Below are 55573 nucleotides of genomic sequence, written 5' to 3'. Positions count from 1 at the left end.
CCGATCTGCTCGAACCTTTCCGGGCCGGGTTCCCCAACCTCGCGGCCTATGCCGATCGTCTGCTTGCGCGGCCGTCCTTCGCCCGCGCGGTGGAGGAGGCGGCACCCTATCGCAGTCTCTTCCCCCAGCCGCGCCCGTAGCGCAGGCGGCACTGGGGCGCTGTCGGCTTGCCGACAGCGCCCGCCTCTGATAGGCAGCGCGCGAGTTTTTCCCGCTATTGCCGAAGAGAGTTGCCATGATCCCTCGCTATGCGCGTCCTGAAATGACCAAGCTGTGGGAGCCGGAATCGCGGTTCCGCATCTGGTTCGAGATCGAAGCCCACGCCTGCGATGCGCTGGCCGAGCTGGGCGTCATCCCGAAGGAGGCCGCCAAGGCGGTGTGGGAGCGCGGCAACTTCGATATCGAGCGCATCGACGAGATCGAGCGCGAGGTGAAGCACGACGTCATCGCCTTCCTCACCTCGCTGGCCGAATATGTCGGCCCCGAGGCCCGCTTCGTCCACCAGGGCATGACCTCGTCCGACGTGCTGGACACCTGCCTCAACGTCCAGTTGGTCCGCGCCGCCGATATCCTGCTGGCCGATCTCGACGCGCTGCTGGCCGCCATCAAGCGCCGCGCCTTTGAATACAAGATGACGCCCTGCATCGGCCGCTCGCACGGCATCCATGCCGAGCCCGTCACCTTCGGCCTCAAGATGGCCGAGGCCTATGCCGAGTTCTCCCGCTGCAAGGAGCGCCTGCTGGCCGCCCGCAAGGAAGTGGCCACCTGCGCCATTTCCGGCGCCGTCGGCACCTTCGCCAACATCGACCCGCGGGTTGAGGAACACGTCGCCAAGGCGCTGGGCCTGGAGCCGGAGCCCGTCTCCACCCAGGTCATCCCGCGCGACCGCCACGCCATGTTCTTTGCAACGCTCGCCGTCATCGCCTCGTCCATCGAGCGCGTCGCGGTTGAAGTGCGCCACCTCCAGCGCACGGAAGTTCTGGAAGCGGAGGAGTATTTCTCCCCCGGCCAGAAGGGCTCGTCGGCCATGCCGCACAAGCGCAACCCGGTCTTGACCGAGAACCTCACCGGCCTTGCCCGCATGGTGCGCTCCTACGCCTTCCCGGCGATGGAGAACGTCGCCCTGTGGCACGAGCGGGACATCTCCCACTCGTCCGTCGAGCGCTACATTGGCCCGGATGCCACCATTACCCTCGACTTCGCGCTCGCCCGTCTCACCGGCGTCATCGACAAGCTGGTGGTCTACCCTGAGCGGATGCTCAAGAACCTCAACAAGATGGGCGGCCTCGTCCACTCCCAGCGCGTGCTGCTGGCGTTGACGCAAGCGGGCGTCAGCCGGGAGGACGCCTACCGCCTCGTCCAGCGCAACGCCATGAAGGTGTGGGAGTCCGACGGCCAGCTCCAGCTGCTCGACCTTCTGAAGGAAGACGCCACCGTCACCGAAAAGCTCTCCACCGCTCAGCTGGAAGAGCTGTTCGACCTCGGCTACCACCTGAAGCACGTGGACACCATCTTTGCCCGCGTGTTCGGCGAGGCGTAAGGTTGGGGTTTTAAAGGGATGTTTGCAGGGGTCTCGGACCCCTGCACCCCGATCATTTCAAAGGGCCGTGTCCTTCATGGAGGATGCGGCCCTTTCTATATGATCAGGATAGGGCCGCGCCCTTCGCCCCACGCACGTCCCGATGAAAAAATGGGAGGTGCAGGAGGGGCCTCGTGCGCGGAGACGCACAAAAACAAAGAGCCCCTCTGCAAAAAGTCCTGTAATTCGCGCCCCGCCCTGTGTTTCGCCCGCCATACTTGACGGTTGCGGCTCTGGCATGAATAGAGGGTCGATATATTTTACCGGCAAGGGAAGGGCGGAGAAGCGTGTCAGACCCCATCGTTTTGGTGCCGCAGGACATTGTTGATTTCGCCGTTTCGCTGGCGGATGCCGCCCGGCCGGTGCTGCGCCGGTATTTCCGCGCGCCCATTGATATCGACATCAAGGCCGATGCCTCGCCGGTCACCGTGGCGGATCGGGAGGCCGAGGCCGCCATGCGGGCGCTCATCAACCAGCACCGCCCCGAGGATGGCATCATCGGGGAGGAATACGGCAACGAGCGGGAAGGGGCGGACTGGGTGTGGGTGATCGACCCCATCGACGGCACCAAGTCCTTCATGACCGGCCGGCCCATCTTCGGCACGCTGATTGCGCTGCTGTATCAGGGGCTGCCGGTCGTCGGCATCATCGATCAGCCGATCACCGGGGACCGCTGGATCGGCGTGAAGGGCCAGATCACCTGGTTCAACAACGCGCCCACCACCACGCGGTCCTGCGATGGCCTGTCCTCGGCGGTGCTGGCAACGACCGCGCCCGAGCTTCTGAACCCCGATGAGCTGGCCGTGTTCGAGACCTTCCGCAAACAGGCCCGCGCCACCGTCTGGGGCGGGGACTGCTACAACTACGGCCTGCTTGCCTCCGGCTTCATCGACATGGTGATCGAATCCAACCTGAAGCTTTACGACTTTGCCGCGCTGGTGCCGGTGGTCGAGGGCGCGGGCGGCGTGATGCGGGATTGGCAGGGCCATCCGCTCACCGCCAGCAGCGACGGCAAGGTCATCGCCTGCGGCGATCCCCGGATGCTGGAGGCCATCCTCGGCTATGCGGTCAAGTAGCCGCCGGGCTTGATCCCTGCGGGCCGTGGGTTGGTGTGGCGGCCGGGCCGCCTTACATTAGGCCCATGGCCAAAAAGCTCACCCATGTGGCGCTGCATGTCCGCGACCTTGAGGCGAGCCTCGCCTTCTACCGGGACTATTGCGGCCTTCATGTCGCCCACGAGCGCCCGACCGGGAAGAACGGCGCGCGCGTAGTGTGGATGGCGGCCAAGGGACAGGACCACCGCTTCGTGATCGTGCTTCTGCCCGGCGGGCAGGGGCGGGAGCAGCCGCCGCAGGATTTCAGCCATATCGGCATCGCGGTCGACAGCCGCAGGGAGGTGGAGGCCATCGCCGCGCGGGCGGCGCGGGATGGGCGGCTCGCCTGGCCGGTCCGGCAGGAACCTTCTCCCGTCGGCACCTATTGCGGCGTTTATGATCCCGATGGCGCGGTCGTTGAATTCAGCTACGGCCAGCCGCTTGGCGAGGAAGACGGCTGAGCGCGCGGCCCTTCGTCTGGCATGGATCTGATATCAGGGATTTGCCGCTGCGGCCGGGCCGGCGGGCGCGCGGTATTGTCTTGCTAATGCCGCATTTGACAGGCATAGCCAGAGTGCTGGTTGCTTGGCCCAGATTGGTTTCTTCCGTCGCGCCCAGCTTGGTTGGGTGTGGGGTCGCTTTATCTCTTCCTTGATTCTGGCTGACCTTACTGCGTCGCGTTGTTGCGCTCTCAAGCCTCGTTTCTGTTTTCGAGCTTCTTTTGAAAGGACGACTTATGATTATCGGCACCGTTAAGTGGTATAATGGTACCAAAGGTTACGGTTTCATTCAGCCGGAAGAGGGCGGCAACGACGTGTTCGTTCACGCCACCGCTGTCGAGCGGGCCGGCATGAGGAGCCTGGTGGAAGGGCAGAAGCTGTCCTTCGAGGTGCAGACGGACCCGCGCTCGCGCAAGTCGTCCGCTGTGAATTTGCAGGCGGCCGACTAAGAGCGGCTCCCTGGAACATGGTCCCCGGCTGGCCGAGCCTGGCCGGGGGCGCGGAAGGCAGGTATCCGGCCTTCCGAGGTGCAGTTGGCCAGCCCTGTCTGGCCTTCGCGCAAGCGGGTGGTCCCAAGCGAATGGCCTTGGGTCGTCCGCCTTGGCGCATTTTCGGGCAGCCTCCCTGGCCGGCTTCAACGTCGGCTCCAGCGTCGGCTGCGGCCTGAAGAATGCGGCATTCAAGAGCCCGGGAGTTCCGGTCCGCTCAAGGCGGATCGGGGCTCCCGCCGTCGCCGTGCGTTTCCACGGCGGCGAATTTTCGGCTGTGAGGCGTTAGGAGTGAAAGGAGAGTCCGGCCATGGCCAAGGAAGAAATGATCCCCTTCGAGGGCGTTGTGCTGGAGGTTCTGCCGGATGCCCGGTTTCGGGTGCAGCTTGAATCCGGTCACATCATCATTGCCTATACGGCAGGCAAGATGAAGAAGAACCGGATCAAGACCCTCGCCGGAGACCGGGTGACCGTCGAGATGTCCCCCTATGATCTGGAGAAGGGCCGCCTGATCTACCGCCACAAGGATTCCGGCGCGCCCATGGGGCCGCGCCCGCCCATGCGTGGCGGCCAGCGCCGCCGTTAAGGATAAGGTCGGCGGCTTGCGAGAAAAGGCAGCGCCGGGGGCGGCTTGGCCTTGCCATTGCCCGGCCTCGCGTGTATAGCCGCAACCTTCGAGTGGGACCGCCCGGCTCATATGGGCTGCCGTGGCGATCCGTAATGCGAACCTAAGCGGTTTTCGTGGCCGCATAAGGAGGTAGGCAAAATGCCCAAGCTGAAGACAAAGAGCGGCGTCAAGAAGCGCTTCAAGATGACCGCTTCGGGAAAGATCAAGCACGGCCAGGTCGGCAAGCGCCACGGCATGATCAAGCGCACGCCCAAGCAGATCCGTCAGAGATCGCGGCACCGCGATCATTTCGGACGCGAACGCGCGCACGATCAAGAAGTGGGCGCCCTACGGGCTCGCATAAGGCCAGCGAAGGAGATCTGACATGGCACGTGTTAAGAGGGGCGTTACCGCCCGCGCTCGCCACAAGCGGGTTCTGGAACAGGCGAAGGGCTATTACGGCCGTCGCAAGAATACCATCAAGGTCGCTCGTCAGGCCGTCGAAAAGGCTGGCCAGTACGCCTACCGCGACCGCAAGGCCAAGAAGCGCAACTTCCGCGCTCTGTGGATCCAGCGCATCAACGCTGGCTGCCGCGAACTCGGCTTCACCTATGGTCAGTTCATCAACGGCCTGAACAAGGCCGGCATCGAACTGGATCGCAAGGTCCTGGCCGACATCGCCGTCCGCGAGCCGGAGAGCTTCAAGGCTCTGGTTCAGAAGGCCCAGGCCGCTCTGGCCTAAGCCTTTCGGTCATACCGGATACGCAGAAGGGGTCCCTCGCGGGGCCCCTTTTGTGTTTCTGAGGCTTCTTCATGCCCTTCGGGCCGCCTGCGGCGGGCTCTTCGTGGGGTCTCGGAGCAGCTTTCGAGCAGGGCGAATGCCCTGCGGTTAAGAAAGTGCGACCAACCAAAGACTCATCCCCACACCCCTTGGGTTCATAGGGCCGTGCGTGTGATGTGGGGCGCGGCCGTATTCAATCTGAAGGTTAAAGGGTCGCACACGGGTTTGACCGGGTACGCCCCAATACGAACAGGGGGTGCAGGGGGATTATAGATCCCCCTGCGAATGCTAAACATTTACCCCATAGCCTTGCCAGTATGTTTGCGCTCTGGCGGCTTTTTGCCTTATGGAGGGCGCTTCGACGGGCGGCATAGCGCGCTCGGGTTCGAACCCCATCGCTTCGGCAGGAATTCGATGACCGATATTGCAGCATTGGAAGCGGAGTTGACGGCGGCCATTGGCGCGGCCGCGACGCTTCAGGAGATTGAGGATGTGCGGGTCAGGGCGCTCGGCAAGTCGGGCAGCGTCACCGCGCTTTTGAAAACGCTGGGCAAACTCAGCCCGGAAGAGCGGCAGGTGCAGGGCCCGCTATTCAACGGCCTGCGCGAGCGGGTGACGAACCTGCTCAGCGATCGCAAGGCGGCGCTGGAGGAAGCGGCGCTGAACGCGAGGCTTGCCGCCGAGCGCAGCGATGTGACCCTCATGCCGCCAGCAAGCCCCAAGGGCTCCATCCACCCGATCTCGCAGGTGATGGACGAGCTGACCGAGATCTTCGCTGACCTCGGCTTCTCCGTGGCGGAAGGCCCGGAGATCGAGACCGACTGGCACAATTTCACCGCGCTCAACATTCCGCCGGAGCATCCGGCCCGCGCCATGCACGACACCTTCTACTTCCCGGAGGACGAGACGGGCGAGCGGCTGGTGCTCCGCACCCACACCTCGCCGGTGCAGGTCCGCACCATGGTCGATGTGGCCGAGGCGCTGAAATCCGGCAAGCTGAAGGCGGACGGCACGCAGGACATCATCCGCGTCATCGCGCCGGGCCGGGTCTACCGTTCGGATTCGGACGCCACCCACACCCCCCATGTTCCATCAGGTGGAAGGGCTGGTGATCGGCAAGGGCATCCACATGGGCCACCTCAAGTGGACGCTGGAGACCTTCGTGAAGGCCTTCTTCGAGGTCGATAACGTCACCATGCGGCTGCGCCCCAGCTACTTCCCGTTCACCGAGCCTTCGGCCGAGGTGGACGTGCAGTGCCAGTGGGGCAATGGCGAGCTGAAGGTGGGCGAGGGCAGCGACTGGCTGGAAATTTTAGGGTGCGGCATGGTCAACAACCGCGTGCTGGAATACTGCGGCCTCGATCCCGCCGAGTGGCAGGGCTTCGCCTTCGGCTGCGGCATCGACCGCCTGGCCATGCTCAAGTACGGCATGACCGACCTGCGCGCCTTCTTCGACGCAGACCTTCGCTGGCTCAAGCACTACGGCTTCAGTTTCCTTGACGTCCCGACGCTCTCGGGAGGAGTGGGCGCATGAAATTCACCCTTTCGTGGCTGAAAGACCACCTCGACACCACCGCAACGCTGGAAGAGATCACCACCGCCCTCGTGCGGCTGGGGCTGGAAGTGGAAGGCGTCGAGAACCCGGCGGACAAGCTGGCCCCGTTCACCATCGCCCACATTTTGGAAGCCGAAAAGCACCCGAACGCGGACAAGCTGCGTGTCTGCAAGGTGGACATCGGCGCGGGCGAACCCGTGCAGGTCGTCTGCGGTGCGCCCAACGCGCGCGCGGGCATGAAGGCCGTGTTCGGCCCGCCGGGCGCTTATGTGCCGGGGCTGGATGTTACGCTGAAAATCTCCGCCATTCGCGGCGTCGAGAGCCGGGGCATGATGTGCTCGGGGCGCGAGCTGGAACTGTCGGAAGAGAGCGACGGCATTCTCGACCTGCCCCAGGACGCGCCGGTCGGCACGTCTTACGTCGAGTGGCTGGGCCTCAACGACCCGGTTATCGAGATCGCCATCACCCCCAACCGGCAGGACTGCCTTGGCGTTGCCGGCGTCGCCCGCGACCTCGCTGCCGCTGGCCTCGGCACCCTCAAGACGCCCGCCGTCGAACCGGTGGCTGCTACGTTCGAGAACCCGGTGCCCATCCGCGTGGAAGATGCGGAAGGCTGCCCGGTGTTCCTCGGCCGCCTCGTGCGGGGTGTGAAAAACGGCCCGTCGCCCGAATGGCTGGCCCGCCGCCTGAACGCCATCGGCCTGCGCCCCATCTCGGCACTCGTCGACATCACCCAGTACATTATGATCGACCGGGGCCGCCCGCTCCACGTCTATGACCTGGCCAAGCTCACCGGGGGCCTTACCGCCCGCAAGGGCAAGCCGGGCGAGGAACTGCTGGCGCTCAACGGCAAGACCTACACGCTCGATGAGACCATGGTCGTCATCGCCGACGATGCGAAGGCGCACGGCCTTGGCGGTATCATGGGCGGGGAGGAGTCCGGCTGCACCGAGACCACCACGGACGTGGTGATCGAGTGCGCCGCCTTCGATCCGGTCCGCATCGGTGTGACGGGGCGCAAGCTCGGCCTCACCTCCGACGCCCGCGCCCGCTTCGAGCGCGGCATCGACCCCGCCTTCATCGAGCCCGGCATGGAACTGGCGACCGCCATGGTGCTGGACCTGTGCGGCGGCGAAGCCTCCACCGTCACCAAGGCGGGCGAAATCCCGGCCTTCGACAAGACGGTCAGCTATGCTCCTTCCCGCGCCGAGACGCTGGGCGGCGTTGCCGTGGAGGAAAGCCAGCAGGAAGCGGTGCTCACCCGCCTCGGCTTCACCGTCGAAGCCAAACAGGGCAACAACTGGACCATCCGCGTGCCCTCGTGGCGCAAGGATGTGGATGGCGCGGCCGACATTGTGGAGGAAGTCCTCCGCCTCGTCGGCTACGACCAGATCCCGTCCACCCCGCTGCCGCGCGCGGAAGGCGTTGCCCGCCCCACCGCCACCCCCATGCAGCTGCGCCAGCGCCGCGCCCGCCGCGCCGCTGCTGCCCGCGGCTATCAGGAGGCGGTCACGTGGAGCTTCATCGCCCCCGCAGAAAGCGAGCCCTTCGGCGGCGGTGCGTTCACGCTGGATAACCCGATCTCGGCGGACATGGCCGTCATGCGCCCCAGCTTGCTTCCCGGCCTCATCGCCGCGAGCGGCCGCAACAAGGCGCGCGGCGCTACTTCCATCCGCCTGTTCGAGGTGGGCAAGCGCTACCTGAAGGACGGCGAGAAGCCGACCCTCGCGCTCGTCGCCACCGGCGACAAGCAGTCCCGCCACTGGCAGGCGAAGGCTGCTGGCTTCGACGTGTTCGACGCCAAGGCCGAGGCGCTGGCCATTCTGGAAGCCGCAGGCGCACCGGTTGACCGCGTGCAGACGACGGCGGACGCTCCCGCCTGGTTCCACCCCGGCCGCTCCGGCTCGCTGCGGCTCGATCCGCGCCAGCCGCTCGCCCACTTCGGCGAGCTGCACCCCAAGGTCGCCAAGGCGCTCGACATCAAGGGCACGGTGGTCGCCGTCGAGGTCTACCTCGACGCCATTCCGCAGCCCAAATCGGTCAAGCGCGCCCGGCCCAAGTATGCGCCGTCCGACCTCATGCCCGTCTCCCGCGACTTTGCCTTCGTGGTGAAGGCCGACGTGGAAGCCGGCAAGCTGGTGCAGGCCGTGCGCGGCGCGGACAAGCAGGCCATCACCGCCGTCGAGGTGTTCGACGTGTTCGAAGGCCCCGGCGTCGAGGACGGCCACAAGTCCATCGCGCTGGCCGTCACCCTGCAACCGGGCGCAACCTCCTTCACCGACGCGGACCTACTCGCAATTTCCGAGAAAATTTTTGAAGCAGGGAAGAAGATCGGAGCAGTGCCACGCGTGGTCTTGGAAGCTAAGGGGGCTATCTCTATCCCTGTCGCAGGCTCGGCTGCTTTAACCATCGGCAAAGAGAAGTAAGACCCCTACCCGTCCTTTATTCGTTACAAAGGGCCGTGTCCTTCCCCGAGGGCGCGGCCCTTTCTTATCGGGATAATTGGAATGCCCCTTAGGGCCGCTCCACAAGGCCCATGGTGCCCAACCGGTTTTACATATTGGACACAAAATGCAGCACGATGGTTGGAACGGCGACCAGGAAGATTCGCCAGTCTGAACCAGTGCTCCAGACACGCGTGTCCAGAGCCGTATCGTATCGCGTGAACTGCCAGCCGCTCAACTCGCTGTATCGCTGCCAGAGGCAGTAGAGCATAATAATTGGCAGCCCGAGCCCCAGACCGAATATATAAATTTGGAGATTACGGCGGATGACTTGGCTGAGAGTCAACCTATCGCCGTGCGTCGTTAGCAGTTTAAGGCCCGCCAGCGCCTTGCCCGGCGTTGTGCCGAAACAGGCATATACGATCGCGTCGAGGAACAGAGCGATCGGGAGGAACAGGAGATCAGTAATGATCTGCCCGACGAGAGTCGTGAATATTTCATGCTCTAGCCAGGCTTGCGGAGTTTGGGCAACCAGGAAAACACCTGCAACAGTAAACAGATAAATATCGAACGATCGCGCCCAGAAACGCTGCCAGGCGTCAGCGGGCTCTAAGCCGCTTACGGTGCCTTGCTCCTCGGGTGCCCCGTCGGTAATCGCCAATGAATCCGTCGTGTTGTTCTGCATAACAGGCATCTCCCTTCCCCCGGCTCCACCCGTTCGAGAGGCTACGATGGCCGTTTCATATACTCAACGGTTTTGGGGAGGCACGCTCACCCTTAAAACCAAACTGCGGCAGTGGCTTAGAAACATTCGACCATAAGGCGCGCTTTGGGGGCTTCTCACGGCCCGATCATATCGCCTATGTTCGGCGTATGTTCTTGGAATCGACTCTTCTGGCACTCTTTGGGGGTGCCCTTGCGCTGGCGGCCGGTTGGCTGCTGTGGGGCCGTGGTATGTCCGCTCTCCGGGCGGAACTGGCGGCGCTTCGGGCGGAGCGGGATGCACTCCGCGCCGAGAAGGACCGGCTGGCAGGTGAGGCCGCCGATGCCCGCGCCCGTCTGGCCGAGGCGCAGGCGATGGAGCGGGCGGCCAAGGCCCGCGCCGAGGAGATCGCCACGGAGATGGATGACACCCGCGATGCGCTGGAGCACGAGCGGCAGGAGCGCATGGCGCTGCAAACCCGCCTTGCCGCCATCGAGGCGCAGGCGCAGGAGCGGGAGCAGGCCATCAACACCCAGATCGCCCAGCTGACGGAAGTGCGCGGGCAGTTGCAGAAGGATTTCGAGGCGCTGGCCGCGACGGCGCTGCGGCAGAACGAGCAGCAGTTCCTGCGCATGGCCGAGGAGACGATGAAGCGCCACCGCGAGGGCTCGTCGGCGGACCTCGCCAAGACCCGCGCCGAGCTTGAGGCGCTGCTGAACCCGGTGAAGGACACGCTCGCCCGCTACGAGAAGGGCATGGGCGAGGTGGAGAAGGCTCGCGTTGAGGCCTATGGCAGCCTCAAGCAGCAGATCGAGCACATGCTGAACGATCAGGGCCAGCTGCGCGCGGAGACGCAGAAGCTGGTGCATGCGCTCAAGTCCGGCCCCAAGGCGCGGGGCCGCTGGGGCGAGCAGCAGCTTCGCAACGTGCTGGAGATGGCGGGCCTCTCGGCTTACGTCGACTTCCAGACCGAAGTGCATGTGGACACAGGCGAGGACGGCGCGCTGCGCCCCGATGCCATCATCAACCTGCCTGGCGGTCGCCAGCTGATCGTGGATGCCAAGACCTCCCTCGTTGCGTTTCTGGACGCCGCCGAAGCGCCGGACGAAGGCACCCGCCACGCCCACCTGCTGTCCCACGCCAAGGCGCTCAAAACCCACGCGGACCAGCTGGGCCGCAAGGAATACTGGCGGCAGTTCGGCAAGGCGGCGGATTTCGTGGTGATGTTCGTGCCCGGCGAGCATTTCGTCACCGCCGCGCTCGAAGTGGACCCGGACCTGTGGGACTTCGCCTTCGAGCGCCGGGTGCTGCTGGCCACCCCCACCAACCTTATCGCCATCGCCCGCACCGTCAGCCACGTCTGGCAGCAGGAAAAGCTGGCCGAGCAGGCCGAGCTGATCGGCCAGATGGGGAAGGACCTCTACAACCGCCTGCGCGTCATGGGCAACCACGTCTCCGACCTCGGCAAGGCCGTCGATACGGTGGTCAGGAAGTACAACGGTTTCGTCGGCAGCCTTGAGCGCAACGTGCTGCCGCAGGCCCGCAAGTTCGGCGAGCTCCAGTTCGAAAGTCAGGCCGAGCCGCTGGTGGCGTTGGAGCCCTCCGAGCAGGCCGTGCGCCAGCCGGACCGGCGCGGTCGCGACCTCACCTTCGATGGCGATGCGCCCATCACCGCGCCGCCCTCCCTTGCCGCCCTTCCGCGCACCGAAGTGACGGCCGACGCGGAGGAGTAGGGATCATGGTTTGTTATGCAGGGGGATTTGTAATCCCCCTGCGACCCCCTTTTCGTTTCAAAGGGCCGCGTCCTTGGATAGAAGGGCGCGGCCCTTTCCTTATCCCCCGCCAGAATTGCTCGCACCGGAAACGCGGCCCTGAAAAACTCAAGGGAGGTTCAGGAGGGTCCGCGACCCTCCTGAGAAACAAAAAGGCGGCCCCGGGAGGCCGCCTTTTCATTCGTTACAAGCGCAAAGACAGCCCGTCGCCTCACCCCTTGCGGCGACGCGCACCGGCAACGCCCAGCAGGCCCATGCCGAGCAGGCCGATGGTCAGCGGCTCCGGAACTTCGGCCGGGGAACTCTTGCTGATCCGCAGGTCGTCCATGACGAGTTGGGAATTGCTCGTGCGGAAGCTCAGCCGTTGCAGGCCGGTCCAGCTTACGTCGAGAAATTGCGGCGTCAGGGTGTTCAGCGTCAGCGTTACCGAATAATCGGCGACGGCATCGCCGTCCGTAAAGCCTTCGATAAAAAGCGTGTTGTTATTGAACCAGGCGGAGGTGAACCAGGCGCCCTCAAAGCTGAAGGTGTCGGTCGCCGCCGTGATGCTGGCCGGGTTACCCCAGCTATTATAGGCGGAGTAATCGCCGGAGACGGCGCCGGTTTCGTAGCCCGTGCCCGGCTGTGCGTTCCGGTTGATGATTGCAAAATTATCCCAGTTGAGATCGCCATAACCGTCAGGGATAAACTCGCTCCCTTCGGTAACGACGCTCTCAAAGTCGAGAACGGTGGCGGTCGCAGGCGCGGCGCTCAGGAGGGATGCCGCAATGGCGGCGACGCTCAACAGTGTCTTCATGGCTCTCTCTCAGGTCACGGGGAGACCGGATCTCCCTTTGCCGGGACAAGAGCAAGCCGCGTGCCAAGTTTCGTGTTTGGCAGATTTCCGCCGTTGCACCCCGAAACGGGAAAAATACGAATAAAGTTAACGTAATATATTCCGACACATGGCCGAAACAAAACCGGCTTACAGGCGCTCCATGCTCAGCCATCGCGGGTCGCCCATCCAGGCATTGCGGAAAGCCGCTTCGGTCGCCGTCGCGCCTATGGCGTCGCCCTGGGCGCGCTGGGTGGTCATCAGGCCGTAGAGGGCCCAGCCATTGTTGGGGGCCTGGGAGAGGGCTTCAAGGAAAGCCTGCTGCGCTCCTGCGTGGTCGCCCGCCTTGTAGAGCGCGGCGCCCAGCGACTGGCGCACCGGGTAGTACCAGAAGGGCGGCTCCATGTAGCGGATGCCATCTTCAATGCCTGCCGCCTGGCGGTAGAGGGCGACGGCCTGCGGGTAGTTCTCCTGCGCGTAGGCGAGGCGAGCTTCAGCGACGGTCTCCGCCAGCCGCAGCAGGCTTGGTGCCGGAACAAGCTGGTCGGTCATGGGCTTGAAATCCGTGTTTTCGCGGATGCGGCGGATTTCGGCCACTTCCTCCGCCACGCCTTCGCGGTTTTTGGTTTGGGCGTAGGCGACGGCGCGGGCGTAGCGCCACATGGCGGTCACGTAGGGCAGGCGGGCATCGGGCGCGGGGAGGGCCAGGATGTCGTCAGGTTCGGCGAACTGGGCATAGGCGAGATACGGCGCGGCGTTGACCGGCTGTACCCACGGCATGGCGGCGGAGACATCGGTGCTGAGGATGGCCGAGAGCTTGCGGGCCTGCCCGATGGCGGTTGGCATGTCGCCGGCCATCTGCGCCGAGGTGACGAGGAAATGCACGTTGTGGGGGTAGTAGCCGAAGCGGTAGAGGCCGGCCTCGTCCGAGGTTTTGAGGAACGCCTCGTCGGTGGCCGCGGCATTTACATTGACGCGCATGGCGTCCTTCCAGCGGCCCATCCGGTAGTAGAGGTGGCCCGGCATGTGAACGAGGTGTCCGGCGGCGGGCACTAGCGGCCTTGCCAGGATATCGGCATAGCGCTCGGCCTTCGATGCGTGGTCCGAGGCCTCCATCAGGTGGATGTAAAGATGGTCCGCCTGCGGGTGGTCGGGGTCGCGCGCCAGCACGGTTTCCACCAGCATGATGGCGTCCGGAACGCGGCCCTTGGGGGTGCGCTTGTCCGCCTCCCAGTAGTCCCACGGCTGGGTGTCCATCACCGCTTCGGCGGCAAGCACGGCCAGGGTGTCATCCTGCGGGAAGCGTTTCGCGGCGGCCAGCATCCGCGTGGCGAAGGCCTGGTCGAGCGCGGCCCGCTTATCCAGCGGCGTGTCGGGGGCGTAGCGGGCGGCGATCGCCTCGATGAGCGCCTGCTCGGCGGGGCTGGCGCCCGCCTTCAAGGTCTGCGCGTACTTCGCCACGGCCACGGCGCGGGCGTTGACGTTTGGGTCCATCGGCGCGTTGATGTTGGGGCCGTGGGCGAAGGCCTCGCCCCACCAGCACATGGCGCAGCCGGGGTCGAGCTGCTGCGCCGCGCGGAAGTAGCGGATCGCCTCCGCATGATTGAAGCCATAGGTCAGCGCCAGCCCCTGGTTGAAATACCGCTGCGCTTGGCGGTTGTTGGTCGTGATGGCGTAGTGCACCGTGCTGAGGCCCGGCAGCAGAGGGGCAGCAGCGCCTCTGTTTCTGGCACGTCGGTCTGCTGGGCGCCGGCCGTGCGGGCCGCCGCCATCGCCAGCTGCAACCGGCTCCGCAAGGCCTCGCCCTTTTGGCCGGCCGCGCCGCTGCACAGCTGGCGCATCTGCCGGGTGGGGTCGAGCAACCGCAGCGTCTCGGGTGAGAGCTGGGAGGTGAGATCAGGCGCGGCGCTGGTGGTCAGTACTGCCGCAGCGCATATCGACAGGGTGGCGAGCAGCCTTTTTCCGGCCCGGTGCTTTCCAGTCATGGCGCGACCATGCCTTTCCGGAGGCACAGGCCATGCGGCATGCATGGCATGCCCTCTGACCCGCGGGAACGCATGGGCGTGTGGGCGGCTGCGTGCTGCAGGGGAAACAGTTGCCTTTTGCAGGAGGGGCTTCCCCCTCTCGGCACCCTCCCTTTCGTTTATCGGGTCCGCGTTTCCGGTGCGTGCAACTCTGGCGGGGGCAAAGAAAGGGCCGCTTCCCGGATGACAGGTGCGGCCCTTTGAAAACGAATGGGGGTGCAGGGGGGTAGATCCCCTCCCAAACACAGGCGTTCGCCTAAAACTGCTCGGGCAGGTGATCTTCCTCTGCCAGGTCGGCGAACTTGGTGGTTTCCTTGTGGAAATGCACATTGACGATGCCGGTTGCGCCGTGACGCTGCTTGGCGACGATCACCTCGGCGCGGCCGCGGATGCGCTCGCCCTTTTCCATCCACTGGATGAACTTGTCGGTGCCTTCCTCCGGCTTCTTCTGTGCGTGGTAGTATTCGTCGCGGTAGACGAACAGCACGATATCGGCGTCCTGCTCGATCGAGCCGGATTCGCGAAGGTCGGAGAGCTGGGGCCGCTTGTCCTCGCGGTTTTCCACCTGGCGCGACAGCTGGGAGAGCGCGATCACCGGAACGTTCAGTTCCTTGGCGAGGGTCTTCAAGCCTCGGGTGATCTCGGAGAGTTCCTGCACGCGGTTGCCGTCGCCGCCCGCCTTGGCGGAGCCCTGGAGCAGCTGCAGGTAGTCGACCACGATGAGGCCGATGCCCTTCTGGCGCTTCATGCGGCGCGCGCGGGTGCGGAGCGCGGCGATGGTGAGGCCGGGCGTGTCGTCGATATAGAGCGGCAGGTCTTCCAGCTCCTGCGCGGCGCGGGCCAGTCGCAGGAACTGCTGCTCGTTGATCTTGCCCATGCGAAGGAGTTCGCCCGAGATGCCGCTTTCCTCGGCCAGAATACGGGTGGCCAGCTGGTCGGCGGACATTTCGAGGCTGAAGAAGGCAACGGCCGCGCCGGAGGACTTGTCGAGCGGAATGCCCTGCGACACATCCAGCCGCGCCCGCTGGGCGGCGGCGAAGGCGATGTTGGTGGCCAGCGCCGTCTTACCCATGCCTGGGCGTCCGGCGAGGATGATAAGGTCCGAGTGGTGCAGGCCGCCCATCTTCTCGTTGAGCGAGGTGAGGCCCGTGGTGATGCCCGACAGGTGGCCGCCCGACTTGTAGGCCTTCTCGGCGATTTCCACCGCGATGCGGGTGGCGTCGCGGAATTCCTTCATGCCGCCGGAGATTTCGCCCTGCTCCGCCACCTTGTAGAGGGCGACTTCCGCCTCCTGGATCTGGCCCTGCGGGTCGAGGTCGCGGCTCATGTCGATGGCCTGCTCGACCATCGCGCGGCCAACGCGAATCAGCTCGCGCAGCACCGCGAAGTCGTAGATCTGCTGGGCGAAATCCCGCGCGCCGAACAGCGCCGCAGTGTTGGCGGCGAGCGTTGCGAGATAGGCCGGGCCGCCCAGCTCGGCCATGGCCTCGTCCTTCTCGAACAAAGGCTTCAGCGTCACCGGGTTGGCGACGAGGTTGCGGTCCACCGTCCGCAGGATGGCGGCGTAGATGCGCCCGTGCAGCTCCTCGAAGAAGTGCTCGGGGCGCAGCTTGATCTGCACGTCCTCGACGAGGCGGTTGTCGATGAGCATCGCGCCCAACAGGGCCTGCTCAGCCTCCAGGTTGTGGGGAAGGCTGACGCTTGCCAGGGCGTCTTGCGACGACGGAGAGGAGACGGATACCAGTGCCATAAGGACTCAGGAACCTACACGGTTGCGCGCCGAAACCCAAGCGTCTCGCCTCGCCGAATGAGACGAAAGCCGGAAATTAAACGGCAGATGTTCGTCGAATGTTCCATTCATGGCAGGCGCATCGGGGGAAAGGGGCAAGGGGCTTAGCCTTCCTCCGTCTCTGCCTTCGCCTTCCGTGCTGTCTGGAAGCGGTGAAAGAAAACTGCGACGGCTACGCCATTGAAGATGCACAGAACAAAAATGTGCCAGCTAAAGTAGTCGCGAAAAGCGTCCGGCCCTGACGATCCCTTGATATAGCCTTTCAGAAGATAATCTGGACTGTGGGCACCCGTCATCAACGTGGCAAGGAGCCATCCAACTCCCAAGCCGGTGCAGCCGTAAGCAACGGAGTTAAGCGTACCCAGCCGCAACTCTGCGATTGAAAGAGCATATCCGCATATCAGGGTGATGGGAAATGCAACGATCATGGTCACAAGGGTGAAAAGAACAGTAAATTCTATGGCGACTACGGCCGATGAGATCGCTTCGAAAAAGGGGAGGCCGATCATGTATGAGGCTTGCGTGGTGGCACAAACCAGACCACTGCCAATTAAGCATCCCCAGCAAGTGGCATATAGGGCGTCTGCCACAATGCCTCGCTCGTTAAGAGCCAAGCTCAGCTCCCAATACAGTATCTAATCCACACCACATAGTCGTGTCGGGGAATCCGTTTGTAAACCCCGTACTTGCGTGCCCAGGGATGGATGGGCACCAGATCTGGGTAAGGTGGACTCCTAGCGCAACAGCCCAACGAAAAACGCCGCCCGGCGGACCGGACGGCGTTTCTTTCGGACCGTAAGGACAGAAGCGCTTAGGCTTTGGTCTCTTCCGTGTCGGTGGCTTCGGCGGGAGCCTCGGCTTCGGCCTCGGTGGCCTCAACCGGAGCTTCTTCCTCCTCTTCCACTTCCTTGGTCACGTCGACGCCCTTGGCCTGAAGCTCGGCTTCGTCAGCCGAGCGGGCGACGTTGACCGTGATGGTCTCGACCACTTCGGCGTGCAGCGCGATTCGCACCGTGTAGAGGCCGAGGGCCTTGATCGGGCGATCGAGCACAACCTGGCTCTTGGCGATGGCGACGCCGGAGACCTCGGAGAGAGCCTCGGCGATGTCGCGGCTCGACACCGAACCGTAGAGCAGGCCGGTGTTGCCGGCCTGGCGGATGAGGACGACCGACTTGCCGGTGACCTTGGTGGCCTGCTCAGCAGCGGCCTCGCGGCGCTTTTGGTTCTCGGCCTCGATCTGGGCGCGCTGGGCCTCGAAGAGCTTCTTGTTCTCTTCAGTGGCGCGGAGCGCCTTGCGCTTCGGCAGCAGGTAGTTGCGGGCAAAACCCGGCTTCACCGACACGATATCGCCGATGGTGCCGAGCTTTTCGACCCGTTCCAGAAGGATCAGTTCCATGGGGGCGCCTCCTTACTGGACCAGGAACGGCAGCAGGCCGATGTGGCGGGCGCGCTTGATGGCCCGGGCCAGCTCACGCTGCTTCTTGGTCGAAACCGCGGTGATGCGCGAGGGGACGATCTTGCCGCGCTCGGACACGAAGCCGCCCAGCAGACGCACGTCCTTGTAATCGATCTTGGGCGCGTTCTTGCCCGAGAAGGGGCAGCTCTTGCGCCGACGGAAAAACGGTTTTGCCATAGCTCAAGGCCTCCTTAGTGCCGCGGACCACGGCGTTCGCCGCGCTCGCCGCGTTCGCCACGCTCACCACGGTCGCCGCGATCACCACGGTCGCCGCGATCGCCACGGTCACCGCGCTCGCGGTCGTGCTTACGCATCATGGCCGACGGGCCGGCTTCCAGCTCGTCGACGCGGATGGTCATGTACCGAAGCACGTCTTCGTTGAGAGCGACGTTGCGCTCCAGCTCGGCAACGGCGGTCGCCGGAGCCTCGACGTTGAACATGACGTAATGGGCCTTGCGATTCTTGCGAATGCGGTAGGCGATGGTCTTGAGGCCCCAGTATTCGGTCTTGGTGACCTTGCCGCCACCGGCCTCGATAATCTTGGTGAACTGGTCGGCCATCCCATCGACCTGAGCGGTCGCAAGGTCCTGGCGGGCCAGGAAGACATGCTCGTAAAACGGCATGTGCTGCTCTCCTCTGTTGCCGATCGCTGGCGCCGGGCAATCCGGGCGCCCCTCCGGCTGGCTGCGGGAAAAACACATGGCGGGGAACCGGCTAAGGCTCCCCGCCATGAGGTTTGTGTCATGCCGCAGTTGCGGCAGGAACGCAAGCGTAAATCAGGACGACTTCTTGGTCGCGGAGTACAGCGACCACAGCGACGCCACGTCCTCGTAGCCCTTGCCCTTCACCTGGGCGAGGGTGGCCTTGGCGGCCGCGCCCTGGCCGGCGCGCACCTGGGCGATGCCCTTCAGCAGCAGGGCCTCCGGCGTGTTGCCGGCCTTGGCGAAGGTGGCGGCGGCCACATCATACTGGCCCATGCCGTAGTAGGTCTTGCCGGCGGTCAGCAGGTCGGCCGGGGTCTTGGAAGCGGCCAGCTTGGCCACCTGGGCCTGGGCCTGCTTGGCGCGGGCCTCAACGCCCTGAACGGTGCGCTGGGTGCGGGCGTCCTTCGGCAGGGCGCCTTCCTTCACCGCTTCCTGCAGGGCCTGGTGGGCCAGGGTCGACGCGCCGTTGGTGGCGGCCAGCTGCACGAACTCGTTGTATTCGGCTTCCGAATCGAGGTTGCCGGTGGCGTTGATGAGCATGAACAGGCCCAGCTTGGCGCCCGTCGGCATGGCTTCATCGCTCAGGTTGTGCAGCAGGGCCTTCCAGTTGGACGGCGACGGGTCAACGCGGATCAGCTTCTCGACGGTCTGCAGGTAGCCCGCCTTGTCGCCCGCGCGGTACTGGGCGCCCGCCAGGTTCTCCAGATACTGCTTCTTCGCGCCGCCAATGGCGATCAGCTTCTTGTAGGCCGCGGCGGCCTGGGCGTGCTGACCCAGCTTCACGTAGGACTGGGCGACGATCAGCTGCACGTCGGCGCTGTTCGACTTGGAAGCGGCCTGAATGGCCTTCTGGTACTGGCCGGCCTGATAGTAGAGCGGGGCGAGCTGGTTCGGCGTGCCGCCGATGGCCTCAAGCTCCTGCGCGGCTTTGGCGTACTGGCCGGTGGCGGTGTAGACGTAGGCCGCAGTCTTGGCGACCGTGGTCTTCTCGAAGTCGGTCTTGGCGGCCTTGCGCGCCTCGTTGATCTTGGCGACAGCCACCGAGGCCTGCCGCTTCTTGGCCGCGGCCTGGGCTTCCTTCAGCGGGTTGCCGACCGCCGGGCTCAGCGCATCAGCGGCCATGGCCGGGGTGGTAACGGCAACCATGGTGACCGGAGCGGCAGTCGCCAGCGCCAGGGCCAATCCTAGGGTCGAAACTCGGAACATTGCAGCCTCACGTAATTTTATTACCAGTTGGTTGGCCGGGGTGGCTTGAAACCACCAGCCTTGGCCAAGCTGAAGCGTGAACATACCATTCGACACACGCAGGCAAAGTAAAAAGTTCGCCAAGCCGTGGCGACAATAGGGTCAACCAACCGCAATGAACGCAATGCGGCCTGTTTCGGTTTCCACGCTTCCAGCCTTGCCCGGTCGTTGCTCCTTCGTATAAGCCCGATGACAACTTAAAGACACAACGGACACCATTGCAGGGAGTGCAGGACTTGGTGCGGGCATTCGTATTTCCGGGACAGGGCAGTCAGGCCGTGGGCATGGGCAAGGCGTTGCGCGAGGCGAGCCAGACCGCGCGGGACGTCTTCGGCGAGGTGGACGAGGCGCTGAATCAGAATCTCAGCCGCCTGATGCTGGAAGGGCCGGCCGACGCGCTGACCCTCACCGAGAACGCCCAGCCGGCGATCATGGCCGTCTCGCTCGCCGTCGTGCGGGTGCTGGAGAAGGACGCCGGCGTCAGCCTGGCCGACAAGGCCGCCTATGTGGCCGGCCACAGCCTGGGTGAGTATTCGGCGCTGGCGGCCGCGGGCGCGTTCGAGATTGCTGAGACGGCGAGGCTCCTGAAGCTGCGCGGCCAGGCCATGCAGGCCGCCGTGCCGGTGGGCGAGGGCGCGATGGCGGCGCTCCTCGGCCTTGATCTGGCCGACGCGCAGGCGGTGGCGGCAGAGGCGGCGGGAGAGCAGGTCTGCACCGCCGCCAACGACAACGCGCCGGGCCAGGTGGTGGTCTCCGGTCACAAGGCCGCCGTCGAGCGGGCCATCGAGATCGCCAAGGCCAGGGGCGCCAAGCGCGCGCTGCTGCTGCCGGTCTCCGCGCCGTTCCATTGCCCGCTGATGCAGCCGGCCGCCGACAAGATGGCCGAAGCCTTGGCCCAGGCCGCCATCAAGGCCCCGTTCGTGCCGGTGGTCGCCAACGTCACCGCCGCGCCTGTCTCCGCGCCGGAGGATATCCGCCGCCTGCTGGTCGAGCAGGTGACGGGCGCGGTGCGCTGGCGCGAGAGCGTCGAGGAGATGGTGCGGCTCGGCGTCGATACCTTCGTCGAGTGCGGCGCGGGCAAGGTGCTGTCCGGTCTCGTCAAGCGGATCAACCGCGACGTGACCGCCCTTTCCATCGAGACGCCGGAGGATGTCGAGGCGTTCCTCAAGACCCTCTGATCTCGGCGGTATATTGCAGCAGATATAAGGAGGCCGGCCCGCGCTTTCCGGGACAGGACGGTGCGGGCGGCCATTCTCAGGGAGAGAATCAATGTCGTTGTTCAATCTGGACGGGCTGCGGGCCCTGGTGACGGGCGCTTCGGGCGGCCTTGGCAGCGCGATCGCGGAAAGCCTGGCGGCGCAGGGCGCGCGCGTGGCCCTTTCCGGCACCCGCAAGGAAGCGCTGGAGGCCGTTGCGGCCCGGCTGCCGAACGATCCGGTCATCCTGCCGTGCAACCTGTCCGACGCCGAGGCGGTTGAGCGTCTGGTGCCGTCCGCCGTCGAGGCGCTGGGCGGGCTCGACATCGTCATCAACAACGCCGGCATCACCCGCGATACCCTCATCCTCCGCATGAAGGACGAGGATTTCGAGCAGGTGCTGAAGGTCAATCTGGAAGCCGCCTTCCGCATCAGCCGCGCGGCGGTGAAGCCGATGATGAAGGCCCGGTTCGGGCGCATCATCAACATCACCTCGATCGTCGGCGTCACCGGCAATCCGGGCCAGGTGAACTACGCCGCCTCCAAGGCGGGCCTCATCGGCATGTCCAAGTCGCTGGCGCAGGAAGTGGCGAGCCGCGGCATCACCGTGAACTGCGTCGCGCCGGGCTTCATCGCCTCGCCGATGACCGATGCCCTCAATGACGACCAGAAGGGCAATCTTCTGGGCAAAATTCCGGCCGGTCGCCTGGGCGAAGGCGCGGATGTGGCGGCGGCGGTGGTCTATCTTGCCTCCCGCGAGGCGGGGTACGTCACCGGCCAGACCTTGCATGTTAACGGCGGTATGGCCATGATCTGAGGCGGGTGCAAACTACCTAAGGCCTTTTGGCAGTTAAAAGCGTTATACACTCAAATCGGTATGGGGATGACGCTTTTTGGGCTTGTCACAAGCCCTTCGTCGGATTAGTGCCAGCCCGAATGGCGGGTACGGAGTTTGTGCCTGCCGCCGGAACAACCTCGTTAAGAATAAGGGACGAGAGATGAGCGATATCGCCGAACGCGTGAAGAAGATCGTTGTCGAGCACCTGGGCGTTGATGCCGCCAAGGTGACCGAGACCGCCAGCTTCATCGACGATCTGGGCGCGGACAGCCTCGATACGGTCGAGCTGGTCATGGCGTTTGAGGAGGAATTCGGGGTTGAAATTCCGGACGACGCCGCCGAGAAGATCCTGACCGTCAAGGACGCGATCGACTACATCCAGGCGAACGCGCAGTAAGCGTCCTCTTGGGTATTCTTTTGCCCGTGACGGAGTGAGATTCACGGCCCTCCATGCATGGGGGGCCGTTCTCGTATGTTAAAGGTCCGGCTGCGCGCTCTGCCGGCAGGACTTGTAAGTGAAGGAGGCCGAGACATGCGTCGTGTCGTCGTGACCGGATTGGGCATGGTGACCCCCCTGGGGGGCAGTGTCGAAACCACCTGGTCCAATCTGCTGGCGTCCAAGTCGGGTGCCGGTCCGATCACCATTTTCGATCCCACCAACTATGCCTGCCGCATCGCCTGCGAAGTGAAGCGCGGCGATGGCTCGGGGCTGACCTTTGATGCCGGCAAGCGGGTGGATCACAAGATCCAACGTCAGGTCGATCCTTTCATCGTTTACGGCATCGATGCTGCTGGTCAGGCCATCGAGGATGCCGGCCTCACCGACATGGACGAGGCCATGAGCCTCAGGGCCGGCACGCTCATCGGCTCGGGCATCGGCGGTCTGCCGGGCATCGAGAAGGAATCGGTGAACCTGTTCCAGAACGGCCCGCGTCGCGTGTCGCCGCACTTCGTGCATGGCCGTCTCATCAACCTGGTCTCGGGCCAGGTGTCGATCAAGTACGGCCTGCGCGGCCCGAACCACGCGGTCGTCACCGCCTGCTCCACCGGCGCTCACGCCATCGGCGATGCCGCTCGCCTCATCATGTGGGACGATGCGGACATCATGGTCGCGGGCGGCGCGGAATCGGCCATCTGCCCGCTGGGCATCGCCGGTTTCTCGCAGGCGCGCGCCCTGTCCACCGCCTTCAACGAGGAGCCGGAGCGGGCGTCCCGTCCCTACGACAAGGACCGCGACGGCTTCGTGATGGGCGAAGGCGCGGGCTGCCTCGTGCTGGAAGAGTATGAGCACGCCAAGAAGCGCGGCGCGAAGATCTACGCCGAGGTGGTCGGCTACGGCCTGACGGGCGATGCCTACCACGTCACGGCTCCGGCCGAGGACGGCTCGGGCGGCTACCGCTCGATGGAAATGGCGCTGCGCCGCGCGGGCATGAGCCCGGACGACATCGATTACATCAACGCCCACGGCACCTCGACGCCGCTGGGCGATGAGATCGAGCTGGGCGCCGTGCGCCGCCTGTTCGGCAACGCTATCGGCAACGTATCCATGTCGTCCACCAAGTCGGCCATCGGCCACCTCTTGGGCGCGGCGGGCGCGGTGGAGGCGATCTTCTCCATCCTCGCCATGCGCGACCAGATCGTGCCGCCCACCCTCAATCTCGACAATCCGTCGGAAGGGTGCATGGGCGTCGATCTGGTGCCGCACAAGGCCAAGGAGCGGAAGGTGAAGGCCGTCCTCTCCAACAGCTTCGGCTTCGGCGGCACCAACGCCACGGTCATCATGAAGGCGGTCTAGGCCGCCACACCACCGGGAATGGAGGCGGGGTCAGTACGGGGTACTGGCCCCGTTTCGTTTGTGGTAAGGGGGTCGCATGGCGCTCACACGTAAACAAAAGTGGATCACGGGGATCGTCGGGCTGTTTCTCAGCCTCGCGCTCGTGGTGGTGTTGTGGTTCGGCTCCCAGGCCTATCGCTGGAAAGCGCCGGGGCCATCGACCAGGGACACGGTGGTTCTCGTCGAGGAGGGCTCATCGCTCACCCGCGCGGCCCAAAGCCTTGAGAAAGCCGGCGTTGTTGCCGATGCCCATGCCTTTCTCAAGATGGCGCGGTGGTTCGGCAGCGATCAGCCCATCAAGGCGGGCGAGTATGCCATGCCCGCCGGGGTCAGCCCGTCGCAGGTGCTGCGGCTCCTGCAGGAAGGGGCGGTGCTGCTGCGGCGCATCACCGTGGTCGAGGGCATGAGCGCCATCCAGATCTACGAGCGGCTGATGGGCGAGGAGATGCTCACCGGTCCCGTCGCTGTGCCGGAGGAAGGCTCGGTCCTGCCTGAAACCTACAGCTTCGTGCGCGGCGAAACGCGCCAGTCGGTGCTCGACCGGATGCAGGCCTCCATGCGCCAGACGCTCGATGAGCTGTGGGCGGCGCGGGACCCCGACCTCCCGCTCAAGACCCCGCAGGAGGCGGTTATCCTGGCGTCCATCGTCGAGAAGGAAACCTCCCTCAAGCGGGAGATGCCCGAGGTCGCCGGGGTCTACATCAACCGGCTCAAGATCGGCATGAAGCTTCAGGCCGACCCCACGGTCATCTATCCCATCACGCAGGGCAAGCCGCTCGGCCGGCGCATCCGCCTTTCGGATCTCAGGGCCGAGAACGCCTACAACACCTACGTCATCGAGGGCCTGCCCGCCGGTCCCATCGCCAATCCCAGCCGCGCGGCGCTGAAGGCGGTGCTCAAGCCCGCCAAGACCAAGAACCTTTACTTCGTGGCGGATGGCACGGGCGGCCACCGGTTTGCCGCCACCCACGCGGAGCATCTGCGAAATGTCGCCCATTGGCGGCAGTTCCGGGTGCAGAACGGCATCTAGGCGGGAACAGGGCGCCTGGCCCGGCCATGCTGAAGCGATCCGTCACCATCGCCGGGCACCGCACCAGCCTCAGCCTGGAGCCGGAGTTCTGGGCGCTGCTCCAGGCCGCCGCCAGCGAGGAAGGCCTGCCGCTGGCCCAGCTCGTTGCGCGCATCGATGAAGAGCGCACCACCAACCTCTCCAGCGCCATCCGCGTGTGGCTGCTGAACCGCCTGCTGGCACGGCTGGATGGGAAGGGGTGAGGGTTTTATTTCCGCAAAGGGGGACTTGTCCCCCTTTGCAATCCCCCATTCGTTTTGAACGGCGCACCCGGTCGAACCGGCGTGCGAGCTAAGAAGTCCGGCAGGCGCTGCGGCTTATGCAGGGCACGTCCCGATAAAATGAACGGGAGTGCAGAGGGTCCGAGACCCTCTGCAAAAACCAAATTCCGGAGAACTCAGCTTAGGCGCGGGTGACGCGGGTGGTGTGGCCCATCTTGCGGCCTGGGCGGGCTTCGCGCTTGCCGTAGAGGTGGACGTGCAGGTTCGGGTCGGCCAGCAGCTCTTGCCACTGGTTGGCATCGTCGCCGATCAGGTTCCGCATTTCCACGTGGCCCAGCGGGTCGGTTGCGCCCAGCGGCAGGCCGCAGATGGCGCGCACGTGGTTTTCGAACTGGGAGGTGACGGCGCCTTCCGTCGTCCAGTGACCGGAGTTGTGGACGCGCGGGGCCATTTCATTGAACAGCACGTCCTCGCCCACCACGAACAGCTCGACGCCGAGCACGCCCACGTAGTCGAGGGCGCTGGCGATCTTCTCGGCGGTGGCGACGGCGTTGGCGGCAAGCTGCTCGCTGAACGGCGCGGGCACGCGCGAGATATCGAGGATGCCGTTCTTGTGGATGTTGTGCACCGGCCCATAGTGGACCATGCGCCCATCCCAGCCGCGGGCGACCAGCACGGAAACCTCGCCGTCGAACGGCACCATGGCTTCCAGAATGGCGGGGTTGCCGCCGATGGCATCCCAGGCGCCGACCATGTCCTCCGGCGTCATCAGCCGGGCCTGGCCCTTGCCGTCGTAGCCGAAGCGGCGGGTCTTGAGGATGGCGGGCGTGCCGATCTCGGCAACGGCTGCTTCCAGGTCCTCCAGCGAGGAGACGGCGCGGAAGGCCGGCACGCCGCAGCCCAGGTCCTTGACGAAGCTCTTCTCGACAATGCGGTCCTGCGCCACTTCCAGCGCGCGGGCGCTGGGGGCGACGGGCACGATCTCCGCCAGCAGCCGCGCCGTTGCGGCGGGCACGTTCTCGAACTCGTAGGTGACGATATCGACGCCCTGCGCGAACGCCCGCAGCGCGGCTTCGTCGTCGAAGTCGCCGTTGATGGTCCGCGCCGCCACATGGGAGGCCGGGCCATCCGTCTCGGGGCAGAAGATGTGACAGCGGTAGCCCAGCTGCGCGGCCGCAAGCGCGATCATGCGGCCAAGCTGGCCACCGCCAAGAATGCCGATGGTAGAGCCGGGGGAAGAAGGGTCATTGCGGTTGCTCGGCGACCCCGTTGGTTTGCTTCTCACGCCAAGCGGTCAATCGGGCGTCGAGTTCCGGATTATTCAGCGCGAGGATGGATGCGGCCAGCAGCGCTGCGTTGATGGAGCCAGCCTTGCCGATGGCGAGCGTCCCCACCGGTACGCCACCCGGCATCTGAACGATGGAAAGGAGGCTGTCCATGCCCTTCAGCGCATGGGATTCCACCGGCACGCCGAGGACCGGCAGGGTGGTCATGGAGGCTGCCATGCCCGGCAGGTGGGCCGCGCCGCCGGCGCCGGCGATAATCACCTTCAGCCCGCGCTCCTTGGCGGTCTTGGCGTAGGTGAACAGACGATCGGGCGTGCGATGGGCCGAGACAATGCGCTTCTCGAAGGGAATCCCAAGCGCCTCGAGCACGTGGGCGCCATGCTCCATCGTCGCCCAGTCTGACTGGCTACCCATGATGATACCGACAAGCGGTGGAGACGCGTTCATTGCAACTTCCGAACTCAGCGCATCGAAAGCGGGCACTATAGCGATGAGCGCGCCTGAGGCAATCATTGGTGCGGCTTTTTGCCGGAGATTGAATGAATCTGTGCTATCAGCGCTGTTTGGAATGGTTAACATCTTGGCAATAGCAAGATTTTGCTGTTTTCTATGGCCAGAATTACAGAGGCAAAACAACTGCCATGAAGATCGTGAACCTTGGGCAAGGCGGGCCGTCCGGCTCCAGACCCACAGCCCGGCCAACGGCGGCCGGCGCTGCTGCTGCGGTATCGGCGAGCGTGCCTGTTGCACCAGACCGCATCACGCAGGTTATCACGGCCATTCCCCCGCACGAGATCACCGAGAAGGTGCGGGAGACCATCTCGGCGCTGATTCATGAGGTGGACAGCCTGCGCCGGCAGCTGGAGCAGAAGGACGCCCGCATTCAGGAGCTGGAGAAGCTGGCGGATACCGACCCGCTGCTGCCGGTGGCGAATCGGCGCGCCTTCGTGCGGGAGCTGGATCGGGCGATGAGCTACACGGAACGCTACAGCGTGCCCGCTTCCCTCCTGTTCTTCGACATGGACCGGCTGAAGCAGATCAACGACACCTACGGGCACGCGGCGGGCGACAAGGCCCTCCTGCACATGGCCGAGCTGCTGAAGCGCAACGTGCGCGTCTCTGACGTGGTGGGCCGGCTGGGCGGCGATGAGCTGGCCATCATCCTGACCCATGCCGACGAGGCGCAGGCGCGCATCAAGGCCGATGGCCTGGCCCGCACTCTTCGCGAGACGCCGCTGGTGCTGGACGACGAGACGATCATGCTCAGCGCATCGGTGGGCGTTTACACCTTCCGGCCCGGCCAGACGCCCGAGGAGATGCTCCAGCGGGCGGACGAGGCCATGTACCAGCAGAAGACCGTCACCCGCGCCGGGGAGGTGGTCTAAGGAGACGGAAAAAGGCAGGGCAGGGGGAAGCCTGCCTGCCTGCCTGCCTGCCTGTCTGTCTGTCTGACCCGAGACCCGCTGAAACGAGAAAGGCCGCCCTGAGGGGCGGCCTTTTCGTTGCGTCCGATAGACTGGATTTGAGCCCGCTTAGTGCAGGCGGCGATCCAGGTCGCCGATCGAGGCGTCAACGATCTCCTTGCGCTTCTCGTCGGACAGCTTCTCGGAGATGAGACGCTGGGCTGCCGCCGAGCCGGCGCGAATCGCAGCGTCGCGGATTTCATCGATGGCCGCGCGCTCGGCGACGGCGATCTTGTTCTCCGCGGCCGTGCGGCGACGGTCGGTGAGGGCTTCCAGGTCCTGACGGGCCGTGGCCAGCATGGCGTCCGATTCCGACTTGGCGTGGGCGATGATCTCGCCCGCGGTGCGCTCGGCTTCGGCCAGCTTGGCCTGGTATTCCGCCTTCAGCGCCTCGGCCTCGGCCCGCAGCTTCTCGGCCTGGTCGAGCTGGGCCTTGATGCCGCTGATGCGGGAGTCCAGCGCCTTGGAGATCGCCGCCGGCACCTTCATGTAGAGAAGGATGCCGATGAAGATCAGGGTGCCGACCGCAACCCAGTCGTGGGAATCGAGGCCAAGGAAGGCCGGGTGGGCCTCATGGCCGGCGGCTTCCGTGCCGGCGGTGTGGATCGCTTCGGTCACCGGCGCGGCGGCGTCGGTTGCCGCAGCGACGCCATCGGCGGCAGCGCTGAGGAGGTAAAGCGTGGTGGACATCCGTTCCTCCTTATGCCTTCACCGAAGCGACGGCCTGAACCGCCTCTTCCGCGCCGACGGTAACGCCGGTCAGCTTCTCGACGATCGTGGCGGCGGCGTCCGCAGCAACGGCGTCGATCTGGGCCAGGCTCTGGGCCTGCGCTTCCCGGATGCGCGTTTCGGCGGCCGAGAGGCGGGTGGTCAGCTCCACGTCAAGGGCGGCCAGCTTCGCCGAGGTTTCGGCGGTGATGGCGTCCTTGGCGGCCGAAATGACCTTCTGCGCTTCGGCCCGGGCCTTGGCCAGGGCTTCTTCGCGGGTCGCCTCGGCGGTGGAGGCCGCTTCACGAGCAGCTTCCGCAGCGGCGAGCTGGGCCGTGATGTGCGCCTCGCGGCTTTCGATGACTTGCGCCACCTTCGGCAAGGAGGACCGTGCCACCACGAAATACAGCACGCCAAACACCAGCGCGAGCCAGATGATTTGCGATGCGAAGGTGGAAATATCTAATTGAGGCATGGCGGTCCCGTCAGTGTCCCGACGATACAAAGCGTCCCGACCTGAAGCCGGGACGCGCATTCAAACTGGTGGCTGTGGCCGATTAGACGGCGAACAGGAGCAGCAGCGCAACCAGGAAGGCGAAGATGCCCAGAGCTTCCGTCACGGCGAAGCCGAAGAACAGACGCGGAGCGAGCTTGGCTTCAGCAGACGGGTTCCGCAGAGCCGCGCTCAGGAAGCTGCTGAAGATGTTGCCGACGCCCATGGCAGCAAGGCCAACGCCGATCGCCGCAATGCCGGCGCCAATGTACTTGGCAGCTACAGGATCCATTTGGATTATCCTTTCTCTCGTATGGCAGGTGAGTTTGTAGGAATTAAAGCTTAGTGCAGATTGACGGCGTCGTTGAGGTAGATCGACGTCAACAGCGCGAAGACGTAAGCCTGGATGACGGCCACCAGCAGTTCAAGGGCCGTCAGGGCAACGTTCATTGCCAGCGGCAGGATCGACATGGCGCTGAGCGCGCCGCCGGCCAAGCCGAGGCTGATGATGAAGCCGGCGAACACCTTCAGGAGAACGTGGCCAGCGGTCATGTTGGCGAAAAGACGAACGGACAGGGTCAGCGGGCGCGAGAGGAACGAGATGACCTCGATCGGCACCAGCAGGAAAATGTTCATCAGCGCCGGGCTGCCCTTCAGCCAGAACAGCGAGAAGAAGTGCAGGCCATGCTTGGCGATGCCGATGGCGACCACCATCAGGAACACCAGCGCAGCCAGCGCACCGGTGACGGCGATGTGGCTGGTGGTGGTGAAGGCGTAGGGCAGGATGCCCAGAACATTGGCGGCCAGCACGAACATGAACAGGGAGAACAGGAAGGGGATGTACTTCTTGCCCTTCGACCCGATGTTCGTCTGCGCCAGATCGGCGACGAATAGATAGATGCTCTCGACGGCGGCCTGCCAGCGGCCCGGCACCATCGCCGCGCGGCGCATCCCGCCGATCATGAAGATCCAGATGATCGCGAGCGCCACCAACATCCACAGCGAGGAGTTGGTGAAGGACACGTCGAAACCACCCAGGGTCAACGGTTTGATCGGTACGATTTCAAATTGCTGCAGCGGACTAGCCACCTGACGTGCCCCATCATTTCGTATCTGTGCTGTTCTCGTCTGTTCGGCTCATTTCCATCGAGGCTCGCTGCACATTGCGAAACCCCGCTGCGACCCCTAACAGGAAGAACAGGATTAACAACCACGGGCTGGTACCGAACCAGCGGTCGAGCAGCCAGCCCATACCCGCGCCGACCAAAACGGCAGCCACCAGCTCGACCCCCATGCGGAGGCCATAGCTCATGGCTTTATTGCCTTGGGATTCTTCCGCGCGGTCGTCCTTCTGACCGGTCCTCGCTTCTTTCAAGCGTGCCGATAAGGAGTCCAGCCGTGCCTTGTCCGGGTCTTCACCCATACATGCCTCATGCGTCCGAGCTGTTTTTGGGATTAGCCGAATTTCACCGGTCCATATCACAAAAAACACCTCATCGGCACCGCAGAAGCGCCGCCAAAGCGCGGCGGACCTTAGTGGCGGCGCCTTCCAGTGTCAAGGCGAGTCTAAGAATTAAGCTTTGTGTCGAAGCTTAAGTATTACAATAACTTAGCCGGAGAAGTGACGATGGGGCAGCTGGCCTGAATGTCGCAGTGCAGCGTGGCGGTTCTGGGTACGGCCAACCACGTCACTGAAAATGAAAGACTTTTTCAACGTCATGCCGGAGCGCCCCACCCATCGAAGCGCGCCGGCGATGCTGAAATTCCTGAAATAAGCGCCCGCAGCCTGGCTTACTCGGCGGCCAGCAGCATCTCGGCGCGCTTGAGGTCGACCGAGACCAGCTGGCTGACGCCGCGCTCGGCCATGGTGACGCCGTAGAGCCGGTCCATCCGGCTCATGGTGACCGCGTTGTGGGTGACGACGAGGAAGCGGGTGTCCGTCTTCTTCGTCATCTCGATGAGGAGGTCGCAGAACCGCTCCACGTTGGCGTCGTCGAGCGGGGCGTCCACCTCGTCCAGCACGCAGATGGGGGCCGGGTTGGTGAGGAACACCGCGAAGATGAGGGCGCAGGCGGTCAGCGCCTGCTCGCCGCCCGACAGCAGGCTGAGCGTTTGCAGCCGTTTGCCTGGGGGCGAGGCCATGATCTCGAGGCCCGCTTCCAGCGGATCGTCGGATTCCACCAACGCCAGGTGGGCCTGGCCGCCGCCGAACAGGCTGGTGAACAGCTGGGAGAAGTGGCCGTTGACCATCTCGAACGCTTCCAGCAGCCGCTGGCGGCCTTCGCGGTTGAGCGTGCCGATGGAGGCGCGCAGCTTGCCGATGGCGGTCTCCAGCTCGGTGCGCTCGGCCATCATGGTGTTGCGCTGGGTCTCCAGCTCCTCCAACTCGATCTCGGCGCGCAGGTTGACCGCGCCCAGCCGCTCGCGCTCCATCCGCAGCCGCTCGACGTCCACCTCCAACTGCTTCATCGGGGGCAGCGGCTCGTCCTCCGCCACTTCGATGGTCTTGAGCAGCAGCGGGGGCGGGCACTGGAACTGCTCGCCGATGCTGAGCGCCAGTTCCTGGCGGCGGGCGTCGTAGTTCTCAACCGCCGTCTCAAGCCGTGCGCGCTGTTCGCGGGCCTGGGCCAGCAGCTCGTTGGCCTGCCGCAGATCGTTGTCCTTGGTCCGCAGCCGGGTTTCGGCTTCGGCCAGCGTGTCGGCGGCCACCTTGCGGCGCGCCTCGGCCTGCGTGATCTCGTCCGCCAGCGCGAGGCGCTGGGCTTCGATCTCGGCGGGGCGCGCCTCGATGGTGGCCAGTTCGGTTTCGGCGGCGGCCTTGCGGTCCGCCAGCACCAGCAGTTGCTCGCGCCCGCCGGTCAGGCGACCGGCCCAGGCCTCGCGCTCGATGGCGATGGTCTCCAGCCGCTTGCGGTCGGCCTGCAACTGGCGCAGCAGGGTGTCGAGCCCGGCGCGGGCGGCAGCCAGGTCCGCCCGCAGCTTCTCCACCAGTTTGCGCTGCTCGTTCACCTGCTGGCCGAGCGCCTCGGTATCGGGCAGGGCGGCGATGTCCTCAAGCGCGGCGGCACGCTCCGCTTCGCGCAGGGCGACTTCCTCGCCCAGCCGCTTCTCGGTATCGGCAAGGCCTTGCAGGCGGTTATCGCGCTTGGCGGCTTCCTGTTGCAGATGGGTGAGGCGGCGGCGGGCCTGATCCAGTGCCTGTTCCAGCTGCGTGCGCTGGCTACGGGCTTCGCGCTCGGCTGCGATCGCCTCGTCCAGCCTGGTTTGCGCGGCGCTGATGGCCTCCTGCGCGCGCCGGTCGGCCTCCTGAATGGCGGCCTCCACCCGCGCCTGCACGGCGGCGACCGTCTCCCGAGCCTTGGCGTCGGCCGCCTGGATCTCGGCCTCGACGCGCGCCTGCACGGCGTTGATCGCCTCCTGCGCGCGGGCGTTGGCAGCGGCAATCTCGGCCTCCACGCGCGTCTGGACGGCGGCGACCGTTTCCCGCGCCTTGGCGTCGGCCGCCTGAATCTCGGCCTCGACGCGCGCCTGGACGCCCGCAACTGCTTCCTGAGCGCGGGCGTCGGCTGCGGCCAGTTCCGTCTCGATGCGCGATTGCAGCGCCGCCAGCGTTTCCTGCGCCTTGCGGTCAGCCGCGGAGACGGCTGCTTCCAGCCGCGCCTGCAGGGCAGCGAGGGTTTCCTGCGCCTTTTGGTCGGCCGCCTGCACTGCGGCGGCGCCGTTGGTCTGCGCGGCGTCCATCCGCTCCTGCGCGGCATTCAGCGCAGCGGTGGTGTCGGCGATCACGGTCTTGAGGCGGGCTTCCGCCGCTTCCAGCTCGGCAACGACAGCGGTGCGGCGGTTGCGCTGCGACAGGCGCTCCTGCTCCGACCCGCTCTGCGGCGCGGCGGCATAGAAGCCATCCCAGCGCCACAGTTGGCCATCGCGGCTCACGAGGCGCTGGCCGGCGGCAAGCTGGCCAGCCAGGCGCGCGGCCTCCTCGGGCGAATCCACGACGCCGATCTGGCGCAGGCGGCGGTTGAGGCCCGCCGGGGCCTTCACCACCTCGGCCAGCGGGCGGGCGCCCGCGGGCAGGGGGCTGTCCGCTGCGTCGATGCCCGCTTCCGGCCAGCGGCGCTTGGCGCTGCCGCCTGCCGGGGCGTTCAGGTCCTCGGCCAAGGCCGCGCCCAGGGCAGCCTCGAAACCCGGCTCGACGGAAAGTTGGTCGATCACCGGCGTGCCGCCGGCCTGCTCCTGCCGGGCGGCCAGCAGGCGGTCGAGGGTCTGCAATTCGGTCCGCAGCGAGGCGACTGTCGCTTCCGCTTCGCGCCGCTCACGGGTGGCTGATTCGCGGGTGGCTTCCAGCGCCTGTAGCGCGGCCTGACGCTCCGCTTCGGCATCGGCGCGCACGGATTCCCGCTCGGCTTCCACTTCCGCGCGGATGCGGGCGCGTTCTTCCTCGGCGCCGGCGCGCACGGCGTCGCGCTCGGTCTCGGCTTCAAGGCGAACCCGCTCGCGCTCGGCCTCAAGGCGGGCGCGAACGGCCTGGCGCTCAGCCTCCGCCTCCGCGCGAATGCGGTCGCGTTCGGCTTCGGCCTGCTGGCGCACGCGCTGGCGCTCGGCTTCCGCCTCCGCGCGGGTGTTCTCGCGCTCAGCCTCAAGGCGGCTGCGCGCTGCATCGCGTTCGGCTTCCGCTTCCTGGCGAACGCGCTGGCGCTCGGCCTCCGCCTTCGCGCGCACGGCTTCCCGCTCGGCTTCCGCTTCCTGGCGCACGCGCTGGCGCTCGGCTTCCTGCTGGCGGCGCGCCTCCTCGCGTTCGGCTTCCGCCTCAAGGCGGGTGCGCTGGCGGTGGGTTTCCGCCTCCACGCGCACACGCTCGGCAGCGCTGATGACCTCGGCCTGCGCCTTCAGCGCCTCCTCGGTCTCGCGCACGGTCGCTTCCGTCTCGGCGAGCCCGACGCCGTCGCTCGCTGCCTCGGCCTGCAGCTTGGCGCGCTCCTCGGCAATGCGGGCAAGGTCGTCCTGCAGGCGGGCGATGCGCTGGCGCGCCGCTTCCACCTGCGCCTCGAACGCGCCCTTGCGGGCCAGAACCTGCGCGTTCTGCTGGGTGAGATCATCGAACACCCGCTCGCCTTCCGAGGCCTCGGTCTCGGCGGCCGAAACGGCGGCGCGGGCGGCGGCTTCCCGGTCGGCGTCCTCGGCGAGGCGGGCCTCGATCTCGGCTTTCTCGCTCGCCAGCCGCTCGAGGGCGGCAGCGCCGTCCGCCTCCAGCGAGGCCTCGCGCGTCATGTCGCGGTTGATGTCTTCGAGCTGGCGGGTCAGCTGCTCGCGCCGCTCGGTAATGCGTTTTTCCTCCGCCGCCAACTCCTCGCGGGCGAGGGTGAGCCGTTGCAGCGCGGCTGCCGCGTGGGCTTCCTCCTGCCGCAGGTTCGGCATCAGGGCGGCAACGTCCGCCTGCTCGGTGGAGAGGCGGGCGGTGGCGCTGGTCCATTCGGCGACGGCGGCATCCACCGCCTTCAGTTGCTCCTGGCTCTCGGCCAGGCGCTGCGCCGCTTCCTGCCAGCGCTGGAACAGCAGGATGGCCTCGCCCTTGCGGATATCCGCCGACAGGGTGCGATACTTCTCCGCCTGCCGGGCCTGCCGCTTCAGCGCGCCGACCTGGCCTTCCATCTGGCCGAGCACGTCGTCGAGGCGGGTGAGGTTGGTCTCGGCGGCGCGCAGGCGCTGCTCGGCCTCCTTGCGCCGGGTGTGGAGGCCCGAGATGCCCGCCGCCTCTTCCAGGATGGCGCGGCGCTCGGTCGGCTTGGAGGTGACGATCGCGCCGATGCGCCCTTGGCTGACGAGCGCGGGCGAGTGCGCGCCGGTCGCAGCATCGGCGAACAATAGCTGCACGTCCTTCTGGCGGACGTCCTTGCCGTTGATACGATAGGCCGAGCCCAGGTCCCGCTCGATGCGGCGGGTGACCTCGATCTCGTCGGCGTCGTTGAACTGGGCGGGCGCGCGGCGCTGGCTGTTGTCGAGCAGCAGCGCCACGTCGGCAAAGTTGCGGGCCGGGCGGTTGCTCGTGCCCGCGAAGATCACGTCCTCCATTTCCGTGCCGCGCATGGACTTGGCGCTTGATTCGCCCATCACCCAGCGCAACGCTTCCAGAAGGTTCGACTTGCCGCAGCCGTTGGGGCCGACAACGCCTGTCAGACCCTCCTCGATCCGCATTTCGGTGGGATCGACAAAGGACTTGAAGCCGGAGAGCCTGAGACGCTTAAATTGCACGGCCGGTTGTCTTTCGTGTCAGTGCCGATGAAACAGCAGCTGGCTTATTTCAGGGCCGCATCCAGCCGGGCGCGCACGTCGGGCCAAGTGTTCGCGCCTTCCAGCTTCTTGCCGTTGAGCGCGAAGCTGGGCGTGCCGGTGATCTGGAAGGTCTCGATGGCGCTCTTGCGCATGTCGGCCAGCTTCTTGATGCCGGCCTGGTCGGTCAGGCACTGGTCGAACTTGGCCTTGGGGATGCCGAGGCGGCGCACATACTGGTCAAGCTTGCCCATTTCGGCCAGCGCCTTGATCTGCTGCTGCTGCGGCACGGCGGCCAGCTGCTTCTGCTGCTCCTCGGTTACCTGCATGAACGGCTTCACCCACTCTTCCTGGCGGGAGAAGAAGGCGTCGAGCAGCGGGAAGAAGCGCTTCGTTCCCTGGCAGCGCGCGAGCATGGAGGCCGCGTAGTCCGGGCCGGTCAGGATGAAGTTGCGGAACTCGTACCGCACCTTGCCCGACTTGATGTACTGGTTCTTCAGGATCTCCATCCCTTCCTCATGGAAGTGACGGCAGTGGGGGCAGGTCAGCGAAGCGAACTCGATCAGCGTCACGGACGCCTTGGGATTGCCCATGATGAACCCGCCCTCGGGCGTTTGCTGGACAACCGTGGTCCAGTCCGTGGTTTTCTGGGCGCCGGCCTTGGCCGCGCTGGCCTGAGCCATGGCCATGGGAGCCGCCGAAACCGCCAGACCAAAGGCGGCCACCGCCGCGAAGCTGACAGTGAGAACCTGCTTCTTCAACATCTCGTAGCCTTTCGAGATTTAGTGCCTACCCCTTGTGGCGGGGTGAGTATGGTCTGGGACAGACCGTTCTGCCAAGACCCAATGTCGTGGTTATCCACAAGCTTTTGGACGCGAAAGGACCAACCGGCCCAGCCGTTCGAGAGCGTCGGCAAGCGAGCGGTCCTTGACGTTCCTGACCGCCTCTTCAAGCACTTTTGCCTCCTGTGGGGCAAGGGGGGCGGCCTCGGTTTCGGCGAGGGCGGCGGCATCGGGCACCGGGCCCTGCCGCAGGGCGAGCCGCTCCACGGCGGCATAGCCGAAGAAGCGGTTCACCCGCTCGATCACCTGCGCCTGCACGTGGGCGAGGTGAAGAGCGAAGGGGCCGTCCACCTGCACGGTGAGGGTGCCGCCCCGGCGCTGGCCGGCGGGAAAGCTGAGCTTGACCGGCAGGCAGTAGCGGGCAAACTCCGGCCCCACGATCTCCTTCCAGCGCGAGACCACGGCGGCCTGCGCGAAGCCCTGGCGGCGGATGGCACGATCGGCCACGAGCGAGGTCAGGTCCGAGACGCGGGTGACCGACCGGCGACGGTTGCCGCCGGGCTTCCTGGCCGTATCAGCCTGTTCTTTGCCCGGCTTGTCGGGCGTACGGGGAGAGGATGACTTGTTCACGGGCCACCTTATGCCATAGGTGAGGGGATGTCCGTCCAGATCCTTGATGCTGTTCCCGACGCAGCCCTGTCACTGCTCGACTGGTATGATGCCCACGCCCGCGTGCTGCCGTGGCGTGCGCCGCCCGATGCCCAGTCGTCTGGGGCCTTGCCGCCCGACCCCTATGGCGTGTGGCTGTCCGAGATCATGTTGCAGCAGACGACCGTCGCTGCCGTCATTCCCTATTACGAGCGGTTCCTCAGCCGCTGGCCCACCGTGCGCCATCTGGCCGAGGCGCCGCTCGATGACGTGCTGCACGCCTGGGCGGGGCTCGGCTACTACGCCCGCGCCCGTAATCTGCACGCCTGCGCGCAAACGCTGGTGCGGGAGCACGGCGGCCGCTTCCCCGAGACGGAGGCGGAGCTGCTCAAGCTTCCCGGCATCGGGGCCTATACGGCGGCGGCCATCGCCAGCATTGCCTTTGGCCAGCGCGCGGTGGTGGTCGACGGCAATGTGGAGCGCGTCGTCTCCCGCCTGTTCGCGGTGGAAGAAGCCTTGCCCGCCGCCAAGCCCCGGCTGCGGGACTTGGCGGACAGGCTGACGCCCTCGCTCCGGCCCGGCGACTATGCCCAGGCGATGATGGATCTGGGCGCGACCGTCTGCACGCCGCGCTCGCCCTCCTGCGGGGCCTGCCCGCTGGCGCAAGGATGCGCGGCGCGCGCCTCCGGCACGCCTGAGCGCTGGCCGCTGAAAGCCCCTAAGGCGGAAAAGCCCACTCGCCACGGCCTTGTCTTCTGGCTGGAGGCGGAGGGGCATGTGTTGCTGCGCCGTCGCCCTCCCAGGGGCCTGCTCGGCGGCCTGCCGGAAATCCCCTCGTCCGAGTGGACCGGAACTCCGGTCGGCGGTGGCTGGCACCTTATGGATCAGGCGCCCATCGAGGTGGATTGGCAGCTTCTCCCCGGCGGAGTGCGCCACACCTTCACCCATTTTCATCTGGAGTTGACCATTGCACGGGGGCTGCTGCCCCGCCGCATCAACCCGGTCGAGGGGTTCTGGCACCCGGTCGAGGCCATCGAGACGGCGGGCCTGCCAACGGTGATGGCCAAGGCGGCTCGGCACGCGCTGACGCCCCGGCTTGTCTAGATGGCAGTCTTTCGGATTGCGGATGCGAACATGCTGACAATCCTCATCTTGCGGCAAACGGCGGCCAGGCTATTCATCAACTGGCAAGCAGGGGATCGTCATATGAACGATCCTGCAACGAACGATGTGAGGATGGAGTGCTGGGCATGAGGAAGTTTGTAGTGGCCGCCGTGCTGGCGTGCGTGGCGTTGGGCGCTGCCGGCTGCAACACCGTGAAGGGGCTGGGCCGGGATCTCGAATCCGTCGGCCAGACCGGCGAGGATGTAATCAACGGCCGGTGATCCGATCTGGCGGATAAGCGATTTTGCCGCCACCCTCATGGAACTTTATGACGGGTGCGGACTTAACCTTACTGACGCTTCATCGCAGGAGTAAGGGAAACATGACCGTACTCATCCGGCTTATGGTGCTGTCCGCTCTGTCTCTCGGAGCGGTTGCGTGCAACACGGTTCAGGGCGCGGGCGAGGACATCGAGTCCGTCGGCAAAGAGGGCGAGGACGTCATCAACAACGACAAGTAACGCCATTGCGCCGTGAATAGAAAAGCGCCGGTCGGGCTGTCCTGACCGGCGCTTTTTGTTCGGGGTGAACCGTCCTCAGGCGGCGGCCATGTTGGCCCGCAGCTTCTGGCGGAACATGTCGATGGGCACCAGCTTGCCGCGCTGCTCCACGTGCCAGAAGGTCCAGCCGTTGCAGGCGGGCGCGCCCTGCACCTTGGCGCCGATCTGGTGGATCGAGCCGGTGGCGTCCTTGATGGCGAGCGAGCCATCGGCGCGCACCTTGGCCGCATAGCGGCGCTGCGGGTCGGTGAGCACGCAGCCCGGCTGCAACAGGCCGGTCTCGATGAGCTTGCCGAAGGGAATGCGCGGCTCCGCCCGCTTGGAGGTCATGGTGCTGAGCGCCTCGTCCTCCAGCCGTTCCACCTTGGCGATGCGGTCGGCCGCGATCTTCACGTAGCGGCGCTCCCGCTCGATGCCCACGTAGTTGCGTCCCAGTCGCTTGGCGACCGCGCCGGTGGTGCCGGAGCCGAAGAACGGGTCGAGCACCACGTCGCCCTGCCGGGTAGACGAAAGGATCACCCGGTGCAGCAGCGCCTCCGGCTTCTGGGTGGAGTGGGCCTTCTCGCCATCGACCCGCACCCGCTCCGCGCCCGAGCAGATGGGCAGGTGCCAGTCGGAGCGCATCTGAAGGTCCTCGTTCAGCGCCTTCATCGCCTCGTAGTTGAAGGTGTACTTGGCGTTCTGCGACTTGGAGACCCACAGCAGCGTCTCGTGCGCGTTGGTGAACCGCGTGCCCTTGAAGTTGGGCATGGGGTTGGCCTTGCGCCACACGATGTCGTTCAAAATCCAATAGCCCAGGTCCTGCAGGATCGCGCCCACACGGTAGATGTTGTGGTAGCTGCCGATCACCCAGAGGGTGCCGTTGTCCTTCAGCACCCGGCGGGCGGCCTCAAGCCACGCGCGGGTAAAGCGGTCATAATCGGCAAAGCTGGAGAACTTGTCCCAGTCGTCCGTCACAGCATCCACCTTGCTGTTGTCCGGACGCAGCAGTTCGCCGCCAAGCTGGAGATTGTAGGGGGGTCAGCAAAGATCATATCCACCGACCCTTCGGGCAGGCGGTTCATCATGTCGATGCAGTCGCCCTCAATGATCTGATTGAGCGGCAGCGAGTCCATTCGTTTTACCCTTGATCTTTGGCTGAACAAATCATCCGACCAAACTGATTCGGTGATTCGCAAAGGTCAACGGGTCGATTCGCGAGCGGAATCAAAGCGATTCTGCCGAGTCGTGTTGATGCGACTCGACGTTGCGACTCGGATACAAATTGTAGAGTCGCGATTCGCTTGGAGACTCAAGATGATGCGGTGTTGCTGAAAAGACTCACCCGGCAACTTCTTGCTCGAAGAGTTCCCGAACAGGGGCAAAGGAGCGCCGGTGATGGGGCGTCGGGCCGATTTGCCGCAGTGCGGCGAGGTGTTCGGCGGTGCCGTAACCGGCGTTGCGTTCCCACCCGAAGCCTGGGTGCTCGAGCGCCAGCCGGTCCATAATCCGGTCGCGCGTCACCTTGGCGACGATGCTGGCGGCAGCGATGGAGAGGCAGGTGGCATCGCCCTTCACCACCGTCTGGCAGGGGATGGGCAGCTTGGGGGCGCGGTTGCCGTCCACCAGCGCGACGGCCGGGCGCACCGGCAGGGCTTCCACGGCCCGGCGCATGGCGAGCAGGGTGGCTTGCAGAATGTTGATCTGGTCGATCTCGTCCGCGCTGGCCTCGCCGATGCCCACGTGCGCTGCCAGCAGCAGCTCCTCCAGCAGCGCCTCGCGCTTTGCCCGGGCGAGGGCCTTGGAATCCGCAATGCCTACAGGGATGCGATTGGGGTCGAGCACCACCGCCGCCGCGATCACCGGGCCGGCCAGCGGGCCGCGCCCGGCCTCGTCGATGCCTGCCACGAGGCCGCCGCAGGTGGCGGCGTGAGCCAGTTCCAGTTCCAGCGTGGGCAAGATCTTCGCCATGGCCGCTTCTTGGCAAGCCGCGGCGGCGGGCGCAATCGGTCTTGCTTAAAAAATTGCGGGAGAGCTGGGGTAAGCTCTCCCGCAGGCAGGGCTACGATGGTCCGGGGCCGGTGAGTCATGCCCCGGTGGTATCCGGCCCACGAGGGACTGTGGGCCGGATCTCGGTTCAGGGCTGTTTCGGCGTTGCCTCTGCAAAGGCGGTTGCCGGAACTTCCTGAAAGGCTTCGACCAGTTCGGCTTCCTTGCTTGGCGAGGCGGCAATGCCGAAACCGACCTGGAGAACGATGTTGCGAGGAGCCGTCGCGCCCGGCACCGGCGGCAGCGGGTCCATCTTCTCGATCGCCCGCAGCGCGGCGTGATCGAGCGAGCGGATGCCCGCCGAACGGGCGACGGAGACGTCCTGGAGCGTGCCGTTCGGCATGACGGTGGCCGAGAGGCGAACGATGCCCTGCTCACCCTTGCGGAGGGCGAACTGGGGATAGTGGATGGCCTTGTTCAGCTGCGCCTGGGTGTGCTGAACCCACTCATGGGCGGTTTGCGGCGTTTCGGCGTGCGCCGGGGTCGCGGTGGTTACCAGCATGGTGCCCGTCGTCAGGGCCAGAGCGGAAAGAGCGCAGGCAAAGGTCTGCAGGGTGTGGGACGAAACGAGGGACATGGCTCATACCTCCGAATTGAGGGAAGGGGGCTTGGGGCTCGACGCAAACCGTACCGTTGTGTTGGTGTATTAGTAATCTACTACACCACGCCAATAACACAATCTCAATTACGCTCAGGAGCGGTAAGCTGTGCAAAAGTAGCGATGAAGCGATGAAAAGGCGGGTTTAGAGTATATCAGGCGGGTGTTTGGGGGTGTGTTGGTCGACCCATTCAGGACTCAGAGAGCAGGCAACAGCATTGAGTGTCAGTCGCGCAGAAGGTGAATCCTCAGCCAGCCAGTGATAGGCTTCGTTTAACGGGGGAGATAAAGCATGCATGTGCCACAGGGGTTTGGCGTGGTGACGCCTTACATATTCGTTGACGATGCAGACCGTTACGTTGCTTTTCTCGTGTCCGCGCTTGGTGGCATTGAGGTCGGGCGCAGCACGATGCCGGATGGGCGCATCGCCAACTGCCAGGTACGGTTCGGCTCGACCACTGTGATGGTGAGCGAGGCGTCGGAGCAGTTTCCGGCCAGCAAGGCGGCCTTCTACCTCTATGTGGAGAATGCCGATGCCGCCATGGCCCGGGCTGTGACCGGCGGGGCGGAGGCGATCATGGATGTGGCCGACATGCCCTACGATGACCGCCAGGGCGGCGTGCGCGACCCGGCCGGCAACATCTGGTGGATTTCGCAGCGCCTGACCGACCGGCCCTATTTCTGACGCGCCCGGTCCGGGTGCGGCGCCGGATTGCCTTAGAACAGGGAGAGTTGCGGCCCCTCGGGTGGCCGGAAGTGGGTCACTGACAGGGCGTAGCGGTCCCGGTTGAGACCATGACGCTTGCAGGCGGCATGGAAGCGGGCGCGCAGCATTTGGGCGTAGGGACCATCGCCGATCATCCGCATGCCGAAGCGCGGGTCGTTGGCCTTGCCGTCCCGGCTCTGGCGCAGCAGCGACATGACGCGACCCGCCCGGTCCGGCACGTTTGCCTCCAGCCATTCCTCGAACAGCCCGGCCACTTCCCATGGCAGACGCAGGAGGATGGAGGAGGCGCCCCGCGCCCCGGCCTCAGCGCCTGCCTCCACGATGCGCTCGATCTCGTGGTCGGTGAGGCCCGGAATGAGCGGGGAGAGGAACAGGTTCACCGGCACGTCCGCTTGGGCAAGCAGGCGAATGGCTTCCAGCCGCCGCTTCGGGGTTGAGGCGCGTGGCTCCATGGCGCGGGCGAGGCGGTGGTCGAGCGTGGTGACGGAGATGTTGACGACCACCAGCTCACGCGCCGCCAGCCTCGCCAGGAGATCGATGTCCCGCGTGACGCCGAAGTTCTTGGTGGTGATGGTGACCGGGTGCCCGGTGCGCTCCATTACTTCCAGGAGACTTCGGGTGATGGCGAACCGCTTCTCGATGGGCTGGTAGGGGTCGGTGTTGGTGCCCATGGCGATGGGAGAGGGCACATAGCCCCGCTTGCCCAGTTCCTTTTCGAGGAGTGCTGCAGCATCCGGCTTGGCAAACAGTTTCGTCTCAAAATCCAGCCCCGGCGAGAGGTCCATGTACGCATGGGTGGGCCGGGCGTAGCAGTAGATGCACCCGTGCTCGCAGCCTCTGTAGGCGTTCACCGAGCGGTCGAACGGCAGGTCCGGGCTCTGGTTGCGGGTAAGAATGGTGCGGGGCGTCTCGATGGTAATGGTTGTTGCCAGTGGTGGCAGCTCATCGCCCCAGCGGTCGATTTCGGCTCCTTCCGCATCCAGCCAGTCGCCATCAAGCTCCCGGTCGGGCAGGCCAAAGCGCTGGCTTGCCCGGTTGTTCGTCGCCGCCCGTCCACGAGTCACCGTCATGGGTGAAATAGAACATATAGAGAACAAATTTACAAGCGCGTCTCTTTTTCTAGTCAGGCCCTCTTGATCCATCCCCACATCTGCACCAATTTCCGGGGTGTGCGGGCCGGGCCCCTCTGGCGATTGCCGCAATGGCATCGTGATGTCGGACCGCATCGAGTGCGCTCGATGCCAGGGTCCGGTTGATCGCCCGAAATCCAGACCCGGTCCGACTTTCAACCATCGTGCGCCTCGAATCCGAACTCGAACAGGAGAGGCATATGCACGAGTTGCTTTCCGGCGCGCTTGGCCAGCTCTGGCTCGGCACGCCCATCTGGATGTGGCTTGCGTTTCTGGGAATTGTCATCGCGCTTCTTGCGCTCGATCTCGGCGTTGTGCACCGGGAACAGCGGGAGATCGGCGTTCGGGAGAGCCTGATGCTCTCCGGCGTCTATATCGCCCTTGGCCTTGCCTTCGGCGGCGGCGTCTGGTGGCTGTTGGGGCCGGAGGCGGGCGCGGCCTACGTTACCGGCTTCGTGGTGGAGAAAAGCCTGGCGATGGACAACGTGTTCGTCATCGCCATGATCTTCAGCTACTTCGCCATTCCGCGCCTTTATCAGCACCGGGTGCTGTTCTGGGGCATCCTCGGCGTCATCGTGCTGCGCGGCATCATGATCGGCGCGGGCGCGACGCTGGTGGCCGAGTTCAGTTGGCTGCTCTACGTGTTCGCGGCCTTCCTTGTCTTCACCGGTATCAAGATGTGGCTGTCGGCGGAGGAGGACTATTCGGTGGGGGACTCGCGCGTGCTGCGCTTCGTCCGCCGCCATGTGCGCGTTACGGAAACCCTGCACGGCGACCACTTCTGGGTACGGCAGGTTGATCCTAAAACCGGCAGGCGCGCGCTCTACATGACGCCGCTGATGCTGACGCTGCTGATGGTCGAGTTCGCAGACGTAATCTTTGCGGTCGATTCCGTGCCGGCGATCTTCGCCATCACCACCGACCCGTTCATCGTCTACACCTCGAACATCTTCGCCATCCTTGGCCTGCGCGCGCTTTACTTTGCGTTGGCCGCCATGGTGCACCGCTTCCATTACCTGAAGTATGCGCTGAGCGTGCTCCTGGTGTTCATCGGCTCGAAGATTTTCATAGCCGATCTGGTCGACATGCCCGGCGGCAAGTTCCCGCCCGCCTGGTCGCTGGGCATCAGCTTTGCGATTCTGGGCGCGGGTGTCGCCTACTCGTTGTGGAAAACGCGGAACGAGACGCACGCCGTACCCTGACGGCGGCTCTCAGGCGGCAGGGCGGGCGGCGGGCTGCCAGGCCTGTCGCCCCCGCTTCCTGGCCGAAGCAGACGGAACGTGGCCCGTGCGGGGCAGGCCGTACTGCTATTTCGGACGACGGAGCTATAAGCTTAGCGGAGTGGTTATAAGGGTTGGACGCTGGTATTCTGACCAACGCGTAAATGAGTGGGTAACCAATGTTAAAGCCGATTGAACAGCAGCGTGTCGATTCTCTTCCCAGCCAGCTGAAGACGTTTCGGCTGATCGCCCATCGCATCGGGCCTGAGGATTTCGAGAATCTGCGCCTGCTGCACCGCAATCCGGTGGTTATGCGGACCCTGTCTCCCACGGGCGAGCCGTGGTCGGAGGAGGAAACCTCCGCCATGATCGCGCGGGCCATGGAGAACTGGGAGATCCACGGCTACGGCCTCTGGCTGTTCGAGCTGGACTACACCCATACCTTCATCGGCTACTGCGGGCTGAAGCCGGAGGTGTTCGACGGCGAGGAGTGCGCCGAGCTGCGCTATGCCGTGCGCGCTTCTCAATGGGGGCAGGGCTACGGCACCGAGATGGCGCGGGCCGTGCTCTATCCGCGCAACATCGCCGCTGTGCGGGTGCCCATCGTCAGCACGATTTCAGTCGGGGATGAGCCCGGCCGCAAGGTGCTGGAGAAGCTGGGCTTCAAGTACGACAGGAACATTATCCGCTCGGGCCGTCCGCACGAGCTGTTCCGCCTGTCGCGCTGAGCGGGAAGGGCTTGTTCAAGGTCATATTGCAGGGGCCTGGGGACCCCTGCAGAATAAATCCCTAAGAAATAAGAACGCGCTCAGGCCGTCACGATAATCGGCGCGCCGCGGGTGACGACGATGGTGTGCTCGAACTGGGCCATGGGGGCGAGGTCGGCAGGATAAAGCGACCAGCCGTCGTCCGCTTCCACGATCTTGGCGTTGCCGGGGGTGAGGAACGGCTCGACCGTGATGACCAGCCCTTCGGTCAGCCTTTGACGCGCGCTGCGGACATAGTGGTTCCACACCGTGGGCTCTTCATGGATGTGGCGGCCGACGCCATGGCCGGTCAGCGTGCTGCACACTTTGAAGCCGGCGGCCTTGGCCTCAGCCTCGACGCGCTTGCCGATCTCGTTGATCGGCTGACCAGCCTTGGCGGCATAGATGCCCTTGGTCATGGCCCGCTTGGTGGCGTCCAGCAGCTTGGCCTGATCCTTGGTGGGTTGGTTGCCAACCACCATGGAAGCGCCGCTGTCGGTCCAGTAGCCGTCCAGCTCCAGCGACACGTCGATGTTGATGAGGTCGCCTTCACGCAAAGGGCGGGCATCGGGAATGCCATGGGCGGCTACGCCCTCGATGGAGATGCAGGTTGCGCCGGGAAAGTTGTAGGCCGCGCGCGGGGCGGAGCGGGCCCCGGCGCGGTCCATCATGTCCTGTGCCATTCGGTCGAGTTCCAGGCCAGTAACGCCGGGCTTCGCTTCGTTCAGCATGGCGCGGAGGATATCGCGCACCAGGGCGCCTGAGCGCCTCAGGCCAGCGAGCTGGCGTTCGTCTTCAACCGTCACGGCACGACTCCGTTTGTTGTCCGAGGATCAGGCGCGATGGCGCAAACCCTCGCTCGGGTCAACCGCCTGCTTGGTGCGCTTGACCATCAGCTTGTTGAGCGCATTCACATAGGCCCGCGCGCTGGCGACCAGCGTATCGGCATCAGCGCCCTGGCCCTGGGTTGTACGCCCGTTTTCATCCAAACGCACGGTCACTTCGGCCTGCGCGTCGGTTCCCTGCGTGACCGCATGCACCTGATAGAGCTGCAGGGTTGCTTCCTCGTGCGGCACCAGCTTGCGGATGGCGGCGAACAGAGCATCGACCGGGCCGTTGCCCTTGGAGACGGCGGTGTGCTCCTCCCCATCGATGCGGAGGCTCACGATGGCGCGCTGGCCGTTGGAGCCGCAATAGATCTCGACCTCGGCCAGCTGGATGCGATCATGGGCGCGCAGGGTCTCGTCATCGACGAGGGTGACGATGTCCTCGTCGTAGACGTGCTTCTTGGCATCGGCCAGCGCCTTGAAGCGCTTGAAGGCATCCTGGAACTCGTTGTCGGAGAGGCGGTAGCCCAGCTGCTCCAGCTTCTCGCGGAAGGCGGCGCGGCCGGAGTGCTTGCCCATGACGAGGTTGTTGGTGGTGAGGCCCACCGACTCCGGCGTCATGATCTCGTAGGTTTCCTTGTTCTTCAGCACGCCATCCTGGTGGATGCCGCTTTCGTGCGCGAAGGCGTTTGCGCCCACCACGGCCTTGTTGGGCTGCACGGTAAAGCCCGTGATGGCCGAGACCATGCGCGAGGCACGGGTAATCTCCTGCGTCACGATGTTCGTCGAGTAGGGCAGCACATCGTGGCGGGTCCGCAGCGCCATCACGATTTCCTCGAGCGCAGCATTGCCTGCCCGCTCGCCAATGCCGTTGATGGTGCACTCCACCTGACGCGCGCCGCCCTGAATGCCGGCAATGGAATTGGCGACCGCCAGGCCCAGATCGTTGTGGCAATGGGTGGAGAAGATCGCCTTGTCGCTGTTCGGCACGCGCTCGATGATCTCGCGGAACATGCGGGCATAGGTTTCCGGTGTGGCATAGCCCACCGTGTCCGGCAGGTTGATGGTGGTCGCGCCGGCGTTGATGGCAATTTCAACCGCGCGGGCGAGGAAATCCATGTCCGAGCGGGTGGCGTCCTCGGCGGACCACTCCACATCAGCGCACAGGTTGCGCGCGTGGCTGACGGAGGCGCGGATGGCCTCCAGCACGTCTTCGGGTTCCATGCGGAGCTTCACCGCCATGTGCAGCGGCGAGGTGGCGATGAAGGTGTGAATGCGCGGGAACTTCGCGCCTTTGACGGCGGCCCAGGCCCGGTCGATGTCGCCGAGCGCGGCGCGGGAGAGGGAGGCGACCGTTGCCTTCTGGCATTGGCGGGCCACTTCCGTCACCGCTTCGAAATCACCTTCAGAGGCGATGGCGAAGCCCGCCTCGATCACGTCGACGCCAAGGGCTTCCAGCTGGGCAGCGAGGCGCAGCTTTTCCTCCAGGTTCATGGAGCAGCCGGGGGACTGCTCGCCATCGCGCAGGGTGGTATCGAAAATCTTGACGGTATTGCCGGTCATGTTAGAGCCCATCTTCGGTCGGAAATTACTGGTTTGCGCTGCGCCTTGAAAACCCCTTAGGCGCCGCCACGACCAAGACAGGCCGGCAGACTGGCGCCTAAGGGCGCGTAAGTCGAAGCAGCAGAGCGCGACCCAGGACAAGGCGACCGGCGTCGAATGCCGGGCTCGTCGAGGCAGAGAGGGTCATCACATGGGTCATGCTGCGTTCCTGTTAAGACCCGCCATAAAGAATCAACGCCCTGTTGTAAACAGGGCGTTGAACTTTTTGAACAAGAGACCCACCCTCTCGGGTGAGATCATTTCACGAAAGGCTCAACCAAAAGAACGCTTGGCCAGCCACTGACGGCGCGCCTCGAAGCTGGCTTCGATGGCGGCGATGTCCTCCGCGCTCAGGTCCGGGTGATAGACCTGGGTCGTTAGCACCAGGCATGGGGCCTCGGTGCGGTTGACCAGCCGGTGCTCGAACGTGTCGTCGAATACCAGCGGCGTGCCCGCAACCCATGGATGAAGGGTGCCGTCAACTTCGATGCCCGCCTCTCCCTCGCTGACGACAAGCGGCAGATGCACGGTCAGGTGCGCGTTGGACTGGCCGGAGACCAGCGGGCGCTCGGCCCCTGCGGCCAGGATGACCAGGCGCGCATCGGCCGGGCCATCGCCCACGCGGCCGAGCGGCAGGGCGCTGAGTGCCTTCTCCGCCGCGGGCAGGCTGTCCAGCGCGTCCTGGCGCTCGCCGTTGCGGTAGAGGAAAATGGAGCGGATCTCGCTCGAGGCGATCTGGGGCGGCAGGCCGGGGGCGCCGGGCTCGCCATCCGCCTCAAGATCGAAGGTGCGGGTGGCCTCGGCGATGATCGCCTCGGCCGCATCCTTCAGCCCGGCAACGCCGGGGATGCCGGAGGCGTCGTGGAGCAGCTCGGCCTTCAGGTCCGGCACATAGAACAGCCACGGCCGCTGGCCTTCCTGTTTGTACTCGACTGGCTTGGTCGCCGCCTGCGGCCACACGGCGTTCATGATGCGCTCGGAACCCTTGGCGCTGTCCCTGTGCTGGGCGGACAGATAGCCGCGCAGCAGCTGGTCGGCATCGCGCACGCGCCGGGAGGCGGCGGGGAAGACCTCGGGCCGGTAGCCGTATTCGATGAAGCCGGGGGCCGCCTGGAAGGTGAGGGAGACGATCTGCATCGCCTGATCCATGCGGTTGTGCCGCGCCAGCAGGATGGCGAGATAGATGGCCGCCATGTAGTTGGCGGGGTCTGCCACCAGCGCGTCGCGGTACAGCTTCTCGGCGGCGTCCGGCTGGCCCTTCATCTCCAGCGCCTCGCCCAGCATGCGGCGGGCGTTGCTGTCGCCCGGCTCCAGCTTGATGAGGTCCGTCAGGAGGTTGATGGCGGCGTCGAACTGGCCCGACTGAAGGGTGTAGTGCGACAGGAAGTTGAGCGCCCCACGGTGCTTCGGGTCGAGCCGCAGCACGTTCTGGAACAGGGCGACGGCTTTGGCGGGATCACCTCCGTTGAAGGCGTCCGCGGCTTGGCTAGCGAGTTTATCAGACTGTCTCATGGGATCGTACAAAAGCAGGAACGCCCGCGGTTTGCAACCGCGGGCGTCGACCTTGCATCATGCCTGGAAGGCAGGAATTTTAACGCGAGTAGAACTCGACCACGAGGTTCGGTTCCATGCGGACCGGGTAGGGGATCTCATCCAGCGTCGGAATGCGGACGAGGGTCACCTTGGTCGGGCCGTCGTTCTGCAGATAGTCGGGCACGTCACGCTCGGCGGAGCCCAGCGATTCCAGCACCACGGCCATTTCCTTGGCGCGCTGGCGCAGCTCGATCACGTCGCCGACCTTGATGCGGGCCGAAGCGATGTTCAGGCGGCGGCCGTTCACCAGAATGTGGCCATGGTTGACCAGCTGGCGGGCGGCAAACGGCGTCGGGGCGAACTTGGCGCGGTAGACGATCGCGTCCAGGCGGCGCTCCAGGAGGCCGACGAGGTTCTGACCGGTGTCGCCCTGCACGCGCACGGCTTCAGCGTAAACCTTGCGGAACTGCTTCTCGGTGATGTTGCCGTAGTAGCCCTTCAGCTTCTGCTTGGCGCGCAGCTGAATGCCGAAGTCCGACGGCTTGCCCTTGCGGCGCTGGCCGTGCTGGCCCGGACCGTAGGAACGCTTGTTGACCGGGCTCTTCGGACGGCCCCAGATGTTCTCGCCAAGGCGGCGATCAAGCTTGAATTTCGAAGTCAGACGCTTGGTCATGACAATCCTTCCAACCGTTCATTGTTTTCATTTGGTCCCCAGACCACGCCACTGGCCCATAGTTTGGCCAGCGTGGACACCGCTTCACTGGGGTTGCGGGTCCATCGGAGCGAAGGGGCCTTATACGGTGCTGCGCGGGAAAGTCAAATTCGCCGATACGCAGCCTCTGGCGCGGCGCACGGGAAGGGAATATGGGAGCGCCATCATCAAGCATTGTTGCGGTTGCGGGCGTATAACATGGACACGCGTAAGGAAATCGACGGGCGGGCCGGCGGGCTGATGGTCCTGCTCTGTGCCACGTGGGGGTTGCAACAGGTGGCCATCAAGGCGGCCGCGCCGGATATCGCGCCGATTCTTCAGGTTGCGATCCGCTCCGGCATCGCGGCGCTGCTGGTAGGGCTGGTCATGCTGGCGCGGGGGAGCGCCTGACGATAACCGGCGGCCTATGGCGGCCGGGTCTTGTGGTCGGCACCCTGTTCGCGCTGGAATATCTCTTCGTCGGCGAGGGGCTGCGCTTCACCAATGCCTCGCGCATGGCGATCTTCCTCTATACCGCGCCCATCTTCGCGGCGCTCGGCCTGCACTGGAAGCTGCCAACCGAGCGGCTGAAGCCCCTCCAGTGGGGCGGGATCCTTCTGGCGTTCCTTGGCATCATCGTCACCTTCGCGGGCAAGAGTGGCGCGGCGGACAGCCATGCCGCCAACCGCTGGATCGGCGATCTGCTCGGCCTTGCCGCCGGCATGTCGCTGGGCGCGACCACAGTGGCGATTCGCTTTTCCCGGCTTTCCAACGCATCAGCGACCGTTACCCTGCAATATCAGCTGATCGGCGCGTTCGTGATCCTGCTCGTCTCGGCGTTTGCGCTGGGGCAGACCCAGGTTCGCTTCACGGCCATTTCGCTTGGCAGCCTTGCCTTCCAGTCGATCATCGTCTCGTTCCTCAGCTTCATCGTCTGGTTCGCGCTGCTGCGGGTCTATCTCGCCTCGCGGCTTGGCGTGCTGTCGTTCATGACGCCGCTGTTCGGCATTGGTTTTGGCGTGTGGCTGCTGCACGAACCGCTGGAGTTCAGCTTTGCCATCGGCTCGGCCATGGTGCTGGCGGGCATCCTCATGGTCAGCGGCCACAAGTGGCTCCGGCAATCCCGCAAGCCGGTTTCGGCTTGATGCACCTTCAAAAAGAGCCCCCGCGAGACCGGTGAGGGTCGCGCGGGGGCCAGTCGGTAGGAACTTTACAGCCTATTCCGCCGGTTCGGCCTGCAGTACGGCGGCCTTGCGCGCCGGGCGCAGGCGCTTCTGCGCCAGCTGGCGGATCAGCACGTAGAAGACCGGCGTGAACAAGAGGCCGAACAGGGTCACGCCCAGCATTCCGAAGAACACCGCCGTGCCCAGCGCCTGCCGCATTTCGGCGGCCGCGCCCTCGGCCAGCGCCAGAGGCACCACGCCGAGGATGAAGGCCATCGACGTCATGATGATCGGACGCAGGCGCAGCCGCGCCGCTTCCACCGCCGCCTCGGTGATCGAGCGGCCGCGCGCCTCCAGGTCACGGGCGAACTCGACGATGAGGATGGCGTTCTTGGCCGCCAGCGCGATCAGCACGATGAAGCCGATCTGGGTGAGGATGTTGTTGTCCATCCCCCCTCAGCATGATGCCGCCGATCGCCGAGAGCAGGCACATGGGCACGATCAGGATGATCGCCAGTGGCAGGGCCCAGCTCTCGTAGTTGGCCGCCAGCACGAGGAAGACGAACAGCACGCTCAAGGGGAAGATGAAAGCGGCGGTGTTGCCGGTCGTCTTCTCCTGATAGCTCATGTCCGTCCACTCGTAGGCGATGCCTGGCGGCAGCGTCTTGGCCGCGATCGCCTCCAGCTCCGCCAGCGCTTCGCCGGTGGAGACGCCCGGTGCGGCGGCGCCCATCAGCTCGGCGGCGGGGTAGAGGTTGTAGCGCGGGTAGCGGTCCGGCCCGGTTTCGGGACGCACGGTGATGAGCGAGCCCAGCGGCACCATGGCCCCGGTTTCCGAGCGGGTGCGGATGCGCGCGATGTCGTCTTCCGTCAGCCGGTGCGGAGCATCGGCCTGCGCCCGCACGCGGAAGGTGCGGCCCATGATGGTGAAGTCGTTCACATAGGCCGAGCCCAGGTAGACTTCCAGCGCACGGAAGACGTTCTCCACCGGCACGCGCAGCATCTCCGCCTTGGTCCGGTCCACATCCACATGCAGCTGGGGCGTGCTGATGTCGAACGGCGTCAGCGCAAAGGCGATCTTGGGCGACTGGTTGGCGGCCATCATCATGGCCGTGGCCGCCTGGGCCAGCGCCTTCTCGCCGACGCCGCCCCGGTCCTCGAGACGCATGGCAAAGCCACTGCTCGTGCCGAGGCTGGGCACCGCCGGCGGATTGAGCACCGAGACCGCCGCGTCGTCGATGACCGACAGCTTCTGCTGCAGCTCACCGAGGATCTCGAAGGACGTGCGTCCCCCGCGCTCCTCGAACGGCAACAGCGGCACGAAGGTCACGCCCGCGTTGCTGGAGATGGTGCGGGTAAGACCCGAGAAGCCGGGGAAGGAGACGAGCGCCCGCACGCCCTCGACCTTGCCGGCGATCTCCTCCACCTGCTTGGCAACGGCATCGGTGCGCTCCAGCGAAGCCCCTGGGGGCAGCTGGTAGGCAACGATGACATAGCCCTGATCCTGCTCGGGGATGAAGCCGCCGGGCACCCGGACGAACGCCACCACGGTAAGAGCAATCAGCACCGCATAGACGCCGAGCCACAGCTTGGGCCGCTTCACCATCCGGCCGGACAGGCGGCCGTAGCGGTCGCTCAGCCGGTCGAAGCCGTTATTGAACCAGTCGGAGAAGCGCTGGACCAGCGCGGCCCCGCGGCCTTTGCCCTTGCCGTGGCCGTGGTCCCCCGGCTTGTGCGCCTTCAGCAGCAGGGCCGAGAGCGCGGGCGACAGGGTGAACGAATTGAAGGCCGAGATCACCGTCGCCACGGCGATGGTGAGGGCGAACTGCCGATAGAACGCGCCGCTCACGCCCGACAGGAACGCCGCCGGGATGAACACCGCGCACAGCACGAGCGCAATGGAGATGAGCGCGCCGCCCACCTCGTCCATGGTCTTGCGGGCTGCCTCGCGTGGGCTGAGGCCGTTTCGCAGGTTGCGCTCCACATTCTCCACCACCACGATGGCGTCATCGACCACGATGCCCACCGCCAGCACGAGGCCGAGCAGCGTCAGGTTGTTGAGGCTCTGTCCCAGCGCCTGCATGGCGATGAAGGTGCCGATGAGCGAGACCGGGATGGTGAGAATGGGGATGATCGAGGCCCGCCAGGTCTGGAGGAACAGCACCACGACGACGATCACGAGAATAATGGCCTCGTAGATGGTCTCGAACACGCTGTCGACCGACTGACGGATGAACTCTGTCGGGTTGTAGATGATGCGGTACTCGATGCCCGGCGGGAAGGACTTGGACAGCTCCTCCATGGTGGCGATGGTCTTCTCGGCCGTCTCCAGCGCATTGGCGCCGGGGCGCTGCGACAGCACCATGGCGACGGCGGACTTGCCATCGAGGTAGCTGTTGCTGGAGTAGTCGGCCGCGCCCAGTTCCACCCGCGCCACGTCCTTGAGGCGGGTGAAGCGCCCATCCTCGCCGGTGCGGACGATCACGTTGGCGAACTGCTCGGGGCTGGAGAAGCGGCCCTGCAGCGACAGGTTCACGCGGAAGGCGGCATTGGTGTTGACCGGCGGTGCGCCGAGCGCGCCGCCCGCCACCTGCACGTTCTGGGCGCGCAGGGCCGCGACCACCTCATCCGGCGTCATGCCGACGGCGGCGATGCGCTCCGGGTCGAGCCAGATCCGCATGGAGTATTCGCGCGCGCCGAACAGGCGCACGTTGCCGACGCCATCCACGCGGCGCAGGGCATCCTGCACCTGAAGGATGGCGTAGTTGCTGATGTAGACCGGATCGCGCGAGCCATCCGGCGACAGCATGTGAATGACCATCATGATGTCGGGCGCGTTCTTTTGCGTCACGACGCCCATGCGGCGCACCTCTTCCGGCAGGCGCGGCTCGGCGATGGCGACGCGGTTCTGCACCAGCACCTGCGCCGTATCGAGGTCCGTTCCCGGCGCGAAGCTGACGGTCAGGGTCATCTGGCCGTCGCTGGTCGCCTGCGAGTACATGTAGAGCATGTTCTCGACGCCGTTGACCTCCTGCTCGATGGGCGCGGCCACCGTCTCGGCGATGGTCTCAGGCGTCGCGCCCGGATAGCTGGCGGTCACCGTGATGGTCGGCGGCGCGATGTCCGGATACTGGGCAATGGGCAGGCCGATATAGGCGACGAAGCCGATGATGACGATCATCAGCGACAGCACCGCGGCAAAGATCGGCCGGTCGATGAAGAATTTGCCGAAGTTGTTCATTGGGCGGCTCCGGGGGCAGAGGCCGTTGCCAGCGTTGTCGCCTCGGGCTGAGGCTTGGGGGTAATCGTGGCCAGTTTCGGTTTGACGCTTGCGCCGGGGCGCACGCGCATCAGGCCGTCGATCACCACGCGGTCGGCAGGCGTCAGGCCTTCGCGGATCACCCGCAGGCCGTCAATCACCGGACCCAGCGTCACTGTGCGCGGCGCAACCTTCCCGTCCTTGTCCACCACATAGACGATCCGGTTGGCCTGATCGGTGCTGAGCGCCTCGTCGGGGATCATGAGGGCCACGTGGGTGTCTGTCCGCAGCAGGCGCATCTTGGCGAACATGCCGGGCACGAACACGTTGTTCGGGTTGGGGACGACCGCGCGGCCGCGAATGGTGCCGGTCTGCGGGTCGATCTGGTTGTCGACGAAGTCCATCTCGCCCTTGTGGGGGAAGCCGGTCTCGCCCAGCAGTTGCAGCTCGACCTGATGGGCCTGGCCCTTGCCCTTCCGGGCATGGCGCAGGTAGTCGAGATAGGCGGCCTCGTCGCCATCGAACACGAAGTGAATGGGATCGAGCGAGGCGATGGAGGTGAGCAGCGTGCTGTCGCCGCTGCCGCCCGTCACCAGGTTGCCGATGCTGACCACGCGGGCGCTGATGCGCCCGCCGATGGGGGCGGTAATGCGGGTGTAGGACAGGTTCAGCTGGGCCTCGTGCACCGCGGCTTGCGCCCGGTCCACGGCGGCCCTGGCCTGGTCGCGATCCTGCACGCGCTGGTCATAGAGCTGTTCGGAGACGGTCTGCTTCTCCAGCAGCTTGCGCGCCCGTTCCACATTGGAGGAGGCGAAGCGAAGCTGCGCCTCGGCGTCCTTCAGTTCGGCGCGGGCCCGTTCCAGTTCGACCTGGAAGGGGCGGGGGTCGATGACGAACAGCAGATCGCCTTTGCGAACAATCTGACCGTCCGTGAAGTGGATGGACTGGAGATAGCCGGAGACGCGCGAGCGCACCTCCACGTAGTTGATCGCCTCGAAACGTCCGCTGAACTCATCCCATTCCTGAATGGACTTGGCCAGCGGATGGGCCACGCTTACTTCCGGCAGGGCCGGAGCTTGGGTGGGCTCCTGACTGCAGGCGGCAAGAAACGGAAGAAGGAACGCGGCAGCCAGGGCGAGTGGCCGCAGTCGCCAGATAGTCATAAAAACTCCCAAGAATGCCAGGGGTCAGAAGGGGAACCCGCACGTAGGGAGCCGTGACTAGTCCAACAAGGTTACAGAACGAGAACAATCCGTTCCAATTTTTTGCCTAATTCGGAGTGGAGTCGTCTTTATTCCGAATCAGGACTGGCGATTTCGCTCGCCCGAGAGACAGCGGATCACCCCGCGCAGGGTGCGGACTTCCTGACCGGTGAAGCCCGGCCGCTCGAAAATATTCCGCAGCGTGCGCTTCATGCTCTCCGTCCGGTGGTCCGGGTGGAAGTAGCCGCGCGGTTTCAAAAGCTCGTTCAGGTGGCTGATGAGGCCATCCAGCGCCTCGCGGGTGGCGGGGCCTTCATAGTCGCCCTCCAGCCGCACCGGGGGCGTCTTGTCCTGCTGCTTGTGCCACTCGTAGGCGATGACGATGACCGCCTGCGCCAGATTGAGCGAGCCGAACTCCGGGTTGGTGGGAATGGAGATGAGCACGTCCCCCATCGCCACTTCCTCGGTCGTCAGCCCCGTGCGCTCCGGCCCGAACACGATGGCCGCGCGCCCGCCTTGGCTGGCGAGCAGGTTCATCTGCTCGATCGCGCCCGCCGGGGTGGTGGTCTCCTTAATCATGCGCCGCAGCGTCATGGCGGTGGCGTAGACCCGGTTGCAGTCCGCCACCGCCGCCTCCAGGCTGTCGTATAGTTCCGCCTTGTCGAGCACGATGTCCGCGCCGGAGGCGGCGGGCCCGGCGGCCGGATTGGGCCAGCCGTCGCGCGGCTCAACGAGCCGCAGGTCGCAGAGGCCGAAATTCCACATGGCGCGCGCGACCATGCCGATGTTCTCGCCCAGCTGCGGGCGCACGAGCACAATAACAG

Annotated in this window: 53 protein-coding genes and 4 pseudogenes (2 of these 57 cut by a window edge); 26 read left to right on the top strand and 31 right to left on the bottom strand. The window is 65.4% G+C overall.

All coding sequences use genetic code 11. The features are described 5' to 3' along the window. The 10 genes and pseudogenes from L0C21_RS10555 to pheT form a co-directional block, all read left to right on the top strand. Positions 1-140: the end of a glutathione S-transferase family protein gene (locus tag L0C21_RS10555; RefSeq protein WP_259278310.1), read on the top strand. 517 nt of this gene lie to the left of the window's left edge; the window shows 140 of its 657 coding nt (coding positions 518-657); its start codon lies beyond the left edge, outside the window; its stop codon occupies positions 138-140. A gap of 95 nt (positions 141-235) precedes the next feature. Further along, positions 236-1540, top strand: coding sequence for an adenylosuccinate lyase (purB, locus tag L0C21_RS10550; protein WP_259278309.1), 1305 nt, complete (start codon positions 236-238; stop codon positions 1538-1540). A 326-nt stretch (positions 1541-1866) separates the two neighbouring features. Then, positions 1867-2655 (top strand): histidinol-phosphatase, encoded by a 789-nt coding sequence (gene hisN, locus L0C21_RS10545; protein WP_259278308.1) that lies wholly within the window; start codon positions 1867-1869, stop codon positions 2653-2655. 65 nt (positions 2656-2720) lie between these two features. Further along, a complete protein-coding gene (locus L0C21_RS10540) occupies positions 2721-3134 on the top strand; it encodes a VOC family protein (RefSeq protein ID WP_259278307.1) in 414 nt (137 codons plus the stop codon). Positions 3135-3409: 275 nt separating this feature from the next. After that, positions 3410-3622: a cold-shock protein gene (locus tag L0C21_RS10535; RefSeq protein WP_259278306.1), complete on the top strand. Its 213-nt coding sequence runs from the start codon at positions 3410-3412 to the stop codon at positions 3620-3622. A gap of 349 nt (positions 3623-3971) precedes the next feature. After that, positions 3972-4247, top strand: a complete 276-nt coding sequence (gene infA, locus L0C21_RS10530; RefSeq protein ID WP_259278305.1) for a translation initiation factor IF-1 — start codon at positions 3972-3974, stop codon at positions 4245-4247. A gap of 180 nt (positions 4248-4427) precedes the next feature. Next, a pseudogene (gene rpmI, locus L0C21_RS10525) lies at positions 4428-4632 on the top strand (50S ribosomal protein L35). A 21-nt stretch (positions 4633-4653) separates the two neighbouring features. Beyond that, positions 4654-5010, top strand: a complete 357-nt coding sequence (gene rplT / locus L0C21_RS10520; protein ID WP_259278304.1) for a 50S ribosomal protein L20 — start codon at positions 4654-4656, stop codon at positions 5008-5010. Positions 5011-5463: 453 nt separating this feature from the next. Then, positions 5464-6583, top strand: a pseudogene (gene pheS, locus L0C21_RS10515) (phenylalanine--tRNA ligase subunit alpha). After that, complete coding sequence (gene pheT, locus L0C21_RS10510; protein WP_259278303.1) at positions 6580-9030, top strand: phenylalanine--tRNA ligase subunit beta; 2451 nt, start codon at positions 6580-6582, stop codon at positions 9028-9030. Before pheS ends, pheT begins: the two are co-directional and overlap by 4 nt. 127 nt (positions 9031-9157) lie before the next feature. On the opposite strand, the gene L0C21_RS10505 is transcribed toward pheT, so the two are convergent. Further along, a complete protein-coding gene (locus L0C21_RS10505) occupies positions 9158-9733 on the bottom strand; it encodes an RDD family protein (protein ID WP_259278302.1) in 576 nt (191 codons plus the stop codon). 269 nt (positions 9734-10002) lie between these two features. On the opposite strand from L0C21_RS10505, the gene L0C21_RS10500 reads away from it, so the two are divergent. Then, positions 10003-11484 carry a DNA recombination protein RmuC gene (locus L0C21_RS10500; protein ID WP_259278301.1) on the top strand — a complete coding sequence of 494 codons (1482 nt, stop codon included), beginning with the start codon at positions 10003-10005 and terminating at the stop codon, positions 11482-11484. 250 nt (positions 11485-11734) lie between these two features. On the opposite strand, the gene L0C21_RS10495 is transcribed toward L0C21_RS10500, so the two are convergent. The 9 genes from L0C21_RS10495 to L0C21_RS10455 form a co-directional block, all read right to left on the bottom strand. Next, entirely contained in the window at positions 11735-12319 is a 585-nt protein-coding gene (locus L0C21_RS10495) for a PEP-CTERM sorting domain-containing protein (RefSeq protein WP_259278300.1), read from the bottom strand. A 168-nt stretch (positions 12320-12487) separates the two neighbouring features. Further along, positions 12488-14020, bottom strand: coding sequence for a hypothetical protein (locus tag L0C21_RS10490; RefSeq protein ID WP_259278299.1), 1533 nt, complete (start codon positions 14018-14020; stop codon positions 12488-12490). Then, positions 13954-14322, bottom strand: a complete 369-nt coding sequence (locus L0C21_RS10485) for a hypothetical protein (protein WP_259278298.1) — start codon at positions 14320-14322, stop codon at positions 13954-13956. Before L0C21_RS10485 ends, L0C21_RS10490 begins: the two co-directional genes overlap by 67 nt. 295 nt (positions 14323-14617) lie before the next feature. Continuing rightward, complete coding sequence (locus tag L0C21_RS10480; protein ID WP_259278297.1) at positions 14618-16111, bottom strand: replicative DNA helicase; 1494 nt, start codon at positions 16109-16111, stop codon at positions 14618-14620. A 143-nt stretch (positions 16112-16254) separates the two neighbouring features. After that, positions 16255-16659 carry a hypothetical protein gene (locus L0C21_RS10475; protein WP_259278296.1) on the bottom strand — a complete coding sequence of 135 codons (405 nt, stop codon included), beginning with the start codon at positions 16657-16659 and terminating at the stop codon, positions 16255-16257. A 302-nt stretch (positions 16660-16961) separates the two neighbouring features. Further along, complete coding sequence (gene rplI / locus L0C21_RS10470; RefSeq protein WP_259278295.1) at positions 16962-17546, bottom strand: 50S ribosomal protein L9; 585 nt, start codon at positions 17544-17546, stop codon at positions 16962-16964. 12 nt (positions 17547-17558) lie between these two features. Continuing rightward, on the bottom strand, positions 17559-17783 hold the full coding sequence (gene rpsR / locus L0C21_RS10465; RefSeq protein WP_259278294.1) for a 30S ribosomal protein S18: 225 nt from the start codon (positions 17781-17783) through the stop codon (positions 17559-17561). Between the two features lie 14 nt (positions 17784-17797). Next, the gene (gene rpsF / locus L0C21_RS10460) at positions 17798-18229 is read right to left on the bottom strand and encodes a 30S ribosomal protein S6 (protein ID WP_259278293.1); all 432 of its coding nucleotides are present in this window, start codon (positions 18227-18229) and stop codon (positions 17798-17800) included. A gap of 153 nt (positions 18230-18382) precedes the next feature. Beyond that, positions 18383-19516 carry a tol-pal system YbgF family protein gene (locus L0C21_RS10455; protein WP_259278292.1) on the bottom strand — a complete coding sequence of 378 codons (1134 nt, stop codon included), beginning with the start codon at positions 19514-19516 and terminating at the stop codon, positions 18383-18385. Positions 19517-19794: 278 nt separating this feature from the next. On the opposite strand from L0C21_RS10455, the gene fabD reads away from it, so the two are divergent. The 6 genes from fabD to L0C21_RS10425 all read left to right on the top strand — a co-directional run bounded on the left by fabD (position 19795) and on the right by L0C21_RS10425 (position 24695). Then, positions 19795-20733, top strand: a complete 939-nt coding sequence (gene fabD / locus L0C21_RS10450; protein WP_259278865.1) for an ACP S-malonyltransferase — start codon at positions 19795-19797, stop codon at positions 20731-20733. Positions 20734-20830: 97 nt separating this feature from the next. Continuing rightward, complete coding sequence (gene fabG, locus L0C21_RS10445; protein ID WP_259278864.1) at positions 20831-21568, top strand: 3-oxoacyl-[acyl-carrier-protein] reductase; 738 nt, start codon at positions 20831-20833, stop codon at positions 21566-21568. 181 nt (positions 21569-21749) lie between these two features. After that, positions 21750-21986 carry an acyl carrier protein gene (locus tag L0C21_RS10440; protein WP_259278291.1) on the top strand — a complete coding sequence of 79 codons (237 nt, stop codon included), beginning with the start codon at positions 21750-21752 and terminating at the stop codon, positions 21984-21986. A 135-nt stretch (positions 21987-22121) separates the two neighbouring features. After that, entirely contained in the window at positions 22122-23384 is a 1263-nt protein-coding gene (gene fabF / locus L0C21_RS10435) for a beta-ketoacyl-ACP synthase II (RefSeq protein WP_259278290.1), read from the top strand. A 76-nt stretch (positions 23385-23460) separates the two neighbouring features. After that, a complete protein-coding gene (gene mltG / locus L0C21_RS10430) occupies positions 23461-24453 on the top strand; it encodes an endolytic transglycosylase MltG (protein WP_259278289.1) in 993 nt (330 codons plus the stop codon). Positions 24454-24479: 26 nt separating this feature from the next. Then, a complete protein-coding gene (locus L0C21_RS10425; RefSeq protein ID WP_259278288.1) occupies positions 24480-24695 on the top strand; it encodes a ribbon-helix-helix domain-containing protein in 216 nt (71 codons plus the stop codon). A gap of 199 nt (positions 24696-24894) precedes the next feature. On the opposite strand, the gene L0C21_RS10420 is transcribed toward L0C21_RS10425, so the two are convergent. Both L0C21_RS10420 and purE read right to left on the bottom strand, forming a co-directional pair. After that, on the bottom strand, positions 24895-25998 hold the full coding sequence (locus tag L0C21_RS10420; protein WP_259278287.1) for a 5-(carboxyamino)imidazole ribonucleotide synthase: 1104 nt from the start codon (positions 25996-25998) through the stop codon (positions 24895-24897). Beyond that, positions 25958-26446, bottom strand: coding sequence for a 5-(carboxyamino)imidazole ribonucleotide mutase (gene purE / locus L0C21_RS10415; RefSeq protein ID WP_259278286.1), 489 nt, complete (start codon positions 26444-26446; stop codon positions 25958-25960). The genes L0C21_RS10420 and purE overlap by 41 nt, the downstream gene beginning before the upstream one ends. Before the next feature lie 194 nt (positions 26447-26640). Here purE and L0C21_RS10410 point away from each other — a divergent pair, with 194 nt between their 5' ends. Next, positions 26641-27384 carry a GGDEF domain-containing protein gene (locus L0C21_RS10410; protein WP_259278285.1) on the top strand — a complete coding sequence of 248 codons (744 nt, stop codon included), beginning with the start codon at positions 26641-26643 and terminating at the stop codon, positions 27382-27384. A gap of 147 nt (positions 27385-27531) precedes the next feature. Here the strand turns inward: L0C21_RS10410 and L0C21_RS10405 are convergent, their stop codons facing one another. The 8 genes from L0C21_RS10405 to L0C21_RS10370 form a co-directional block, all read right to left on the bottom strand. Continuing rightward, positions 27532-28152 carry a F0F1 ATP synthase subunit B family protein gene (locus tag L0C21_RS10405; RefSeq protein WP_259278284.1) on the bottom strand — a complete coding sequence of 207 codons (621 nt, stop codon included), beginning with the start codon at positions 28150-28152 and terminating at the stop codon, positions 27532-27534. 10 nt (positions 28153-28162) lie between these two features. Continuing rightward, the gene (locus tag L0C21_RS10400) at positions 28163-28645 is read right to left on the bottom strand and encodes a F0F1 ATP synthase subunit B family protein (protein ID WP_259278283.1); all 483 of its coding nucleotides are present in this window, start codon (positions 28643-28645) and stop codon (positions 28163-28165) included. An 82-nt stretch (positions 28646-28727) separates the two neighbouring features. Continuing rightward, positions 28728-28955, bottom strand: a complete 228-nt coding sequence (locus L0C21_RS10395; protein ID WP_259278282.1) for a F0F1 ATP synthase subunit C — start codon at positions 28953-28955, stop codon at positions 28728-28730. Between the two features lie 50 nt (positions 28956-29005). Next, positions 29006-29752, bottom strand: coding sequence for a F0F1 ATP synthase subunit A (locus tag L0C21_RS10390; RefSeq protein WP_259278281.1), 747 nt, complete (start codon positions 29750-29752; stop codon positions 29006-29008). Positions 29753-29765: 13 nt separating this feature from the next. Further along, positions 29766-30086, bottom strand: coding sequence for an AtpZ/AtpI family protein (locus L0C21_RS10385; RefSeq protein WP_259278280.1), 321 nt, complete (start codon positions 30084-30086; stop codon positions 29766-29768). Between the two features lie 368 nt (positions 30087-30454). Further along, positions 30455-34912: an AAA family ATPase gene (locus L0C21_RS10380; RefSeq protein ID WP_259278278.1), complete on the bottom strand. Its 4458-nt coding sequence runs from the start codon at positions 34910-34912 to the stop codon at positions 30455-30457. 44 nt (positions 34913-34956) lie between these two features. Beyond that, positions 34957-35694, bottom strand: a complete 738-nt coding sequence (locus L0C21_RS10375; RefSeq protein WP_259278277.1) for a DsbA family protein — start codon at positions 35692-35694, stop codon at positions 34957-34959. A gap of 90 nt (positions 35695-35784) precedes the next feature. Then, entirely contained in the window at positions 35785-36342 is a 558-nt protein-coding gene (locus tag L0C21_RS10370) for a DUF721 domain-containing protein (protein WP_259278276.1), read from the bottom strand. Between the two features lie 27 nt (positions 36343-36369). Between L0C21_RS10370 and mutY the strand changes: the two genes are divergently transcribed. From mutY to L0C21_RS10355, 3 genes are all read left to right on the top strand, one after another. Further along, a complete protein-coding gene (mutY, locus tag L0C21_RS10365; RefSeq protein WP_259278275.1) occupies positions 36370-37464 on the top strand; it encodes an A/G-specific adenine glycosylase in 1095 nt (364 codons plus the stop codon). A 146-nt stretch (positions 37465-37610) separates the two neighbouring features. Then, complete coding sequence (locus tag L0C21_RS10360) at positions 37611-37745, top strand: entericidin A/B family lipoprotein (protein ID WP_259278274.1); 135 nt, start codon at positions 37611-37613, stop codon at positions 37743-37745. A gap of 101 nt (positions 37746-37846) precedes the next feature. Then, positions 37847-37984, top strand: coding sequence for an entericidin A/B family lipoprotein (locus L0C21_RS10355; RefSeq protein ID WP_374940233.1), 138 nt, complete (start codon positions 37847-37849; stop codon positions 37982-37984). Positions 37985-38059: 75 nt separating this feature from the next. On the opposite strand, the pseudogene L0C21_RS10350 reads toward L0C21_RS10355, so the two are convergent. The 3 genes and pseudogenes from L0C21_RS10350 to L0C21_RS10340 all read right to left on the bottom strand — a co-directional run bounded on the left by L0C21_RS10350 (position 38060) and on the right by L0C21_RS10340 (position 40628). Continuing rightward, positions 38060-39138: pseudogene (locus tag L0C21_RS10350) on the bottom strand (site-specific DNA-methyltransferase). 205 nt (positions 39139-39343) lie between these two features. Then, the gene (rnhB, locus tag L0C21_RS10345) at positions 39344-39961 is read right to left on the bottom strand and encodes a ribonuclease HII (protein ID WP_510380959.1); all 618 of its coding nucleotides are present in this window, start codon (positions 39959-39961) and stop codon (positions 39344-39346) included. Positions 39962-40139: 178 nt separating this feature from the next. Next, positions 40140-40628, bottom strand: coding sequence for an energy transducer TonB (locus tag L0C21_RS10340; protein WP_259278272.1), 489 nt, complete (start codon positions 40626-40628; stop codon positions 40140-40142). 313 nt (positions 40629-40941) lie between these two features. Between L0C21_RS10340 and L0C21_RS10335 the strand changes: the two genes are divergently transcribed. After that, positions 40942-41334 (top strand): VOC family protein, encoded by a 393-nt coding sequence (locus L0C21_RS10335; RefSeq protein WP_259278271.1) that lies wholly within the window; start codon positions 40942-40944, stop codon positions 41332-41334. Positions 41335-41366: 32 nt separating this feature from the next. Here the strand turns inward: L0C21_RS10335 and L0C21_RS10330 are convergent, their stop codons facing one another. Continuing rightward, the gene (locus tag L0C21_RS10330) at positions 41367-42446 is read right to left on the bottom strand and encodes a PA0069 family radical SAM protein (RefSeq protein WP_259278270.1); all 1080 of its coding nucleotides are present in this window, start codon (positions 42444-42446) and stop codon (positions 41367-41369) included. A 260-nt stretch (positions 42447-42706) separates the two neighbouring features. On the opposite strand from L0C21_RS10330, the gene L0C21_RS10325 reads away from it, so the two are divergent. Both L0C21_RS10325 and L0C21_RS10320 read left to right on the top strand, forming a co-directional pair. Further along, positions 42707-43708: a TerC family protein gene (locus tag L0C21_RS10325; protein WP_259278269.1), complete on the top strand. Its 1002-nt coding sequence runs from the start codon at positions 42707-42709 to the stop codon at positions 43706-43708. A gap of 197 nt (positions 43709-43905) precedes the next feature. After that, the gene (locus L0C21_RS10320) at positions 43906-44454 is read left to right on the top strand and encodes a GNAT family N-acetyltransferase (protein ID WP_259278268.1); all 549 of its coding nucleotides are present in this window, start codon (positions 43906-43908) and stop codon (positions 44452-44454) included. Between the two features lie 80 nt (positions 44455-44534). Here L0C21_RS10320 and map read toward each other — a convergent pair whose 3' ends face one another. From map to rpsD, 4 genes are all read right to left on the bottom strand, one after another. Beyond that, positions 44535-45278 (bottom strand): type I methionyl aminopeptidase, encoded by a 744-nt coding sequence (map, locus tag L0C21_RS10315; RefSeq protein WP_259278267.1) that lies wholly within the window; start codon positions 45276-45278, stop codon positions 44535-44537. Between the two features lie 27 nt (positions 45279-45305). Further along, positions 45306-46862: a 2-isopropylmalate synthase gene (locus L0C21_RS10310; protein WP_259278266.1), complete on the bottom strand. Its 1557-nt coding sequence runs from the start codon at positions 46860-46862 to the stop codon at positions 45306-45308. 312 nt (positions 46863-47174) lie between these two features. Further along, complete coding sequence (locus L0C21_RS10305) at positions 47175-48413, bottom strand: tetratricopeptide repeat protein (RefSeq protein ID WP_259278265.1); 1239 nt, start codon at positions 48411-48413, stop codon at positions 47175-47177. A gap of 79 nt (positions 48414-48492) precedes the next feature. Further along, the gene (gene rpsD / locus L0C21_RS10300) at positions 48493-49107 is read right to left on the bottom strand and encodes a 30S ribosomal protein S4 (protein ID WP_259278264.1); all 615 of its coding nucleotides are present in this window, start codon (positions 49105-49107) and stop codon (positions 48493-48495) included. 237 nt (positions 49108-49344) lie between these two features. Here rpsD and L0C21_RS10295 point away from each other — a divergent pair, with 237 nt between their 5' ends. Both L0C21_RS10295 and L0C21_RS10290 read left to right on the top strand, forming a co-directional pair. After that, on the top strand, positions 49345-49536 hold the full coding sequence (locus L0C21_RS10295) for a hypothetical protein (protein ID WP_259278263.1): 192 nt from the start codon (positions 49345-49347) through the stop codon (positions 49534-49536). Between the two features lie 32 nt (positions 49537-49568). After that, positions 49569-50270, top strand: coding sequence for a DMT family transporter (locus L0C21_RS10290; RefSeq protein WP_259278262.1), 702 nt, complete (start codon positions 49569-49571; stop codon positions 50268-50270). A gap of 72 nt (positions 50271-50342) precedes the next feature. Here L0C21_RS10290 and L0C21_RS10285 read toward each other — a convergent pair. The 3 genes and pseudogenes from L0C21_RS10285 to L0C21_RS10275 form a co-directional block, all read right to left on the bottom strand. Further along, positions 50343-53529: pseudogene (locus L0C21_RS10285) on the bottom strand (efflux RND transporter permease subunit). Beyond that, positions 53526-54710: an efflux RND transporter periplasmic adaptor subunit gene (locus L0C21_RS10280; protein ID WP_259278261.1), complete on the bottom strand. Its 1185-nt coding sequence runs from the start codon at positions 54708-54710 to the stop codon at positions 53526-53528. Before L0C21_RS10280 ends, L0C21_RS10285 begins: the two are co-directional and overlap by 4 nt. Positions 54711-54848: 138 nt before the next feature. Continuing rightward, a protein-coding gene (locus L0C21_RS10275) for an RNA methyltransferase (RefSeq protein WP_259278260.1) crosses the window boundary here: on the bottom strand, positions 54849-55573 show its 3' portion. 10 nt of this gene lie beyond the right edge of the window; the window shows 725 of its 735 coding nt (coding positions 11-735); its start codon lies off the right edge, out of view — the gene reads right to left on this strand; it ends in the stop codon at positions 54849-54851.

Origin of the sequence: Pedomonas mirosovicensis (assembly GCF_022569295.1) — a bacterium.
Classification (GTDB): Bacteria; Pseudomonadota; Alphaproteobacteria; order Sphingomonadales; family Sphingomonadaceae; genus Pedomonas; species Pedomonas mirosovicensis.
This window is presented reverse-complemented; position numbering and strand designations above follow the sequence as displayed.

What these genes read in the sequence shown, in the direction of transcription:
- rpsD (WP_259278264.1), bottom strand. Translation starts at nt 49,107, where the DNA reads ATGACCAAGCGTCTGACTTCGAAATTCAAGCTTGATCGCCGCCTTGGC.
- L0C21_RS10395 (WP_259278282.1), bottom strand. Translation starts at nt 28,955, where the DNA reads ATGGATCCTGTAGCTGCCAAGTACATTGGCGCCGGCATTGCGGCGATC.
- mutY (WP_259278275.1), top strand. Translation starts at nt 36,370, where the DNA reads ATGTCCGTCCAGATCCTTGATGCTGTTCCCGACGCAGCCCTGTCACTG.
- rplT (WP_259278304.1), top strand. Translation starts at nt 4,654, where the DNA reads ATGGCACGTGTTAAGAGGGGCGTTACCGCCCGCGCTCGCCACAAGCGG.
- L0C21_RS10425 (WP_259278288.1), top strand. Translation starts at nt 24,480, where the DNA reads ATGCTGAAGCGATCCGTCACCATCGCCGGGCACCGCACCAGCCTCAGC.
- L0C21_RS10355 (WP_374940233.1), top strand. Translation starts at nt 37,847, where the DNA reads ATGACCGTACTCATCCGGCTTATGGTGCTGTCCGCTCTGTCTCTCGGA.
- rpsR (WP_259278294.1), bottom strand. Translation starts at nt 17,783, where the DNA reads ATGGCAAAACCGTTTTTCCGTCGGCGCAAGAGCTGCCCCTTCTCGGGC.
- mltG (WP_259278289.1), top strand. Translation starts at nt 23,461, where the DNA reads ATGGCGCTCACACGTAAACAAAAGTGGATCACGGGGATCGTCGGGCTG.
- L0C21_RS10375 (WP_259278277.1), bottom strand. Translation starts at nt 35,694, where the DNA reads ATGTTGAAGAAGCAGGTTCTCACTGTCAGCTTCGCGGCGGTGGCCGCC.
- rplI (WP_259278295.1), bottom strand. Translation starts at nt 17,546, where the DNA reads ATGGAACTGATCCTTCTGGAACGGGTCGAAAAGCTCGGCACCATCGGC.
- L0C21_RS10360 (WP_259278274.1), top strand. Translation starts at nt 37,611, where the DNA reads ATGAGGAAGTTTGTAGTGGCCGCCGTGCTGGCGTGCGTGGCGTTGGGC.
- infA (WP_259278305.1), top strand. Translation starts at nt 3,972, where the DNA reads ATGGCCAAGGAAGAAATGATCCCCTTCGAGGGCGTTGTGCTGGAGGTT.
- purB (WP_259278309.1), top strand. Translation starts at nt 236, where the DNA reads ATGATCCCTCGCTATGCGCGTCCTGAAATGACCAAGCTGTGGGAGCCG.
- purE (WP_259278286.1), bottom strand. Translation starts at nt 26,446, where the DNA reads ATGAACGCGTCTCCACCGCTTGTCGGTATCATCATGGGTAGCCAGTCA.
- L0C21_RS10500 (WP_259278301.1), top strand. Translation starts at nt 10,003, where the DNA reads ATGTCCGCTCTCCGGGCGGAACTGGCGGCGCTTCGGGCGGAGCGGGAT.
- L0C21_RS10385 (WP_259278280.1), bottom strand. Translation starts at nt 30,086, where the DNA reads ATGGGTGAAGACCCGGACAAGGCACGGCTGGACTCCTTATCGGCACGC.
- L0C21_RS10505 (WP_259278302.1), bottom strand. Translation starts at nt 9,733, where the DNA reads ATGCAGAACAACACGACGGATTCATTGGCGATTACCGACGGGGCACCC.
- L0C21_RS10495 (WP_259278300.1), bottom strand. Translation starts at nt 12,319, where the DNA reads ATGAAGACACTGTTGAGCGTCGCCGCCATTGCGGCATCCCTCCTGAGC.
- L0C21_RS10400 (WP_259278283.1), bottom strand. Translation starts at nt 28,645, where the DNA reads ATGCCTCAATTAGATATTTCCACCTTCGCATCGCAAATCATCTGGCTC.
- L0C21_RS10535 (WP_259278306.1), top strand. Translation starts at nt 3,410, where the DNA reads ATGATTATCGGCACCGTTAAGTGGTATAATGGTACCAAAGGTTACGGT.
- L0C21_RS10305 (WP_259278265.1), bottom strand. Translation starts at nt 48,413, where the DNA reads ATGAGACAGTCTGATAAACTCGCTAGCCAAGCCGCGGACGCCTTCAAC.
- L0C21_RS10410 (WP_259278285.1), top strand. Translation starts at nt 26,641, where the DNA reads ATGAAGATCGTGAACCTTGGGCAAGGCGGGCCGTCCGGCTCCAGACCC.
- L0C21_RS10455 (WP_259278292.1), bottom strand. Translation starts at nt 19,516, where the DNA reads ATGTTCCGAGTTTCGACCCTAGGATTGGCCCTGGCGCTGGCGACTGCC.
- L0C21_RS10540 (WP_259278307.1), top strand. Translation starts at nt 2,721, where the DNA reads ATGGCCAAAAAGCTCACCCATGTGGCGCTGCATGTCCGCGACCTTGAG.
- L0C21_RS10280 (WP_259278261.1), bottom strand. Translation starts at nt 54,710, where the DNA reads ATGACTATCTGGCGACTGCGGCCACTCGCCCTGGCTGCCGCGTTCCTT.
- fabF (WP_259278290.1), top strand. Translation starts at nt 22,122, where the DNA reads ATGCGTCGTGTCGTCGTGACCGGATTGGGCATGGTGACCCCCCTGGGG.
- pheT (WP_259278303.1), top strand. Translation starts at nt 6,580, where the DNA reads ATGAAATTCACCCTTTCGTGGCTGAAAGACCACCTCGACACCACCGCA.
- L0C21_RS10330 (WP_259278270.1), bottom strand. Translation starts at nt 42,446, where the DNA reads ATGACGGTGACTCGTGGACGGGCGGCGACGAACAACCGGGCAAGCCAG.
- L0C21_RS10335 (WP_259278271.1), top strand. Translation starts at nt 40,942, where the DNA reads ATGCATGTGCCACAGGGGTTTGGCGTGGTGACGCCTTACATATTCGTT.
- L0C21_RS10475 (WP_259278296.1), bottom strand. Translation starts at nt 16,659, where the DNA reads ATGATCGGCCTCCCCTTTTTCGAAGCGATCTCATCGGCCGTAGTCGCC.
- L0C21_RS10320 (WP_259278268.1), top strand. Translation starts at nt 43,906, where the DNA reads ATGTTAAAGCCGATTGAACAGCAGCGTGTCGATTCTCTTCCCAGCCAG.
- L0C21_RS10340 (WP_259278272.1), bottom strand. Translation starts at nt 40,628, where the DNA reads ATGTCCCTCGTTTCGTCCCACACCCTGCAGACCTTTGCCTGCGCTCTT.
- L0C21_RS10440 (WP_259278291.1), top strand. Translation starts at nt 21,750, where the DNA reads ATGAGCGATATCGCCGAACGCGTGAAGAAGATCGTTGTCGAGCACCTG.
- L0C21_RS10480 (WP_259278297.1), bottom strand. Translation starts at nt 16,111, where the DNA reads ATGGCACTGGTATCCGTCTCCTCTCCGTCGTCGCAAGACGCCCTGGCA.
- L0C21_RS10325 (WP_259278269.1), top strand. Translation starts at nt 42,707, where the DNA reads ATGCACGAGTTGCTTTCCGGCGCGCTTGGCCAGCTCTGGCTCGGCACG.
- L0C21_RS10295 (WP_259278263.1), top strand. Translation starts at nt 49,345, where the DNA reads ATGGACACGCGTAAGGAAATCGACGGGCGGGCCGGCGGGCTGATGGTC.
- rpsF (WP_259278293.1), bottom strand. Translation starts at nt 18,229, where the DNA reads ATGCCGTTTTACGAGCATGTCTTCCTGGCCCGCCAGGACCTTGCGACC.
- L0C21_RS10405 (WP_259278284.1), bottom strand. Translation starts at nt 28,152, where the DNA reads ATGTCCACCACGCTTTACCTCCTCAGCGCTGCCGCCGATGGCGTCGCT.
- L0C21_RS10485 (WP_259278298.1), bottom strand. Translation starts at nt 14,322, where the DNA reads ATGACTGGAAAGCACCGGGCCGGAAAAAGGCTGCTCGCCACCCTGTCG.
- L0C21_RS10310 (WP_259278266.1), bottom strand. Translation starts at nt 46,862, where the DNA reads ATGACCGGCAATACCGTCAAGATTTTCGATACCACCCTGCGCGATGGC.